The 57,160-nt window shown below is 71.3% G+C and carries 54 protein-coding genes (1 of these 54 cut by a window edge); 37 read left to right on the plus strand and 17 right to left on the minus strand.

Annotated features, from left to right (window positions below; translation table 11 throughout):
- The first annotated feature begins 283 nt into the window (after positions 1-283).
- From P3T29_RS15395 to P3T29_RS15455, 13 genes are all read left to right on the plus strand, one after another.
- Positions 284-1,438 (plus strand): DUF692 family multinuclear iron-containing protein, encoded by a 1,155-nt coding sequence (locus P3T29_RS15395; protein WP_280717008.1) that lies wholly within the window; start codon positions 284-286, stop codon positions 1,436-1,438.
- Positions 1,438-2,256, plus strand: coding sequence for a DUF692 family multinuclear iron-containing protein (locus tag P3T29_RS15400; RefSeq protein ID WP_280717009.1), 819 nt, complete (start codon positions 1,438-1,440; stop codon positions 2,254-2,256). Before P3T29_RS15395 ends, P3T29_RS15400 begins: the two co-directional genes overlap by 1 nt.
- Positions 2,195-2,737 carry a hypothetical protein gene (locus tag P3T29_RS15405; protein WP_280717010.1) on the plus strand — a complete coding sequence of 181 codons (543 nt, stop codon included), beginning with the start codon at positions 2,195-2,197 and terminating at the stop codon, positions 2,735-2,737. Before P3T29_RS15400 ends, P3T29_RS15405 begins: the two co-directional genes overlap by 62 nt.
- Complete coding sequence (locus P3T29_RS15410; RefSeq protein WP_280717011.1) at positions 2,734-4,077, plus strand: MATE family efflux transporter; 1,344 nt, start codon at positions 2,734-2,736, stop codon at positions 4,075-4,077. Before P3T29_RS15405 ends, P3T29_RS15410 begins: the two co-directional genes overlap by 4 nt.
- 35 nt (positions 4,078-4,112) lie before the next feature.
- Positions 4,113-5,024: an LLM class flavin-dependent oxidoreductase gene (locus tag P3T29_RS15415; protein WP_280717012.1), complete on the plus strand. Its 912-nt coding sequence runs from the start codon at positions 4,113-4,115 to the stop codon at positions 5,022-5,024.
- A gap of 267 nt (positions 5,025-5,291) precedes the next feature.
- Positions 5,292-6,128, plus strand: a complete 837-nt coding sequence (locus P3T29_RS15420; RefSeq protein ID WP_280717013.1) for a hypothetical protein — start codon at positions 5,292-5,294, stop codon at positions 6,126-6,128.
- A gap of 106 nt (positions 6,129-6,234) precedes the next feature.
- A complete protein-coding gene (locus P3T29_RS15425) occupies positions 6,235-7,083 on the plus strand; it encodes a hypothetical protein (RefSeq protein ID WP_280717014.1) in 849 nt (282 codons plus the stop codon).
- On the plus strand, positions 7,080-7,934 hold the full coding sequence (locus tag P3T29_RS15430; protein WP_280717015.1) for a hypothetical protein: 855 nt from the start codon (positions 7,080-7,082) through the stop codon (positions 7,932-7,934). The genes P3T29_RS15425 and P3T29_RS15430 overlap by 4 nt, the downstream gene beginning before the upstream one ends.
- The gene (locus tag P3T29_RS15435; RefSeq protein WP_280717016.1) at positions 7,931-8,929 is read left to right on the plus strand and encodes a hypothetical protein; all 999 of its coding nucleotides are present in this window, start codon (positions 7,931-7,933) and stop codon (positions 8,927-8,929) included. The genes P3T29_RS15430 and P3T29_RS15435 overlap by 4 nt, the downstream gene beginning before the upstream one ends.
- 150 nt (positions 8,930-9,079) lie before the next feature.
- Positions 9,080-10,099, plus strand: coding sequence for an ABC transporter ATP-binding protein (locus P3T29_RS15440; RefSeq protein WP_280717017.1), 1,020 nt, complete (start codon positions 9,080-9,082; stop codon positions 10,097-10,099).
- The gene (locus P3T29_RS15445) at positions 10,083-10,988 is read left to right on the plus strand and encodes an ABC transporter permease subunit (protein ID WP_280717018.1); all 906 of its coding nucleotides are present in this window, start codon (positions 10,083-10,085) and stop codon (positions 10,986-10,988) included. The genes P3T29_RS15440 and P3T29_RS15445 overlap by 17 nt, the downstream gene beginning before the upstream one ends.
- 9 nt (positions 10,989-10,997) lie before the next feature.
- A complete protein-coding gene (locus tag P3T29_RS15450; protein ID WP_280717019.1) occupies positions 10,998-11,915 on the plus strand; it encodes an ABC transporter ATP-binding protein in 918 nt (305 codons plus the stop codon).
- A 110-nt stretch (positions 11,916-12,025) separates the two neighbouring features.
- Entirely contained in the window at positions 12,026-12,742 is a 717-nt protein-coding gene (locus tag P3T29_RS15455; protein ID WP_280717020.1) for an ABC transporter permease subunit, read from the plus strand.
- Between the two features lie 93 nt (positions 12,743-12,835).
- Here P3T29_RS15455 and P3T29_RS15460 read toward each other — a convergent pair whose 3' ends face one another.
- Together P3T29_RS15460 and P3T29_RS15465 are read right to left on the minus strand one after the other, a co-directional pair.
- Positions 12,836-14,083: an MFS transporter gene (locus P3T29_RS15460; protein WP_280717021.1), complete on the minus strand. Its 1,248-nt coding sequence runs from the start codon at positions 14,081-14,083 to the stop codon at positions 12,836-12,838.
- 62 nt (positions 14,084-14,145) lie between these two features.
- A complete protein-coding gene (locus tag P3T29_RS15465) occupies positions 14,146-14,877 on the minus strand; it encodes a FadR/GntR family transcriptional regulator (RefSeq protein ID WP_280717022.1) in 732 nt (243 codons plus the stop codon).
- Between the two features lie 422 nt (positions 14,878-15,299).
- On the opposite strand from P3T29_RS15465, the gene P3T29_RS15470 reads away from it, so the two are divergent.
- Complete coding sequence (locus P3T29_RS15470) at positions 15,300-17,099, plus strand: LCP family protein (RefSeq protein ID WP_280717023.1); 1,800 nt, start codon at positions 15,300-15,302, stop codon at positions 17,097-17,099.
- 106 nt (positions 17,100-17,205) lie between these two features.
- On the opposite strand, the gene P3T29_RS15475 is transcribed toward P3T29_RS15470, so the two are convergent.
- The 9 genes from P3T29_RS15475 to P3T29_RS15515 form a co-directional block, all read right to left on the minus strand.
- Positions 17,206-18,081, minus strand: a complete 876-nt coding sequence (locus P3T29_RS15475; protein ID WP_280717024.1) for an HAD family hydrolase — start codon at positions 18,079-18,081, stop codon at positions 17,206-17,208.
- Positions 18,082-18,131: 50 nt separating this feature from the next.
- Positions 18,132-19,409 carry a serine--tRNA ligase gene (serS, locus tag P3T29_RS15480; protein WP_280717025.1) on the minus strand — a complete coding sequence of 426 codons (1,278 nt, stop codon included), beginning with the start codon at positions 19,407-19,409 and terminating at the stop codon, positions 18,132-18,134.
- Positions 19,410-20,058: 649 nt separating this feature from the next.
- The gene (pheA, locus tag P3T29_RS15485) at positions 20,059-20,994 is read right to left on the minus strand and encodes a prephenate dehydratase (protein ID WP_280717026.1); all 936 of its coding nucleotides are present in this window, start codon (positions 20,992-20,994) and stop codon (positions 20,059-20,061) included.
- A 150-nt stretch (positions 20,995-21,144) separates the two neighbouring features.
- Positions 21,145-22,392 carry an iron uptake transporter deferrochelatase/peroxidase subunit gene (gene efeB, locus P3T29_RS15490; protein WP_280717027.1) on the minus strand — a complete coding sequence of 416 codons (1,248 nt, stop codon included), beginning with the start codon at positions 22,390-22,392 and terminating at the stop codon, positions 21,145-21,147.
- Positions 22,389-24,353 carry a FixH family protein gene (locus tag P3T29_RS15495; RefSeq protein ID WP_280717028.1) on the minus strand — a complete coding sequence of 655 codons (1,965 nt, stop codon included), beginning with the start codon at positions 24,351-24,353 and terminating at the stop codon, positions 22,389-22,391. The genes efeB and P3T29_RS15495 overlap by 4 nt, the downstream gene beginning before the upstream one ends.
- A gap of 6 nt (positions 24,354-24,359) precedes the next feature.
- Positions 24,360-24,833, minus strand: a complete 474-nt coding sequence (locus tag P3T29_RS15500; RefSeq protein WP_280717029.1) for a copper chaperone PCu(A)C — start codon at positions 24,831-24,833, stop codon at positions 24,360-24,362.
- Positions 24,830-25,510 carry an SCO family protein gene (locus P3T29_RS15505; RefSeq protein ID WP_280717030.1) on the minus strand — a complete coding sequence of 227 codons (681 nt, stop codon included), beginning with the start codon at positions 25,508-25,510 and terminating at the stop codon, positions 24,830-24,832. The genes P3T29_RS15500 and P3T29_RS15505 overlap by 4 nt, the downstream gene beginning before the upstream one ends.
- Positions 25,511-25,593: 83 nt before the next feature.
- Complete coding sequence (locus tag P3T29_RS15510) at positions 25,594-26,340, minus strand: YcnI family protein (RefSeq protein ID WP_280717031.1); 747 nt, start codon at positions 26,338-26,340, stop codon at positions 25,594-25,596.
- A 149-nt stretch (positions 26,341-26,489) separates the two neighbouring features.
- Positions 26,490-27,341: a hypothetical protein gene (locus P3T29_RS15515; RefSeq protein WP_280717032.1), complete on the minus strand. Its 852-nt coding sequence runs from the start codon at positions 27,339-27,341 to the stop codon at positions 26,490-26,492.
- A gap of 231 nt (positions 27,342-27,572) precedes the next feature.
- On the opposite strand from P3T29_RS15515, the gene P3T29_RS15520 reads away from it, so the two are divergent.
- Positions 27,573-28,223, plus strand: a complete 651-nt coding sequence (locus P3T29_RS15520) for an ATP-binding protein (RefSeq protein ID WP_280717033.1) — start codon at positions 27,573-27,575, stop codon at positions 28,221-28,223.
- Here the strand turns inward: P3T29_RS15520 and P3T29_RS15525 are convergent, their stop codons facing one another.
- Together P3T29_RS15525 and P3T29_RS15530 are read right to left on the minus strand one after the other, a co-directional pair.
- Positions 28,224-30,131, minus strand: a complete 1,908-nt coding sequence (locus P3T29_RS15525) for a HAMP domain-containing sensor histidine kinase (RefSeq protein WP_280717034.1) — start codon at positions 30,129-30,131, stop codon at positions 28,224-28,226.
- Positions 30,121-30,837 (minus strand): response regulator transcription factor, encoded by a 717-nt coding sequence (locus P3T29_RS15530; RefSeq protein ID WP_280717035.1) that lies wholly within the window; start codon positions 30,835-30,837, stop codon positions 30,121-30,123. Before P3T29_RS15530 ends, P3T29_RS15525 begins: the two co-directional genes overlap by 11 nt.
- Positions 30,838-31,028: 191 nt before the next feature.
- Here P3T29_RS15530 and P3T29_RS15535 point away from each other — a divergent pair, with 191 nt between their 5' ends.
- The 4 genes from P3T29_RS15535 to P3T29_RS15550 are packed head-to-tail and all read left to right on the plus strand — an operon-like array spanning position 31,029 to position 34,948.
- The gene (locus P3T29_RS15535; RefSeq protein WP_280717037.1) at positions 31,029-31,646 is read left to right on the plus strand and encodes a hypothetical protein; all 618 of its coding nucleotides are present in this window, start codon (positions 31,029-31,031) and stop codon (positions 31,644-31,646) included.
- Positions 31,630-32,949 carry a hypothetical protein gene (locus P3T29_RS15540; protein ID WP_280717038.1) on the plus strand — a complete coding sequence of 440 codons (1,320 nt, stop codon included), beginning with the start codon at positions 31,630-31,632 and terminating at the stop codon, positions 32,947-32,949. The genes P3T29_RS15535 and P3T29_RS15540 overlap by 17 nt, the downstream gene beginning before the upstream one ends.
- Positions 32,946-33,632: an ABC transporter ATP-binding protein gene (locus tag P3T29_RS15545; protein WP_280717039.1), complete on the plus strand. Its 687-nt coding sequence runs from the start codon at positions 32,946-32,948 to the stop codon at positions 33,630-33,632. The genes P3T29_RS15540 and P3T29_RS15545 overlap by 4 nt, the downstream gene beginning before the upstream one ends.
- Positions 33,629-34,948: an ABC transporter permease gene (locus P3T29_RS15550; RefSeq protein WP_280717040.1), complete on the plus strand. Its 1,320-nt coding sequence runs from the start codon at positions 33,629-33,631 to the stop codon at positions 34,946-34,948. The genes P3T29_RS15545 and P3T29_RS15550 overlap by 4 nt, the downstream gene beginning before the upstream one ends.
- Positions 34,949-35,007: 59 nt before the next feature.
- Here the strand turns inward: P3T29_RS15550 and P3T29_RS15555 are convergent, their stop codons facing one another.
- Positions 35,008-36,093, minus strand: coding sequence for a glycosyltransferase family 2 protein (locus P3T29_RS15555; protein WP_280717041.1), 1,086 nt, complete (start codon positions 36,091-36,093; stop codon positions 35,008-35,010).
- A 219-nt stretch (positions 36,094-36,312) separates the two neighbouring features.
- Between P3T29_RS15555 and P3T29_RS15560 the strand changes: the two genes are divergently transcribed.
- Positions 36,313-36,810: a flavin reductase family protein gene (locus P3T29_RS15560; RefSeq protein WP_280717042.1), complete on the plus strand. Its 498-nt coding sequence runs from the start codon at positions 36,313-36,315 to the stop codon at positions 36,808-36,810.
- 160 nt (positions 36,811-36,970) lie between these two features.
- Here P3T29_RS15560 and P3T29_RS15565 read toward each other — a convergent pair whose 3' ends face one another.
- Positions 36,971-37,873 (minus strand): pyridoxamine 5'-phosphate oxidase family protein, encoded by a 903-nt coding sequence (locus P3T29_RS15565; protein WP_280717043.1) that lies wholly within the window; start codon positions 37,871-37,873, stop codon positions 36,971-36,973.
- 160 nt (positions 37,874-38,033) lie between these two features.
- Positions 38,034-39,041, minus strand: coding sequence for a type I glyceraldehyde-3-phosphate dehydrogenase (gene gap, locus P3T29_RS15570; protein ID WP_280717044.1), 1,008 nt, complete (start codon positions 39,039-39,041; stop codon positions 38,034-38,036).
- A gap of 300 nt (positions 39,042-39,341) precedes the next feature.
- Between gap and P3T29_RS15575 the strand changes: the two genes are divergently transcribed.
- The 16 genes from P3T29_RS15575 (at position 39,342) to P3T29_RS15650 (ending at position 56,441) form a co-directional block, all read left to right on the plus strand.
- Complete coding sequence (locus tag P3T29_RS15575; protein WP_280717045.1) at positions 39,342-39,830, plus strand: helix-turn-helix transcriptional regulator; 489 nt, start codon at positions 39,342-39,344, stop codon at positions 39,828-39,830.
- Positions 39,831-39,961: 131 nt separating this feature from the next.
- Positions 39,962-40,789: a class I SAM-dependent methyltransferase gene (locus P3T29_RS15580; RefSeq protein ID WP_280717046.1), complete on the plus strand. Its 828-nt coding sequence runs from the start codon at positions 39,962-39,964 to the stop codon at positions 40,787-40,789.
- Positions 40,786-42,474, plus strand: coding sequence for an AMP-binding protein (locus P3T29_RS15585; RefSeq protein WP_280717047.1), 1,689 nt, complete (start codon positions 40,786-40,788; stop codon positions 42,472-42,474). Before P3T29_RS15580 ends, P3T29_RS15585 begins: the two co-directional genes overlap by 4 nt.
- Before the next feature lie 331 nt (positions 42,475-42,805).
- Positions 42,806-44,419, plus strand: coding sequence for a class I adenylate-forming enzyme family protein (locus tag P3T29_RS15590; protein ID WP_280717048.1), 1,614 nt, complete (start codon positions 42,806-42,808; stop codon positions 44,417-44,419).
- Positions 44,416-44,805: a hypothetical protein gene (locus P3T29_RS15595; protein ID WP_280717049.1), complete on the plus strand. Its 390-nt coding sequence runs from the start codon at positions 44,416-44,418 to the stop codon at positions 44,803-44,805. The genes P3T29_RS15590 and P3T29_RS15595 overlap by 4 nt, the downstream gene beginning before the upstream one ends.
- A 212-nt stretch (positions 44,806-45,017) precedes the next feature.
- The gene (locus tag P3T29_RS15600; protein ID WP_280717050.1) at positions 45,018-45,308 is read left to right on the plus strand and encodes a LysR family transcriptional regulator; all 291 of its coding nucleotides are present in this window, start codon (positions 45,018-45,020) and stop codon (positions 45,306-45,308) included.
- 389 nt (positions 45,309-45,697) lie between these two features.
- Positions 45,698-46,195, plus strand: a complete 498-nt coding sequence (locus tag P3T29_RS15605) for a flavin reductase family protein (RefSeq protein ID WP_280717051.1) — start codon at positions 45,698-45,700, stop codon at positions 46,193-46,195.
- Positions 46,196-46,315: 120 nt separating this feature from the next.
- A complete protein-coding gene (locus tag P3T29_RS15610; RefSeq protein ID WP_280717052.1) occupies positions 46,316-47,854 on the plus strand; it encodes an FAD/NAD(P)-binding protein in 1,539 nt (512 codons plus the stop codon).
- Between the two features lie 55 nt (positions 47,855-47,909).
- On the plus strand, positions 47,910-48,710 hold the full coding sequence (locus P3T29_RS15615; protein ID WP_280717053.1) for a class II aldolase/adducin family protein: 801 nt from the start codon (positions 47,910-47,912) through the stop codon (positions 48,708-48,710).
- Between the two features lie 81 nt (positions 48,711-48,791).
- Positions 48,792-50,177, plus strand: coding sequence for a 3-deoxy-7-phosphoheptulonate synthase class II (locus P3T29_RS15620; protein ID WP_280717054.1), 1,386 nt, complete (start codon positions 48,792-48,794; stop codon positions 50,175-50,177).
- 104 nt (positions 50,178-50,281) lie between these two features.
- Positions 50,282-50,662: a chorismate mutase gene (aroH, locus tag P3T29_RS15625; RefSeq protein WP_280717055.1), complete on the plus strand. Its 381-nt coding sequence runs from the start codon at positions 50,282-50,284 to the stop codon at positions 50,660-50,662.
- Complete coding sequence (locus tag P3T29_RS15630; protein WP_280717130.1) at positions 50,662-51,840, plus strand: prephenate dehydrogenase; 1,179 nt, start codon at positions 50,662-50,664, stop codon at positions 51,838-51,840. Before aroH ends, P3T29_RS15630 begins: the two co-directional genes overlap by 1 nt.
- Before the next feature lie 361 nt (positions 51,841-52,201).
- Positions 52,202-53,155, plus strand: a complete 954-nt coding sequence (locus P3T29_RS15635) for a helix-turn-helix domain-containing protein (RefSeq protein ID WP_280717056.1) — start codon at positions 52,202-52,204, stop codon at positions 53,153-53,155.
- A gap of 54 nt (positions 53,156-53,209) precedes the next feature.
- The gene (locus P3T29_RS15640; protein ID WP_280717057.1) at positions 53,210-54,733 is read left to right on the plus strand and encodes an AMP-binding protein; all 1,524 of its coding nucleotides are present in this window, start codon (positions 53,210-53,212) and stop codon (positions 54,731-54,733) included.
- 75 nt (positions 54,734-54,808) lie between these two features.
- The gene (locus P3T29_RS15645) at positions 54,809-55,060 is read left to right on the plus strand and encodes a hypothetical protein (protein WP_280717058.1); all 252 of its coding nucleotides are present in this window, start codon (positions 54,809-54,811) and stop codon (positions 55,058-55,060) included.
- Between the two features lie 58 nt (positions 55,061-55,118).
- Complete coding sequence (locus P3T29_RS15650) at positions 55,119-56,441, plus strand: amidase (RefSeq protein WP_280717059.1); 1,323 nt, start codon at positions 55,119-55,121, stop codon at positions 56,439-56,441.
- Between the two features lie 73 nt (positions 56,442-56,514).
- On the opposite strand, the gene P3T29_RS15655 is transcribed toward P3T29_RS15650, so the two are convergent.
- Positions 56,515-56,739, minus strand: a complete 225-nt coding sequence (locus P3T29_RS15655; protein WP_280717060.1) for a DUF5302 domain-containing protein — start codon at positions 56,737-56,739, stop codon at positions 56,515-56,517.
- A gap of 169 nt (positions 56,740-56,908) precedes the next feature.
- On the opposite strand from P3T29_RS15655, the gene P3T29_RS15660 reads away from it, so the two are divergent.
- A protein-coding gene (locus P3T29_RS15660; RefSeq protein WP_280717061.1) for a protein phosphatase 2C domain-containing protein crosses the window boundary here: on the plus strand, positions 56,909-57,160 show its beginning. Its footprint extends 570 nt past the window's final position; the window shows 252 of its 822 coding nt (coding positions 1-252); it begins with the start codon at positions 56,909-56,911; its stop codon lies off the right edge, out of view.

Here is a 57,160-nt window from a genome sequence, read left to right on the forward strand (position 1 = left end):
ACAGAATGATCGACATCCAGGACATCGAGGTCATGGCTGAGGCCCTGACCTGCGGCAGCTACAACAAGGGCTGAATTCGGGCAGGTTGATGCCTGCCGGCGAGTGTGGCCAGTGCATCGCATTCAGGTGGGGAGGTGAACAGAATGATCGACATCCAGGACATCGAGGTCATGGCTGAGGCCCTGACCTGCGGCAGCTACAACAAGGGCTGAGTCATTGTGTGGGCGCGCTCCGGAAGCGGAGCGCGCCCCCGCCGTACCCGGAAGCAGGTGGAGAGAAAGAGATGCAAGCGACAGTTCTGCCGGTCCGCGACGACCTGCTCCGCGTGGGCGGGTCGTTCACTCCGGGATTTCTCGACCCGGACCCGTCCCGGAGGCTCGCCATCGTCGGCGAAAATCCTTTCCTGGAATTCGGGTTCAATGAGTGGCGGAAATGGGAGAGCCTTGACGAGGTGCCGGCGGTCCCGGAATTCTCCCTGCACCTGGGGCGTACCGCGATCTGCGAAGGCCCGCGTGAACAGGCCCGCTACATCGACTACGTGATGGACCAGTCGGCCACCCGCCGCAACAAGCCGACCTCCATCGGAGTCCACGTCACCGGCGACCGGGCCCTGGGCGGCGGTTCCTTCGGACTCCACTCGTACTTCACCGGCACGAAGGAGGAAGAGGAGCGCGCCGTCCGCTTCCTCACCGACCTCCACCGGACCTCGGGCCTGCCCGTCTGGGTGGAGAACGCCAACTGCTACTCCGCCTCCGCCCGGGGCATCCTGGACGCCTGGCAGGCGGTGACGCGCATCTGCGAGAACACCGGCTCCGGCCTCATCGTCGACCTGGCCCACCTCTACATCGACGCCGTCAACTGCGGTGTCCCCGTGGAGGTGCTGCTCGGCGCGATCCCGTGGTCCCAGGTGGTCGAACTGCACCTGTCGGGCATCCGCACGGGACGGGACGGAACCCTCCACGACGGCCACTCCGTGGCGGTCCACGAAGGCGTGTGGTCGCTGCTGGACACCGTGCTGGACCAACGGTTGATCACGGAGACCCAGCCCGTCACCGTGATCGTCGAACACGCGGACCTCACCTGGACGGACCGGCCGGACCAGTACTACGCCGACTTCGCCCGGGCGGCATCGGCCCTGGAACGGCACCGGCTGGCGGGCATCGCGGGAGCCGGGGAGAAGGAGCCGCACGACTACGGCGTCCCCTACTGCCGCGCCTACCTCCGCCAGCTGTGCAAGGGCTGGATCCCGGGCCTCGCGGAGGCCTCCGAACAACGCGGCCTGTCCTACGTCGACCTGTTCGACCAGTGGGTGGACGACGTCCGCGCCCGCGGCAAGCGCATCGTCCTCAACCTCGACGAGATACCGTCGGCCGAACGTCCTGGCGCGGTCAGCGCCCCCCAGGACTTGCTGGCCTACGCCAAGGAGAAGCTGCGCTGATGCTGATCGGTGTCAATGTGACCTCGCCGGACACCTTGGAGATGGCCTGCGGGCTGCGCGACTCGGGTCACGTCGACTTCGTCGAAGTCCTGATCGACGGCTTCGCCCACCTCGACCCGAAGGAGTTCCGCCGCACGGTCGGTGACCTCCCGGTTGGCTGCCACATCATGCTCTCCCGGTTCCTCGACCCGGACCGAGCGCGCCTCGACCACTACCTGAACCTGGTGAACCAGTGGCAGGCGGACTGCGGCCTGCTCTACGTCAGCGACCACATCGCCCACTTCTCCCACAACGGCCAGCCGCTGTCCCTGGCCCTGGAGGTGGACTACCACGCCTGGCAGCCGGTGATCGACTCCGTGCGCGCATGGCAGGAGGAGCTCGGCACCGTCCTCGCCGTGGAGAACTTCCCCTCGCAGGCGCCCTCCGACATCCCCCAGGCCCGCGCCTACGCCGAGCTCGCCGAAGCCACCGGATGCGAAGTCCTCATGGACGTGTCCAACGCGATGGTCGCCCAGCTCAACACCGGGCAGCCCGCCGCCGCGTGGGCCGACGTGCCGGGCGTAGGCCGCAGGTTCCACCTGGCCGGCTACAGCCCCTCTCCGACGTCCGCCTCGCTCATCATCGACAGCCACGACTCCCCCGTCAGCGACGACACCCTCGACCTGGTGACGTTGTTCGCCGGCCGCGCCGCACCGGACGCCACGCTCGTCGTCGAACGCGACGCCAACCACGACCTGGACGAATGGAGAACGGACCTTGACCGCACACGCGCCGCAGTCGTCGCGGCTCAACGCCTGCATCAGCCCCACTGCACGTAACTCCCTCGCCCCGGGATCCCGTGACCGGCTGATCGCCCAGGAATCGCTCCGCATCCGCTGGCACCAGCTCTTCGACCGCATCCCGCAGCTGGCCGAACGCCTGCCGGACACCACCGACCTCTACGAGGCCTTCCTCGAGTGGGCGGTGGCCGCGGGCAGACGGCTGGACTGGCGCATGCACCTGCACTTCCTCGAATTCCTGGACCGCGAGGGAATCGCCCTCCGGCCGCAGGACCACATCGAACTGCTCGCGGCCTCGGCCGCACGCTGGTTCGCCTCACCGGAGCACCGGCACCGAGGCCTGGCCCTCACCACCGGGACCACCGCCCCCAAGGTCGTCGTGGCGCTCAAGGGGCACGTACCCCTGGAGCGCGGCCGCGTGAAGCTCGCCGAGGTGCCGGGGCTGGACCCGGCACCGGGCATCCGGTGGTCGCTCTCCCGTTCCGGCGATTTCGCCGTCCTCACCTGGAGCCCGCTGTGACCGGCGCGACCACCCCCACCCCGTCGCTGGGCCGGCGCGTCCTCGCCCTGATGGGCCCCATGATGGTGGCGTCCGTCATGGGCCAGGCCATCGCCCAGACCGATCTGTGGGTGATCAGCACCCTGGGCGAGCAGGCTGTGGCCGCCGCGGCCCTGCCGCAGCGCCTGCTCCTCCTCGACTCGATCACCGCCATGGCCATGGGGCCCGTCGTCGGGCTGTCCGTGGCCGGGGCTCTGTCCGCCCACGCACGCCGGCGGGCGGTGCAGAGCGGGCTGGTCGGTGCCACGGCCGCCGGGCTGCTCATCGCGGCGATCGGCCTGGCCGTGCTGCCGTACCTCGTGGACACCCTGGTCGCCGCACCGGGTATCCGCGACGACACGCGGTCGGCCCTCTTCTGGCTGTTGATAGCCGCCCCCGTACGCCTCGCACAGTTCGTCGGCGCCATGGCACTCTTCGCGCTCCGGCGCTCGCGCCCCCTTCTCACGCTGTACGCCGTAGCCGTCGTCGCCAACGCCGCGCTCGATTGGTTCTTCGTGCACGGGGCCGGACTGGGATTCGCCGGCGCCTACGCCGCGACCTCCGTCATCGCCGCCCTCGAATGCGCCGTCACCGTAGGGCTGCTGCGTGATCACCTGTCCCTCTCCCTCCGGCTCCGTGACAGCGCACGCTGGCTGCGCCAGGTGGCGCGCACCATGCTCACGGAGTGGGGGCACATGCTCTCGGTGATCGGCTTCGACCTGCTCCTGGTCCTCGCGCTGACCCTCAGGGCCTCGTGGGACGACCGGCTCGCCGCGTTCTCCGCCGGGGCCGTCCTCACGGCGACGCTGAACATCCCGATCACGGCCATGGTCAACGCGACCGGCATGGTCTGCACGGGCGCGGCCCCCTCCGCCCGGGACTGGCGGAACCTGCGCGGAGGCGTCCTGGCCGTGTCCGCAACCGTCGGCGTCCTCGTCGCGACCGCGGCCTGGACGGTGCTGCCCGGGTTCTACGGTCTGCACGGCGCGGCCGCGACCTGGTTCACCTGGCTGATGGTCGCTCAGGCCACCGCCCTCCCTCTCCGCCTCCTGGCCGCCACCGCCGAAGGCCGGCACAAGGCCGCCGACCGCTTCGGGGTGGTGCTGCGCCTGCGTCTGCTCCAGGAGCTCGGCATCGCCCTGCCCGTCTTCCTCGCGGGCCTGCTGACGGACAACGCGGTCCTCGCCTGGTCGGGCATCGTGCTGGGCTGCGCGGTCAACTACCGGCTGCTCCAAGCCCCAGCGCCCCGGCGCCCACCGGGGCTGCCCTTCGGCGTCCGGCACGCCGACCGAGCCGACGGGAAGGCCCTGAGCCATCCCTGAGACCACGGCGGCTGCGTGTGCTCGCCGCGCTGCCGGTGCATCCGACTAGGGTCAACGGCATGCGTCTGAGCACCGTGATCCTCCCCGTCCACCGATGGAGCGAGGGACAGAAGATCTGGCGGCGGGCCGAGGAGCTCGGGTTCCATGCCGCGTACACGTATGACCACCTCTCCTGGCGGTCGTTCCGGGACGAGCCGTGGTTCGGGGCGGTTCCGACGCTGACGGCGGCTGCGGCGGCGACTGAGCGGATCCGCCTGGGCACGCTCGTCACGTCACCGAACTTCCGCCATCCCGTCACGCTGGCGAAGGAGCTGGTCTCGCTCGACGAGATCTCGGGCGGGCGGGTGACGGTCGGGATCGGGGCCGGGGGGACCGGGTTCGATGCCACCGTGATGGGCCAGGAGGCGTGGTCGCCGAAGGAGCGGGCGGACCGTTTCGCGGAGTTCCTGCCACTGCTCGACAAGCTGCTGACCCAGGACGCCACGACCGAGCAGGGCACCTACTACTCGGCCGTCGAGGCGCGGAACATCCCCGGCTGCGTGCAGGCGCCGAGGGTGCCGTTCTACGTCGCGGCCACCGGACCGCGCGGGCTGCGGCTGGCGGCCGAGCACGGGCAGGGCTGGGTGACGTACGGGGACCCGCGCGGTCCGGGCGACGTGCCGGTCGAGCTGGCTCCTGCCGTGATCGAGGCGCAGCTGGGCAAGCTGCGGGCCGCGTGCGAAGCGCAGGGGCGGGACGTGGACAGCCTGGAGAAGGTGCTGCTGCAGGGGTCGACGGCGGAGCGCCCACTCGCCTCGCTGGACGCCTTCGTCGACTGGGCGGGCAGGTACCGCGACCTGGGCATCACCGAACTCGTCATCCACTGGCCGGTCCCCGACTCGATCTTCGAGAATGATCTCGCCGTCTTCGAGCGGATCGCCACCGAGGCCCTGGCCCAGTTGGGTTGAGGCCCGGCCGGGGCACATTCCGCAGCCGGTGCGGGAGCGCCACGGCCGTCGGTGCCGAACGGGGGCTCGTTGCGGTTCGGTCACGACATGTCCGGTTGGTCGGGCAATGGGCGGACTGTCGGGGGTAAGCGAGTTGTTGGTGGAGTTGAAGGACTCTCATAATTCCAGCTGAGATGCGTGTTGGTTGGCTTCAGGGGCGAGTTGGGGGTGCCCGGAGCTGGAGCCGCGCGCGGTCCGAATCCGTTCAGCTGGGGGAGCCCCTTGACCGTGCCCGAAAGCATGCCCGAAGGCGTGCCCGAAGACCTTCCACCACAGTTCGGGGAGCCCGAGGCGTCTGCCGGCGCGCGGAAGCTGCCGCGCGCCGTCGGCATTGCGCTCGCGACCGCCGGGCTGCTCGCCGTGACCGCGACCAGTGCTGCCGTGACCGTCGCCGTCGGCAAGCCGGACCGGAGCCCGCGAGCGGTCGTGCTGGCCTCCGCGCCGCACAGCGTCCCGACGCCGACGACCGCTCCCGCACCCACGGCGGGTGCCACCCCGGTGCCCCTGCCGAGTACGCCGCCGGCGCCCGCTCCCGCACCGAGCAGCACCGTGCACGGCAGCGTCGACGGGGACACACACGGCGGCGACATCCGCTACTTCCTCCTCCCGATACCGGCCGGCGGCGAGTCGTACGGCTCCACCGACGGCGTCACGCTGACGTCGAAGGAGGTGGCGTCCGAGTTCGGGAACGCGGACGACATGGGGCACGTCCTCGACTCGTACGGCTACCAGGACGACGCGGCCGTCCGCCACTACCGCTCCGCCGACGGCCAGCAGGAGGTCACCTCCCGGCTGCTGCGCTTCAAGTCGGCGCGGATGGCGAAGGAGTTCGCCAAGGGCATGTCCTTCAAGTCGGGGGACTCCTTCGACATCGACGGTGACAGCGCCGCCCAGGGCATCGTGGTCAAGCCCGACCAGGACGGCTGGCTCGGCGAACTGATCGGCGTCTCGTCCGTCGGCGACGTCGAGTACCAGGTCACGGTGCTCGTGAAGGGCAACGCGGACAAGGCCCTGCTGATGGACGCGATGAAGCGGCAGCGCGATCAGCTGGCCAACGGTGGCTGAGCACCAGCCGGCCGCCGAGCCGGTCCCGTCCCCCGCAGCGCCGGAACCCACGCCCGCGCCTGAGTCCGTGCCCGCGCCTGAGTCCGTACCTGCCTTGGAGCACCCCGTGACCACCGAGCCCGCAGAGACTGCGGAGCCGTCAGAGCTGCCAGAGCTCGCAGCGCCCGCAGAAACTGCGGGGCTGTCAGAGCTGCCCGAGCCGTCCGAGCCGTCCGAGCCGTCCGAGTCAGCCGAGCCGTCAGAACCGGCCGAGCCGGCTGCGGCTCGGCGTCCCCGCACCGCCCGGCTGCTGGTCGCGGCGCTGCTGCTGGGGCCGTTGGTCGGCGGCGGTGTCGGTTACGCGATCCAGGCCGGCCGGCCCCGGACGCCGCTCCCGGCGCTCCGGGTGGGCGCGCCGCAGTACGTCGCCACCGTCGTCGACGGGAAGGGCGCGGTCGACGCGGGGCCGAAGCCGCTCAACATCGACGGTGACCTGCGCAAGCTGCTGATCAGCAAGCCCGCCGATGCGGACGACATGACCGACGGGCTCGGCGCCGACTCCGGCTGGGCCAGCGTCGGTGATGTCGCGCTGACCTACACCGATGCCGACGTCCGGTTCAGGGAGATGCTGTTCACCGGATTCCGCCGCGACGCGATCGCCAGCTGGAAGAAGAACGACACCGTCTACCGGGTCGAACTCGTCCAGTACGACGCGACCCACGTGGCCGAGGCGGTGAACGCCGTGTCGAGCAACGTGCCGGCGGACTCCCACCCGCTGGACGGGACGGTCGACGGCACGTACGACGCGCCCAGCACGCCCAGCACGTACTCCGAAACCCACGAGCAGTACTACTACGGGAAGGCGAGCGCCCGGCGCGGCGACGTGATCATGCGGGTCTCCATCTACTCCCCCAACCAGGTCAACGCCGATGAGCTCAAGGACATCGCCGAGCGTCAGTGGGAGCGGCTGGTATGAGTGAGATGACCGAAGCGAGTCCGATCCCCGAGCAGCAGGCCCCGGCCGAGCCCGCCGTGACACCTGCTGGGACACCTGCTGGGACGCCTACCGTGACACCTGCTGGGACACCCGGCAGGAGGCCCGGCCCGGCTCTGCGTATCGCGGCGGCCGTGGTCGCGGCCGCCCTGCTCGGCGTCGGTATCGGCGTGGGCGTCATCAAGGTCGAGTACGACGATGCCGCCCCCACCGCCGCGCCCGCTCCCGCCGCGCTGCCCAGCGCCTCGGCGAGCCCGTCCTTCGGCGCGAAGTCCAACGGCACCCACTTCGGGTCCATGCGCGACCTGTTGGTGCCGCTCCCCGAGGGGTACACCCTCGGGCCGGACGACGGCGCCTACGGCAACGACACCGAGCTGACGGCCGACCAGCGGACGGCCTGGATCGAGGACTCCGTCCGGGGCTACCCCCAGAAGCTGCAGGACGCCATCCGCAGCCAGTGGCAGCAGTTCCAGCTCAAGGGCGCCGGGATCCGCAGCTACGTCTCCCCGGACACCAGTTTCACGGTGACGATGTGGCTGCTCCAGTACCACCAGGACGCGGTCAAGGCCGACAACACCTGGGTGAGCGTGCTGGGTTCGGACTCCGGCCTGTTCCGGATCGGCCCGGACATCGCCGGGCACAGCGAGGCGCACTGCTACCTGCCGTTCGCCGATCCCGGCGCGAAGATCGACCGTCTGATCTGCTCGGCGGCCGAGGGCGATCTCCGGGTGGAGATGCGGGTGGAGGGCATCGCCCCGCTGCCCAAGGACAAGGCCGTGACCATCTTCAACCAGCAGCTCGACCGGCTGGCCCGCCCAGGAGCGTCCACATGACCGACCCGACCGACCCGATGGCGCCCGCCCACCCGACCGGCCCGGCCGAACCGACCGCCCCGACGGTCGTGACGGTCGCGGCCGACCCGACGGTCCCCGCCGACCTGACCGACCTCCTGGAGATGGCGGAGACGGCCGATTCGCCCGCCGTGGCGAAAGCTCGCAAGCCCAGGGGCCCGGCCGTGCTGCGGTGGAGTGCCGCCGTGCTAGTCCTGCTGCTGTCGGGTGCGGCGACGGGGTGGGCCGTGACCGTCCCCGAGCGTACGAAGCTCCCCGGTCTGGAGACGCCGAACGACGGCCGGTACGCGTTCCCCCAACTGACGCTGCCCCCACTGCCGTCGGGCAAGCCCAAGCCGAGCGATCCGGCCTCCGGCCAGCGTCACTACGCGGACCTGCGGCAGCTCCTGCTGCCCGCGCCGAAGGGCGCGACGGTACTCCAGGCCGCGTCCCCGTCACCGTCGGCCTCCGCAGCCCCGTCGGCGTCGGCCTCCGTGTCGGCCTCCGCCTCCGTCTCCGCCACGGCGAGTGCTGCCACCCGGGTGGGCCCGGCCTTGGCCGACTGGGTGCCCTGCACGGACTACGCCGTCGCGGACAAGAACACCGAGACGCTCAAGATCCTGCTGACGGAGAACGCCTGCCGCGCCGCCACCAAGCGCGTCTGGACGGCTGCGGACGGCACCCGTACCGAGATCTGGCTGCTGCACTTCGGCTCCGAGGACGAGGCTGCGGCTTTCAACTCCAAGGCGAGGGACGGCGATCTCCGAGCCGTCCCCGGCCTGACCTCGGCCAACGCGACGATCGACACGTCGATCGACGCCAAGTCGATCGTCGCGTTCACCTCCGGGACGGCGGGCGGCAAGGCCGAGCCGGTCGGCCGGGTCGCGTACCTGGACGAGGGTGACATCGAGGCGGAGATCGTGATGACCAACCCGAAGGGCGTCCCGCTGCAGGCGTTCCGTCAGGTGATGGTCCTCCAGGACGAGCTGCTCTCTTAGGCCCTGTCCGACCCGCTGCGCTGCACCCGGATGAGAGAGACGGGCCGATCCCCTAGGGGATCGGCCCGTCTCTCTCATCCCAAAGGTGCAGAGGCGCTTCGTCATCCCAGCTCATACCCCTGAGCGGCGTTGAGCGCTAGGTTGGTCGATGTGTCAACTGTCATCAAGACGGACGGCCTCACCAAGAGGTTCCCCCGGGTAACTGCCCTTGACCAGCTCACCGTTGAGGTGCGGCCGGGGGTGGTCGGCCTGGTGGGTTCGAACGGCGCGGGCAAGTCCACACTGATCAAGATCCTGCTCGGCCTGGCTCCGGCCACCGCCGGCACCGGCGAGGTTCTCGGCCTGGACATCGCCACCGAGGGCCCGGCCATCCGTGAGCTGGTCGGCTACATGCCGGAGCACGACTGCCTCCCACCGGACGTCTCCGCGACCGAGTTCGTGGTGCACATGGCGCGGATGGCCGGCCTGCCGGCCGCCGCCGCCCGGGAGCGGACGGCCGACACGCTGCGCCATGTCGGCCTCTACGAGGAGCGCTACCGCCCGATGGGCGGGTACTCCACCGGCATGAAGCAGCGCGTCAAGCTGGCCCAGGCGCTGGTCCACGACCCGAAGCTGGTGCTGCTGGACGAGCCGACCAACGGCCTCGACCCGGTGGGCCGCGACGACATGCTCGCGCTGATCCGTCGCGTCTACACCGACTTCGGCATCTCGGTGCTGGTCACCACCCACCTGCTCGGTGAGCTGGAACGCACCTGCGACCACCTGGTCGTCATCGACGGCGGCCGCCTGCTGCGCTCCTCCTCCACCGCCTCCTTCACCGAGGCCACCCAGCTGCTCGCCGTCGAGGTCACCGACCACCCGGACGACCTCACCCTCGACGCCGACGCGGCCGTCCGCGAGCGGCTCACCGCCGCCGGGCTGTCCGTGCGACCCGACTCCTCCCGGGTGCTGCTGGTGGACATCCGGGACGACGAGACGTACGACATCGTCCGCGACACCGTGGCCGACCTGGGCCTCGGGCTGGTGCGCCTGGAGCAGCGTCGGCACCGCGTCGCCGAGATCTTCACCGACGAGGTCCCGGCCACCGACGAGGTCCCGGCCGCCGAGGCCGCTCCGACCATCGACAACAACGCTCTGACGGGGGGCACCGCAGATGTCACTGCCTCCTGAGAGCAGGACGCCCGACACGGGCGTGATCCACAACATCGGGTACCGCGCCTACGCCGGCCCACGGCTGGGCCGCTCGTACGCCACCCGGTCGCTCTTCGTGCAGAGCCTGCGGGCTGCCTACGGCCTCGGCCGGTCCGGCAAGTCCAAGGTGCTGCCGATGCTGATGCTCGCGCTGCCCGTACTGGTGGCCGTGATCGTGGTCGTCGTCGCGATCATGAGGAAGTCCGATCAGCTCAGCACCGACTACCCGCAGTTCCCGAGCATCCTGGCGCTGCTGGTGGAGATCTTCCTGGCCGCTCAGGCGCCCGTGCTGCTCTCCCGCGACCTGCGGAACAACACCGTCCCGCTGTACTTCTCCCGCCCGATCACCCGGGGCGACTACGTCCGGGCGAAGTTCGCGGCGATGGTCAGCGCCATGATGATCGTCATGGGTGCGCCGCTGGTGGTGCTCTACCTGGGCTCGATGCTGGCCGGGCAGAACCTGGGCCACAACACCGGGCACTTCCTGATCGGGCTGGTCACCGCGCTGCTCTACGCGCTGGTGTACTCCTCGATCGGGCTGCTGATCGCGGCGAGCACGCCGCGCCGGGGCTTCGGGGTCGCCTCGATCATGGGCGTGCTGGTGGTCAGCAACATCATCGCGGGCATCGTCTACGCCCTCAGCGGCGGTCCGCACGGGGGCGACATCACCCAGTCGTCCGACTGGGCGGCGGTGATCTCCCCGTCGATGCTGGTGGAGAGCTTCGTCAACCAGGTCTTCACGCTGGCCACCGACACGGGCGCGGTCCGCGCGCCGGGCGCGTTCGGCGCCGTGGTCTTCGCGGTCGAGATCGCCGTCATCATCGCGGGCTCCTACTGGCTCGTCGACCGCCGATACCGGAAGATCTGAGAGGTCGTCATGGCTGTAATCACCATCGACAAGGTCTCCCGCTGGTTCGGCAACGTGGTCGCCGTGAACGACGTGTCGATGTCCATCGGTCCCGGCGTCACCGGCCTGCTCGGGCCGAACGGCGCGGGCAAGTCCACGCTGATCCACCTGATGAGCGGCTTCCTCGCCCCGTCGTCCGGCGCGGTCACCCTGGACGGCGTGCCGATCTGGCGCAACCAGGCGGTCTACCGCGCCATCGGTCTCGTCCCCGAGCGGGAGTCGATGTACGACCACCTGACGGGGTGGGAGTTCGTCCTCGCCAACGCCGAGCTGCACGGCCTCGCCGAGCCGGGCGCGGCGGCGGAGCGGGCGCTCGCGCTGGTCGAGATGGAGTACGCCCAGGAGCGCCAGACCGGCACGTACTCGAAGGGCATGAAGCAGCGGGTCAAGATGGCCTCGGCGCTGGTCCACGACCCGTCCGTGCTGCTGCTGGACGAGCCGTTCAACGGCATGGACCCGCGCCAGCGGCTGCACCTGATGGAGCTGCTGCGGCGCTTCGGGGCCGACGGCCGTACGGTGCTCTTCTCCTCGCACATCCTGGAGGAGGTCGAACAGCTCGCCCGGCACATCGAGGTCGTCGTGGCGGGCCGGCACGCCGCCTCCGGCGACTTCCGCAAGATCCGCCGCCTGATGACGGACCGCCCGCACCGCTACCTGGTCCGCTCCAGCGACGACCGCCGGCTCGCCGCCGCCCTGATCGCGGACGGGTCGACGGCCGGCATCGAACTCGACTTCCACGAGCGGGCGCTGCGCATCGAGGCGATCAACTTCCAGGGCTTCACCACCCTGCTGCCGAAGGTCGCCAAGCAGGCCGGCATCCGGCTCTACACCGTCTCCCCGGCCGACGAGTCGTTGGAGAGCGTCTTCTCCTACCTGGTCGCCTCCTGACGCCCAGCCGTCTCCAGATGCCCAGTCGTCTCCCGACGCCTGGTCGCCTCCTGACACCCTGGTCGTCTCCCCACTCCCAGTCCCTCAGAGTCCCTCAGAAGGGCCGAACCGTGAACGTGACCGTTGCCAGGCTGACCGTACGCGGCCTGCTGGGGCGCCGCCGGGGCATCCTGCTGCTGGTCGTTCCTGCGGTGTTGCTGGCGATCTCCGTCTTCGCGCGGAACTCCAGCGCCGACAAGCACGACCTCGCCGTCAACATCCTCGGCACGCTCTCGCTCGGCACCCTGGTGCCGATCCTCGGCCTGGTGGTCGGCACGGGCGTGATCTCCACCGAGATCGACGACGGCTCGATCGTCTACCTGCTGGCGAAGCCGCTGCCCCGCTGGAAGATCATCACCACCAAGCTGGCCGTCGCGGTCGTCACCACCTGGCTGTTCGCCGCCGTCCCGACGCTGCTGGCCGGCCTGATCATCTACGGGACGCAGGACACCCTCGCCATCGCCTTCACCCTGGCCGCCCTGGTCGCCGGGACGGCTTACAGCGCGGTGTTCCTGCTGCTCGGCGTGGTCACCCGGCACGCCGTGGTGGCCGGGCTGGCGTACGCGCTGGTCTGGGAGAGCCTGGTCGGCAACTTCGTCAAGGGCGCCAAGACGCTGAGCATCCAGCAGTGGGGCCTGTCCCTCGCCAAGTCCGTCGCCGCCCACGGCACGATCGACGCGACGGTCGCCGTGGGGGTGGCCGTCCCGCTGCTGATCGCGGTGACCGTCGCCGCGACCGTCTTCGCCTCCGTCAAGCTGGCCGGCTTCACCATGACGGCCGAGGACTGAGCGGCGACCGTAGGCGGGGCAGATCGACGGGTGCACGTGACGGGGCCCGGGAGCGACAGTCGGCTCCCGGGCCCCGTCACGTGGACCACCCGGTCAGAGCGTGCGGTTGCGCCCCGCGCCCCAACCCGCCACGGCGGCCACGCCGGCGAAGGCGAGCATCAGGATCAGCGGGAGGTTCCAGCTGCCCGTCGCCTGGTGCAGCGCGCCCGCGCCGACCGGGCCGGCCGCCGCCACCAGGTAGCCGACGGCCTGGGTCATCCCGCCGAGCTGGGCCGCACCCGCCGCGCTGCCGGTCCGGAGCACGATGAAGGCCAGCGCCAGGCCGAGCGAGCCGCCCTGGGCGACACCGAGTACGGCGGCGGAGACCCAGGCACCGGAGACGGGGGCGACCAGCAGGCCGGTGATCCCCACGATGTTGAGCGCGACCATGGTGACCGCCAGACCGCGCTGGCGGGTCATCCGCCCGGCGGCCAGCGGGACCAGGAACGCGCCGGCGACCTGTACCAGGTTGCTGAACGCGAAGACCAGACCGGCCTCGCCACGGTCCATGCCGTGGTCGGCCAGGATCGTCGGCATCCAGGCGACCAGGGTGTAGACGAGCAGCGAGGAGATGCCCATGAAGAGGCTGATCTGCCAGGCCAGCGGCGAACGCCAGATGCCCTCGATCGGCCGGCCGACGGGGGCGGCGGCCACCACCGCCTTCTCCTGACGGGCCCTCTTCTGCTGACGGGCGAGCAACACCTGCGGCAGCCAGGCGACGGCCGCGATCAGCGCCAGCAGCGACCAGGCGCCCAGCGAGGCCTGCCAGCCGCCGCCGAGCGTCTTCTCCAGCGGCACCGAGATGCCCGCCGCCAGTGTCGCGCCGACCAGCATGGTGGTCGAGTAGACGCCCGTCATGGTCGCGGCCTTGTCCGGGAACTCGCGCTTGACGAGGCCCGGCATCGAGACGTTGAGTACGGCGATCGCGACGCCGATGACCATGCAGCCCGCGTACAGCGCGGCCATCGAGGGCAGCACCCGCAGCAGCACGCCCGCGCCGAGCACCAGCACGGCGCCGAGCACCACCCGCTCCGTGCCGAAGCGCCGGGTCAGCCTCGGGGTGAGCGGCGCGCCCAGGCCCTGGAACAGCACCGGGACGGTGGTGATCAGGCCGCTGGCGGTGGACGACAGCCCGAAGGTCCGCTGCACCTCGCCGACCATCGGGGAGATGGCCGCCAGGCAGGCCCGCATGTTCAGCGCGACCAGCACGATGCCGAACAGCAGCAGAGCGGGGTGCGCGAGCTTGGTGCGCGTACGGACGGCTGGGGCGACGACCGGCTGATGGGCACGGGTGATCGTCATGATGTGGTTTCGCTCCGAGCAGGTGGTACCGGAAAAGTTCGTAAGAGAGGGGGCGGGCCGCGTTACTTCCGCGCCGCGATGGTGGCGAGCAGCTGCTCCACGGCCGCCGTCGGCTCCGCGAGCAGCTCGCGACACGCGGCCTCGGCCCGCTCGGGGTCGCCGCTCTCGATCGCGTCGACCAGGGCCTCGTGGGTGGCGACGACCACCTCGGGCATCTCGTGGTCGCCGAAGGCCGTCCGCATCGACTCGCGGACGGACGCGCCGAAGTACTGGTAGATCTCGGTCAGCGCCGGGTTGTGGGCGGCCTCGACCACGGCGGTGTGGAACTCGAGGTCGTGCTCGACGGTGGCCTCGCGGCCGGACCGGTCGGGCTGCGTCGCGATGATCTCGGCCTCGCGGGCCAGCGCGGCCCGCATCCGGGCGATGTCCTCGGGGGTGTGCCGGACGGCGGCCAGCCGGGCCGCCTCGGCCTCCAGCGCGGCCCGGACCTCCAGCACGTCCCGCACCCCGGAGCGCTGCACACCGCGCAGCACCGAGGCCGGATCGCTGGTACTCCGGACGAACGTGCCCTCACCCTGCCGCGACACCAGCATCCCGGCGTGCACCAGCACCCGGATCGCCTCGCGCACGGTGTTCCGTCCGACCTGCAGCCGCTCGGCCAACTCGTGCTCGGTCGGGATCTTCCCGCCCACGGGCCAGACGCCCGCCCCGAGCTGCTCACGCAGCTGCTCGATCGTGGCATCGACCAGCGACCGCCGCCCGGGCGCCTGCAGTCCACTGTTCGCACTGGTCACGGCAGGCTCCTCTCCGACGGTCGACCCAGTCATCCTACAACCACTTGCCCGGTCATCCTACAACTGCCGAGGGCATCCGCTCGCGCAGGTGCCCGGGCTCTGTGTGCCGGCCCGCACGCTGCTGCCACCGGCCGCCGTGGGACGTCGTCGGCGCGGCCGACGGGTGGAGGAAGTGGCTGAATTGTGGAGAAACGGCCGACGTCAGGCCCTGGTCCTCGGAGAGAGGTGCAACAGGCAGCCCGGGCGGTGGCTCCGCATTGGTGCCTTTATATGCTCCGCAGAAGCTCTTCGCGTCTGCACGAGGAAGTGGCCGGTCCCCCGGCGGGGTTCACGGCACGTGCACGGTGTCTGGGGCGTTGGCTTCTGCGCGCGGCGCGGGTGCCGATGGCTGTTCTTCCTGTCGGCCGGTGAAGGGTGTACGTATGTCAGGCGAGAGGCCGGGACCGTCCGACCATGACGCCGGATGGTGGAGTGACGGCGCCCCTCAGCAGGAGGACGCCTTCCACGTTCCGGAGCCCGGTCGGCCGGCAGAGCGGGCGGCACAGCAGGCGGGGCAGCGGGCGGGTCAACCGGCCGGGCCCAGGCCGGGTGGCCGGGCCGATGCCCGGCGGGCGCAGCAGGGCCGGGGTCCCGGTGCCGACGGCCTGGCCGTCGACGGCGGCCGGGCGGCCGCCAAGGCGGCGGCCGCGCGGGGCAACGGGCGTGGGAAGAAGAAGGGGAACCGCAAGAAGGTCGTCATCTGGACGACGGTCGGCGCGCTCGGTGTGATCGCCGCCACCAGCGGGGCGATCTACTTCAAGCTCAACGGCAACATCACCACCTTCGCCAGCGACGGTCTGAGCAAGGACCGCCCGGCGGCGGCCACGGCCGACGCCAACGGCAACACCCCGGTGAACGTGCTGCTGATCGGCTCCGACTCGCGCGGCGGCGACAACAAGAACCTCGGCGGTGGCGGCGACGCCGGTGCGCGCTCCGACACCACGATCCTGCTGCACGTCTACGCCGACCACAAGCACGCCGTCGGCATCTCCATCCCGCGCGACGCGCTGGTCAGCATCCCGCCGTGCAAGCTGCCCAACGGCAGCTGGACCAAGGCGCAGACCAACGTCATGTTCAACTCCGCCTTCGCGGTGGGCGACACCGAGCAGGGCAACCCGGCCTGTACCCAGAACGCGCTGGAGCAGCTGACCAACCTGCGGATCGACCACACCATCGTGGTCAACTTCGAGGGTTTCGCCACCATGACCAGCGCCATCGGCGGCATCCCGGTCTGCATGCCGAACGCCATCTACGAGGGTGACCTCGATCCCAACCTCGGCCACAAGGGCAACCAGATCTTCGCCAAGGGCGAGCAGACGGTCTCCGGTCAGCAGGCGCTGGACTACGTCCGGCTGCGCCACGGCGTCGGCGACGGTTCGGACATCGGCCGGATGAAGCGTCAGCAGGCCTTCCTGTCCTCGCTGATCAAGAGCGTCAAGAGCAAGGGCATGGACCCGACCACCCTGCTCCCGCTGGCCGATGCCGCGACCAAGTCGCTGGTGGTCGACAAGGGCCTGGGCTCGGCGGCCAGCCTGATGTCCTTCGCGCTGTCGATGAAGAGCATCGACCTGCACAACATCAAGTTCATCACCACGCCGTGGAAGTACGAGGGCCCCCGGGTCGCGCTGGTGCACCCGGACACCGAGCAGCTGTTCGCCGCGCTGCGGGCGGACCGGACGCTGGACGGCCAGGACGCCAGCGGCGGCAACACGGCGCCCGCCTCGCCGCCCACCACCCAGGCCGCGCCGACACCGGCCGACGCACCGGCCGACCCGGGCACGGTCAAGGGCGCGGGCATCCGGGTCGCCGTCTACAACGGGACCACCACGACGGGGTTGACCGGCAAGGCGGCCGGCACGCTCAAGGCGTCGAAGTTCACCGTCACCAGCATGGGCAACGCCGCTTCGCAGACCCACGCCACCACGGTCGTCCAGTACGGCCCCGGTGAGAAGGCCGCAGCCCAGACCGTCGCGGCGCTCTTCCCCGGCGCCACCGTCGAGGCGGCCACCCGGGCCGGCGTCAGCCTGGTGCTGGGCCAGGACTACGCGGACGGGGGCGGCTCCGGCGGCTCCGGTGGTGCGGGGCCGGCCTCCGCAGCCGCGCCCGGCCCGCTCCCGAGCAGCGTCAGCGCCGCCGCCCGCTCGGCCGACGACGACCCGTGCGCGAACGTCTCGTACGGGTGACGGGTTGACAGGCTGACGGGCGGACAGTCACCCGCCACTGACACCGCCGCCCGCCAGGAGGAACAGTCCTGGCGGGCGGCGGTGTCAGTCAGCCGGTTCAGCCGGTTCAGCCGGTTCCAGCAGGTTCGGCGGGCTCTCGGACGGTCTGGAAGAGCCGTTCCAGGACGACCGCGACGCCGTCCTCGTCGTTGCTGACGGTCACCTCGTCGGCGACGGCGAACAGCTGTTCGTGGGCGTTGGCCATCGCCACGCCGTGGGCGGCCCAGCCGAACATCGGTATGTCGTTCGGCATGTCGCCGAAGGCGATGGTCTGCGCCGCCTTGACGCCCAGCCGGTGGGCGGCGACGGCGAGGCCGGTGGCCTTGGTCAGACCGAGCGGCAGCAGCTCGACCACGCCCGGGCCGGCCATGATGACGCCGACCAGGTCGCCCGCCACCTCGCGGCCGATCCGGGCGAGTTCGTCGTCGGTCAGCCCGGGGTGCTGGATGTAGAGCTTGCTGATCGGCTTGGCGAGCAGCTCGGACTTGTCGACCCGGACGAGCGGCAGCTCGGAGCCGATCTGCAGCGCGTACCCGGGACCGGCCACCACCCCGCCGTCCAGTCCGTCCTCGTTGGCCGCGACCGCGAGCGGACCGGTCTCGGCCTCGATCTTCGCCAGGGCCAGCGCGGCCAGCTGCCGGTCCAGGGTGACGGAGGTGAGCAGCTGGTGTGCGCCCGCGTCGTAGACCTGGGCGCCCTGGCCGCAGACGGCGAGCCCGGTGTAGCCGATCTCGTCGAAGACCGGGCGGGCCCAGGTCGCGGAGCGGCCGGTGACGATGATGTGCAGCGCCCCGGCCGCGACGGCGGCGGCGAGGGCGGCGCGGGTACGGTCCGAGACGGTCTCCGCCGAGTTCAGCAGAGTGCCGTCCAGGTCGGTGGCGACCAGCCGGAAGGGCGGGCCGCCACCGGTGGAGACGTCGGGTCGGTGGCTGTTGGTGCTCATCTGCCGTACGTCTCCAAGGAGTTGCTGTTCAGTGCCGCTGCCGGTCGGTGCTACTTGACGGGCTCCAGAACGGTGCGTCCACCCAGGAACGGACGCAGCGCCTCCGGCACCAGGACCGAGCCGTCGGCCTGCTGGTGGTTCTCCAGGATGGCCACCATCACGCGCGGGACGGCGACCAGGGTGCCGTTCAGCGTCGCCAGCGGGCGGACCTTGCCGCCCTCCTCGCGCATCCGGATGGAGAGCCGGCGGGACTGGTACTCGGTGGTGTTCGAGGTGGAGGTCACCTCGCGGTACTTGCCCTGGGTGGGGATCCAGGCCTCGATGTCGAACTTCCGTGCCGCCGAGGCACCAAGGTCGCCGGAGGCGACGTCGATCACCCGGAAGGGCAGTTCGAGGGCGTTCAGGAAGTCCTTCTCCCACTGGAGCAGGCGGCGGTGCTCCGCCTCGGCCTCCTCCGGAGTGGTGTAGACGAACATCTCCACCTTCTCGAACTGGTGGACCCGGATGATGCCCCGGGTGTCCTTGCCGTACGTCCCGGCCTCGCGGCGGAAGCAGGAGGAGTACCCGGCGTAGCGCAGCGGTAGCTTCTCCACGTCGATGATCTCGTCCATGTGGTACGCGGCGAGCGGGACCTCGCTGGTGCCGACCAGGTAGCGGTCGTCGTCCGCCAGGAAGTAGACGTTCTCCGCCGCCTGGCCGAGGAAGCCGGTGCCGTCCATGGCAGCCGGGCGGACCAGGGCGGGGGTGATCATCGGGATGAAGCCGGCGGCGCCGGCCTGGGCCATCGCCATGTTGACGAGTGCGAGCTCCAGCAGCGCGCCGACGCCGGTCAGGTAGTAGGAGCGCGAGCCGGCCACCTTGGCGCCGCGCTCGGTGTCGATCGCGCCGAGGATCTGGCCCAGCTCGACGTGGTCCTTGGGCTCGAAGCCCTCGGCGGCGAAGTCGCGCGGGGTGCCGATCTCCTCCAGCGTGAGGAAGTCCTCCTCGCCGCCGACCGGAGCTGCCGGGTCGATCAGGTTGGCGAGCGAGCGGACGAGGCGCTCGGCCTCCTCCTTGGCCTCGGTCTGGGCCGCGTCGGCGGCCTTGACCTCGGCGGCCAGCTCGGAGGCGCGCTTGAGCAGCGCGGCCTTCTCGTCGCCCTGGGCGCTGCGGATCTGGTTGCCGAGCGACTTCTGCTCGTTGCGGAGCTCGTCGAAGCGACTGCCCGACGACCGGCGCCGTTCGTCGGCGGAGAGAAGGGCGTCGACCAGGTCGACGTCCTCACCACGGGCGCGCTGCGAGGCGCGCACTCGGTCTGGGTCCTCACGAAGCAGGCGAAGGTCAATCACGGGGCCCAGCCTACCGGGGAGAGGGGCCGCTACAGGAACGGGTTTCTCCGGTGATGTGCGGTCGCGAGGCCCGTCCCGTATGTCGCTTTCTGTCCCGATATCTGGCATCCTGCCCCAGCTCTGCCGCCGGGCCGTGGGTCCCGCCTGTGGATAACCCGCCTCATCTTGTGGATAACCGGCCCCGGGAGGGGCCTTATCCACAGGAGTTCGGCGGGGGCTGTGGATCGATGGAATGTGAGGGACTGAACGCCCGTCTGTAGAGGAATTGAGGTTTGAAACCCCGATTCACCTTCTCAGGCGAGGGAATTAGCGCACTCGGACGGGTGATTTGCTGGATCACGGGTGACTCTGGCCCGATTGGTCGAGTCTGGTCTGCTAGCTGATGATCTGACCGGTTCTCCAGTGGATATGCCGGTTTGTCGACTCGCCCCCGACCTGTGGATAACTGTGGATAACTTTCCACTCCGCCCGCCTGTGGACGGAGCTCCGGGCCTGTGGACAAGCCCTGGGCAGCGCCACGGGCGGTCGCTCCACCGCGCGGGTGAACTCACCCGCGTGTCGAAAAACGGCAGATTCTGCCGAATTCGATCAGAGTCGGTCGGATAGCTTCAGCCCGAGCACCACCCCGGAGCAGGTCACCCGACAGCGGTCAGAGTTCGCCGCGCCCGTCCAGGCAGCGGGAGAGCCAGTCGGCCGCCGCGCTGAAATCCTCGTCCGAGGTCCCCGCGCGACGGAACGACTGACGTCCTTCGTCGGCCCGGGGGTACGAACCCAGGAAACGCACCTTCGGGCAGATCCGCTTCAGCCCCATCAGCGCCTCGCTCACCCGCCGCTCGCTGAGGTGCCCCTCGCAGTCGATCAGGAAGCAGTAGTTGCCGAGCCCGCCGCCGGTCGGCCGGGACTCGATCCGCATCAGGTTGATCCCGCGCACCGCGAACTCCTGCAGCAGCTCCAGCAGCGCGCCCGGGTGGTCGTCCGGCAGCCAGACCACCATCGAGGTCTTGTCCGAGCCGGTCGGCGAGGAGACCCGGCCGGGCCGCCCGACCAGGACGAAGCGGGTGGTCGCGTTCGCGGCGTCGTGGATCTCGTTGACCAGCACGTCGAGCCCGTACAGCGGCGCGGCGAAGTCACCCGCGAAGGCACCGTCGAACCGGCCCTCCTGCACCAGCCGGGCGCCGTCGGCGTTGGAGGCGGAGGCCTCCCAGCGGGCGTCCGGCAGGTGGGCGGCGCTCCAGCGGCGGACCTGGGGCTGGGCGACCGGGTGGCTGGTGACGGTCTTGATGTCCGCCAGCTCGGTGCCGGGACGCACCAGCAGCGCGAAGGCGATCGGCAGCAGCACCTCGCGGTAGATCATCAGCGGCGTGCCACCGGCCAGCTCGTCACTGGTCGCGGTGACGGCGCCCTCGACGGAGTTCTCCACCGGCACGAACGCCCCGGCGGCCTCGCCGGCCCGTACGGCGTCCAGAACGGCCGGTACCGAGGCCATCGGCACCAGCTCCCGGGTCGCGGCCTCGGGCAGGGTGCGCAGCGCGGCCTCCGTGAAGGTGCCCGCAGGCCCGAGATAGGTGTAGCGGGTGGCCGACATGCCGCCTCCGTGCGAAAGGTGCGAAAGGGTGGTGCCGAAACGAGCCGAGTGCCCGGGGGTACCCGACTTGCCACCTTAGCCAGTCCGGGCGCCCGGCATCGCGGCGTTCCGCCTGCCGGGCAGCCCGGTCCCGTACCGGGGAGAGCCCGGTCAGCTCTCCAGCAGCGGCTGCCCCACGTACCCGCCCTCCGGCGCACCCGGCGGTACGGCGTACAGCCCGCTCGCCTCGTGCCGTAGGAAGCGGGACAGGCTGTCGCCGCGCGCCAGCCTGCGCTGGACGGGGACGAACCCGCGCACCGGGTCGGCCTGGAAGGCGACGAAGAGCAGCCCGGCGTCCAGCGAGCCGTCCGGCAGCAGCCCGTCCTGGTACGAGAAGCCCCGGCGCAGCATGGCGGCCCCGCCGTTGGAGGCGGGGGCGGCGATCCTGATGTGCGCGTCGGCGGGGATCGCGAGGATGCCGTCGGGGTTCTGCTTCGTCAGGTCGACGGGGGTGGACTCGGTGCCGCCGGAGAGCGGCGCGCCGTCGGACTTGCGGCGGCCGATCACCCGTTCCTGGCGATCTGTGGGCAGGTTCTCCCAGTTGTCCAGCAGCATCCGGATCCGCCGGAACACCGCGTACGAGCCGCCGGCCAGCCAGCCGGGGCCGTCGGCGAAGACCTTCGCGGTGAAGTCCGGCTCGCCGGCCCTGGGGTTGTTGGTGCCGTCCACCTGGCCCATCAGGTTGCGGCCCGTCATGGCGCGGTCGGTGGCGCCGGGCGTGCGGCTGAAGCCGCTCATCTGCCAGCGGAGGGTGGCCGCCCCGGCGGCCTGCTGCTGGAGCACCCGCAGCGCGTGGAAGGCGACGAGGGCGTCGTCCGCCCCGATCTGCACCCAGAGGTCGCCGTCGCCGCGCGCCGGGTCGAGCGCGTCCTCGGGGAAGGACGGCAGCGGGGTGAGCGCGGGCGGGCGCTGGGCGGTCAGCCCGGTCCGGTCGAACAGCGAGTGGCCGAAGCCGAAGGTGACGGTCAGCGCGCAGGGGCCCGCGTCCGTCGCGATCTGGTTCTCGTGCTCCCCGGCGGGTTCGCCGCGCGACAGCCGGGCGGCGGTGTCCGACCAGCGCTGCATCAGCTGCCGCAGCCCGTCCCGCCCGGCGCTGCCGGTGGCCGTCAGGTCGAAGGCGGCCAGCTGCACCCGGGCCTGCTGGGTCTGCAGGATCCCGGCCTGGTGGGTCCCGTGGAACGGGATCACCGCCCGGCCGAGCGGCGGCGGGCCGGGGGTGGTCGCCACCGCCCGGCCGCCCAGCACCTGCCCGCCCAGCACCTGCCCGCCCAGCACCCCGCCGACGGCACCGGCCGCCAGCCCGGCCCCGGCCCCGCCGAGCACCGCCCGCCGGGAGAACCCCATGCCCGGTCCGGTCATCCGATCTTCACCGACTTGGTCACGGTGGTCTGGTCGATGTCGGACGACCGTACGGTCACCGACACCACCCAGTCGCCCGCCAGCGGCAGCTGCGCCGTGCCGGACCAGCGTCCGGTGGCGGTCGGCAGCAGCGAGGCGGGCAGCGGCCCGAGGTCCCGGTCGGGCAAGGTGAAGGCGAGCTGTAGCTCGGGGACGGTGACGGGCTTCCCGGACGGGTCGTCCAGGCTCAGCGTCAGGGTGTTCTGGCCGGCGACGGCCGGCTTCAGGGTCACCGTGGCGGTGCCCTTGGCGGCCGGGTCCGTCCCGCCGGTGTCGTACGGGAGCTTGAGCTCGACGGTCTTCGCGGTGCCGGTGGGCGTGCCGGGGGCGGCCGTACCCGCCGGGGCGGGGGTGGCGGCGGAGGCGACCCGGCCGGGCGCGGAGTTGGTGAGCAGGGTGGTGACCACCAGCACCGCCACCGCGAGGGCGGCCTCGATCAGCACCGAGCGGCGGAGTCCGGCGTGGGCGGGGGTGCCGTCCTGGGCCTGCCGCAACTTCGCGTTGACGGTGGCCGCCCGCTGGCGGGCGAGCTGGGCCTGCCGGGCCGGGTCGGCCGACTCGGTCGCGGCACCGGCCTTGGTGGTCACAGCGGCGGTCACCGGCTCCAGGGCCGGGGTGTCCGCCGTGGCCGCCCGCAGCTTGGCCACCCAACCCCGGGAGAGCCACCCCACACCGACCAGCACGGCCACGCACCCGGTCTTGATCAGCAACAGCCGCCCGTACTCGGTGTCGACCAGCGCACTCCACGAGCCGAGGCCGCGCCAGGACTGGTAGACGCCGGTGACCACCAGCACCGCGACCGAGCCGAAGGCCAGCTTGGAGAAGCGCTCGACGGCGGCGACCTCCAGACCGTTCCGCAGCCCCACCAGCAGGGTGGCGAGCCCGCCGAGCCAGAGGGCCATCGCCAGCAGGTGCAGCACCCCGGCGGGCAGGGCGAGCCAGACCTGGATGCCGACTGCGGCGTGGTCCGCGCCGACCCAGGTGGCGGAGAGCGCGACGGCGAGCACCAGCCCGGCGACGCCGAGGCCGAGCCGGGCGTCCCGCAGCGGGCGTTCGGCGGCGCGGCGCTCCAGCAGGCGCAGCTCGTCGTCCTCGTCCTCGGTGTCCTTGGTGTCCCCGGGGGCCTCCGCCGGGTCGGGCTGCTGTCCGAGCTGCCCGACCAGCAGGGAGAGGAAGACGCCGCCCGCCGCGAGCAGCAGCAGCCGCGCCGAGAGCGCCGTGCCGATCCGCTCCTCCAGGGTCGCGCGGACCAGGGTGAGGTCCAGCGCCTGGCCGAGCCCGGTGCCCCGCTCGTACGGTCCGCGCAGCAGCAGGACGGCGACGGTGGCGACCAGCAGCGCCACCCAGCCGGTCATCAGCAGCCGCTGCACCTTGGCGACCGTCGCGCCCTTCGGCCAGCAGATCAGCACGAACGCGGCGACCCCGGCCAGCAGCGCGAACGCGGCGTACGCGACGACCCGGCCGGTGCCGTAGACGGCGGCGACCAGGCTGTCCGCCTTTCCGCCCTGGACGGCGTCGGCGGAGACCGTGGTGGTCGACGCGGCGCCGATCGAGAAGGTGAACGCGCCGCCGACGGGGTGCGAGTCCTCCGAGACCGCGCGCCAGGCGACGGTGTAAGTGCCGTTGGCCAGGCCGCTGTTCAGGCCGACCTGGGCGGTGTCGGACTTGCCGTCCGCATGGCCCGGATTGCCGGTGTCCACCGCCTTGCCGTCGGGGCTGAGCACCCGTACCGAGTCCGAGGAGAGCGTGACGCCCTCACTGAACGTCAGCGTCACGGCGGAGGGCGCGGTGGGGACCACCGAGTTCTCCGCCGGGTCGGTGGAGACCAGCGCGGCGTGGGCGGAGGCCGTACCGGCACCGCCGATCAGCAGGACCACCGCTGCGCCGAGCGCTGCGAGTAGGGCACCAAGCCTCTTCAGCATCTTGAGCTAGCTCCCTGGTCGGTAGGTGAGGGGTTTGACCGGTGCCTGGACGGAGATGGTCCGGCCCCTGGCGAAGGTCAGGTCGAGCTCCAGCACGTCGCCGACGGCGGGTGCCTTCGTCCAGCCCATGATCATCAGGTGGTTGCCGCCGCGTTCCAGCAGGAGTTTGCCGTGTGCCGCCACGGGGAGGGCGCCGACCTCCTCCATCGTGGTGTCGGTCGAGCGGTGCATGGTGACCGACTTGGCTCCCGGTGAGCTGACCTTGACCAGCTGGTCGGCGCCGGAGCCGATGTTCTGGACGGTCAGGTACCCCGCCGCCATCCCGCCCGGAGTGGCGGGCAGCGGGATGTAGGCGCCGGTGACGGCGACGTTGCTGTCGCCCGAGGTGCCCGGGCTGCAGGCGACCAGGACGGTCCCCGCGACGAGCACGGTGGCGAGCCCCGAGCCGATCAGCGCGCTGCGCCGGAACCGGCGGCTCATGCCGGGACCCCCTTGGCGAGCAGCGCCAGATCGTGCGCGTAGGTGTCGACGGAGCTGTTGCTCAGGTAGAGCAGGTGCGCCTTGTCGTCGGACGGGAGGAAGGCCAGCACCTGGGCGCCGTGGGTGGAGGTGACCGTGCCGTCCTTGTTCACGACCGGGTCCTCGACCATGATGCCGAGCGGCTTGGCGGCCGCCTTGACCTTCTCCAGGTCACCGGTGAGCCCCACGACGCTCTTCCCGAACGAGTCCAGCCAGGTGCGCAGCACCTTCGGGGTGTCCCGGGCGGGGTCGGTGGAGACGAAGACCACGTCGATCTTCTTCTGGTCCTCGGGGGAGAGCTTGGACATCGCCACCCCGATGTCGCCCATGGTCGTCGGGCAGACGTCCGGGCAGCTGGTGTAGCCGAAGAAGAGCAGCGTGGGGTGGCCCGCCGTCTGCTTGCGCAGGTCGAAGGGCTGCCCGGACGTGTCGTTCATGACCAGGTCGGGCTTGTCGAAGTGGTTGGTCAGCAGGGTGCCCTGGTAGGGGGAGTTGCTGCTCTCCTTGGTGACGGTGACGCTGCCGTCGGAGTTGCCGCCGGAGCCGCCGGAGCTCGATCCGCAGGCGGTGAGGGAGAGCGCGGCGGCCAGTACGAGGGCGGCGGCGCCGAGCAGGCGGGGGGTGGTGCTGCGTGCCATGGGTGAGTCCGATCGTGGGCTGCTGCGGCCGGCCGGGGCCGCGTGCCCTGCTGTGGGGGTACGCGGCCCCGGCCGACGGGGTGTCAGGAGGTGGCGGAGCTGCTCTTGCGACGCAGACCGGCCACGCCCAGCGCGGCCCCGGCCACGCCGACGACGATGCCGACCACGCCGAGGGTACGGGCGGTGGAGTCGGAGGACTTGGCGGCCGCCGTGTCGGATGTCTTGCCGTCCTGCGAGGCGGTGACCGCCGAGGCGCCGCCCATCTGGTGGCCGCCGACGCCGGCGGCGGCCTTGGCGAGGGTCAGCACGGGCGCGGGGTGGGCCGGCTCGGGCTGGCCGTCCTTGGCCTCGTCGATCCAGCGGACGACCTGGCCGTTGTCGTACGTCTGCAGGGCCTTGAAGGTCATCGAGTCTGCGTCGGTGGGCAGCGGGCCGAGCGAGACCTTGAACTCCTGGAACTGACCGGGACCGACCTTGCCGGTGGCGTCGGCGGTCCAGGTGATCTTGGAGACCGCCTCGGTGATCTCGCCGCTCTCGGTCTTGACCGGCTTGTCGAGCTTGGTCTTCTCCAGGGTCGCCGTCCAGCCCGGCAGCGGCATGGTGCGTACCGACGAGAGCGGGTGGTCGAGCGGCAGCGAAACCTCGATCTTGGTGGTGCTCGCGGTGTCGCTCTCGTCCGGCACCCGGAAGGCGACGGCGGTGTAGCCGCCCTGGGTGGCGGCGCCGGGCTGAACGGTCACGTGCGCGAAGGCGGGGGCGGTCAGCGCGATGACGGCCGATCCGGCGACGGCGGCGACAGCGGCGAGGCGGCGGGCAGGAGTGGTACGCATATGAAGTTCTCCGACGGAGACGGGCACGCGGCAGGCCGCGGGAGCGGCGCGCGTGCGCAGGGGCTGCGGGTGAGGCCGTCCCGGGTGCGTCGAATGACGACCCGTCCGGCTGCGCGGGCGCGCGACCCGAGCTCCCGTGGGAGCCGTGGTCAGCGCGCGAACGCGGCCACCGGCGGGCCCCGCCGGATCAGGCTGTGCCGCAGTGCGGCGGCGACGGGCAGCCGCCAGTCCTCGGCGCGCTCCGGGCCGGGCCCGGTCGGGCGGCGGTCGGTGGCGGTGCCGAGCAGCAGGGCCGCAAGCAGCGCGAACGCCGTCCGCAGCGGGGCGGCGTACTCCTGGGCGACGGTCGCGGTCAGCCGGACCAGCCGCCAGAGCGTGGCCTCGCCACGGCGCAGCCACCAGCCGGCCAGCAGGGCGGCGGCGAGGTGGCCGAGCAGCATCGCGGTGGACATCCCGAGCAGGCCCGGGTGCGGGACGGCGGCGGTGGCCGTGTACGCCTGCGGGTCGAGACCGGCGGCGCGCACCACCTGCTCCGGGGTGGTGTCCAGCGGTACGAGGGTGAGCCCGCCGTGCGGCGAGTCGTGGCAGAGCAGCCGGCCGGCGACCTGGGGGAGCGTCATGGCGCCGCCCATTCCCACGCCCCCGCCCATGCCCGGCATGGCTGTTGCGAAGCCGAAGCCGGGGAGGTTGTGGAACAGCAGGTGCAGCCCGAACTGACCGGCGCCGAGCGCGCCGGAGATCGCGAGCAGCGAGCGCTCCCGCCCGCCGAGCAGCGCGGCGAGCGCGCAGACCACGGCGAAACCGGCCACGAGCGCGGGCACCGCCACCTCACCGCCACCGCCCAGGGCGTGCCCGGCGGCGGCGACCAGGGTGCACACCAGGGCGAACGGCACCGCACGCGCGATCCGCAGATCCCAGGCGGCGGCAGCGACCGGCGCTCCGTGCGTCCGGGAGCGCGGCGCGGCGGCGCCGGTGCGCGGGGCGGTGTGGTCGACGTTCATGGCCGGCTCATCCTCTCACCGCCTACATCCAGGCCTCAGGGAGGGTCGAGGAAATTCATCTCATTGCTCCGTTCGGCCCCGGCGTGCACGCCGACCCGTGCGCCGATCGGCACACCCTTCAGCCCCAGTCCATCCGCCGAACGGGCGATCCCGGGCCCACGACACGATTCACCGCCTGATCGGTCGGAGATACCTAGTTGTATGTGGAGCCGCAGCCAGGAGGGACCTCCCGTGGACATCTGGTGGACTCTGCACCTCAAGCGCGACCCGGCCAGCGTCCCGTTGGCCCGGCGCATCCTGCTCGGCGCGATGGACAGTGCCGGCGTGGACCCGCAGGTCTCGTACGACCTCGGCATCGCCCTCACCGAAGCGTGCGCCAACGCCGTCGAGCACGCCGTCGGCGGCCGGCCCGACGAGGGCTTCCAGGTCACCGCGTCGATTTCGGGCGACCGGCTGCGCATCGAGGTGATCGACTCCGGCCCCGGGCTGCCGTCGGCCGTGCCCGCCGCCCCGCAGCCGCCACTGCCCCGGCTGCGCCGCCAGCCCGTCCCGTCCGTCCGCCCCGGCGGCCGGAACCGTACCCGGCGAGGCCGCGCCACCCTGCCCGCCCCGGCGCTGACGGCCGCCCGCCCGCGCAGTGACCGCCCGGCCCCGTACGACACCCACGTCCTGTCGGCCGTCCGCCCCACGCCCACCGCGACCTGCCTGCCGGACCTGGACACCCTCCCCGACCTCAACGCGGAGAGCGGCCGGGGCCTCTTCCTGATCCACGCCCTCACCGACCACGTCCAGCTCCGCAACCACCCGCTGCGCGGCGCCATCGTGAGCTTCGACAAGGTCCTCAAGTGGCAGGACGACGCGGCTCTGCGACTGGCGTCCTGATCAGTAACCGGTTCTCGGCAGCCGCAGGGTGAAGACCGCGCCCTCCCCGGGCCGGCTGGTCGCGGTCACCGTTCCGCCGTGGGCCTGCGCGAGCTGGCGCACGATGGCCAGGCCCAGGCCGCTGCCGCCGGTCTGGCGGCTGCGGGACTTCTCGGCCCGCCAGAACCGGTCGAAGACATGGGGCAGTTCATCCGGACCGATGCCCGTGCCGGTGTCCGTCACCTCGATGACCAGTTCGTCGCCCACCGGGCGGGCCCCGACCGTGACACTCCCGCCGCTCGGCGTGTGCCGTACGGCGTTGTCCAGCAGGTTCCCGACGGCTTGGCGCAGCCGCACCGGGTCGGCCGTCAACTCGGCTTCCCCGTCCGTTTCCCCGTCCGCTTCCCCATCCATGGGCAGCACGCTCAGGAGCACGCCGGCGGCCTCGGCACGGGCCCGGTGGGCTGCGGCGGCCTGGTCGAGGAGTTCGGCGATCCGGATCGGCTCGCGGTGCAGGCGGAAGCTGTCGGCGTCGGCCGCCGCCAGGTCCCGCAGGTCGTCGATGATGTGCTGCAGCAGCAGCGCCTCCTCCAGCAGCGACGCGATCAACGCCCGGTCCGGGGTCGCCACGCCGTCCTGGGTCGCCTCCAGCCAGCCCCGGATGTTGCTGAGCGGCGTGCGCAGTTCGTGCGCGACGTCGCTGACCATCGCCTTGCGCTGCTCCTCGATCCGCTCGCGGCGTTCGGAGAGGTCGTTGAACGCGGCGGCCAGGTAGCCGATCTCGTCGTTGCCGGTCACCGGGACGCGGGCGTGCGGTTCGGTGGGGTGCTGGGCGGCGTCGGTCAGCGCGCGCAGCGGCCGGACCAGCCGGGTGGCGAGGAGGACCGAGACCGCCACGGTGAGGGCCAGGACCAGGCCGGTGACGCCGGCGATGCGCAGGGTCCCGGCTCGGGTCAGGTGGAAGGCGGGGGTGGCGGTGCCGTTCCGGTCGCTGATGAACAGCAGTGCGGCGGGGGCGACATAGGGCGCGAGTTGCTGGCGGCGGCTGGAGTCGACACAGGCCGCCACGGCCCGATCGGCGCTGTCGGCACTCGGGTTCGGCGGTGCGCCGGGTGCGGCCGTCGGGGAGGTGGTGGGGGCGCCGGGCGGGGTGACGGGACCGACGGAGGACTGCCCCGGGCTCGTCACCCGGGGGCTCTGCACCACCCCGCCGGGGCCGATGCCGAGCTTGACCGGCCCCAGCCCCTGGGGCGACAGACAGGCGTCGACCAGCTCGCCGAGCCTGCTCAGAGCCTGCTGCTCGGTCGGGGTGGGAGCGGACAGTCGGGGGAGGGCGCAGGTGCTCGAGGTGCTGTCGTCGGGGGCGAGCCCGGCGACGCTCACGTTCGGTCGGCCGCTGGGGTCGGTGCCGGTCTCGGCGGCGAATCCGCGCGTGCGCAGGCAGTCGGCGGTCGCACCGGCCTCCGAGCGCAGGTGGGCGCGTTCTCCGGGGGAGAGGGCGAACGGCCCGACGGCGCGCGGGTCGATGCGGGTGGTGCCGCCGGTCGGTGCCAGTCTCTGGTCCACGTCGAGCGGGTCGATCACCGCCGACACGTCGGACGGGACGGGCGAACCGTGCGGGGCGGCGGAGCCGGCTATGGGTTGGCGGCTCCGATCGGTCAGGGTGATATGACGGCCCGTCTGTTTCGTCAGGTCCGCCAGCACGGCGCCGGCGCCGTCCCAGTTCTGGTGGGTCGCGGCGTAGCCGAGCAGGGTCTCGTAGATACCGGCGTCGCCGGAGAGGGTCTGGACCTGTTCCTGCCGGATCTCCTGTGACGTGGTGTTCACCGCCAGCCAGGCGGTGGCCGCGACCGAGCAGACGGCGACCAGGATCGAGGCGGCCAGCAGCCTGACCAGCAGGCTCTTGCGCAGCGGTACCCTACGGCGCACGGTGGCGGCCGCCCGTGCCGTCGGTGAGCTTGTAGCCGACCCCGAAGACGGTCAGCAGGCGCACCGGGTGCCGGGGGTCGGGTTCGACCTTCTTGCGCAGGTTCATGATGTGCACGTCGATGGTCCGTTCGGAGATGTACTGGCCGAACCCGCCGATGCCGCCCAGGAGTTGCGCCCGGCTGAAGACCTGCTCGGGGTGCTCGGCCAGGGTGCGGAGCAGCTCGAACTCCCCTGGTGTGCACGGCACTTGGCTCCCGGCGATGCGAACCTCGTGGCGGTCGGGGTCCACCGTGAGCTCGCCGACCCGCAGCACCGGGTCGGCCGGGCTCTGGGTCTGCGCCCGCTGCGAGCGTCGGAGCAGGACGCGCACCCGGGCCATCAGCTCACGGGGGCTGAACGGTTTGGTCATGTAGTCGTCGGCGCCCAGGTCGAGTCCGAGCAGCAGGTCGTCCTCGGCGGACCGGGCGGTCAGCATCAGGATCGGGAGTTCGGACTCGCGGCGCAGGATGCGGCACACGTCGAGGCCGTCCACCCGGGGCATCATCACATCGACGACGAGCAGGTCCGGTTCACGCCGCCGGACCTCGTCGATCGCCGCGCGTCCGTCGTGGACGACGGCGGCGGTGTGGCCCTCCCGCTCCAGATAGCGGCGGATGAGCTCGGCCTGCTTCGGGTCGTCCTCGGCCACCAGGACATATGCGCTCACGTTTTCGATCATAGGTGAGCCAGTGTTCCGGCCCGGTGGCGTGACCTGCCATCAGGTCATCGGAATCGAAAGACATCCTGACAGGTCCTTCATATCTGTTGGCGATCATCGCAGCCATGCCGAAGTCAACTGATGATCGTTCCCAGCGCCGCCCAGAGCGCCGTACAGAGCGCCGGACGCTGCGGACCGCCGTGCTTTCCGCTGCTCTGCTGGTCCCGCTGGCCGCGCTGACGGCGTGCGGTGCCGGCTCGGGCGCGCAGAGCAGCGGACAGGTCTCCGCCGTGGCCGCGCTGCCGAGCACCGCAGCTCCGAGCTCGCCCGCCGCAGGTGCGTCCCCCGCGACCGGCGCGGCCTCCGGTGCCCCGGACCCCGGGTCCACCGCCGACCGCCCCCAGGAGCGGCTGGACGACACGAACGCGCGCGACGCACAGCTCTGGGGCAGCTACTTCGCCTGCCTGGGTGCCAACGGAGTCCCCCTGACGGGCGGGATCTCCTACCCCGGACAGCCCTCGTACAAGCAGCCGGCCGCAGACGCCGTCATCCCCCAGGCCGCCAAGACGGCCTGCCTGCCCAAGATGCCAGTGGTACCGCCGCAGACGGACCCGAAGCAGAACCCGAACTTCAGCGCCGATTTCAGCGCCTGGGTCAACTGCATCAACAACAAGGGGTTGAAGGTCAAGGCCTATGGCACTGCGGGCAGCGGGAACAGCGGGTGGAGCTACGACGGGACGCCGACGATGCCCAAGGCACAGCAGGACCAGGTGATATCGGCCTGCAAGGTGGAGGCGTTCAATGGCAGCGGGCACTGACACCGGGAGCGCCGACATCGACGACGGCGCTGCCACCGAGCCACCCCCGCGTCGCACCCGGAAGCGGCGCGTGGCCGTGATCGTCGCCCTTGCCGTGACAGTCGGCATCGGAGCGGGCGCGGTGGGCCTGAGCAGCCGGGGAAAGCCGTCCGCAGTCGCGAGTAGCGCCGCGCAGGTGCGGACGATCGCCGTGGTCAGGACGGACCTGTCGAACACCCGGAGCATGAGCGGCACCCTGGGTTTCGGCACGCCGCAGACACTGACGGGTGCCAAGCAGGGCATCATCACCGCGCTGCCCGCCGCTGGAACCACCGTGACCAGGGGTCAGCAGCTGTACCGGGTGAACGACTTGCCGGTGCCGCTCTTCTACGGCGGAACGCCGCTGTTCCGATCCCTCGACAGGCCCGGCCTGGTGGGTCGGGACGTCGAGGTGGTCGCCAGCAACCTACAGGCCCTCGGCTACGACGTCGGGTCGCAGCCGAGAGCCGGAACCGTGATCACCCAGCCGGCGGCCGAGCAGGCGTTGGGCAGCACGAGCCCGTCCGGCGGGGCGAGCACAGCGCCGACCACGGGCGGCACAAGCGCGCCCAGCGGCGGGCCGACCGCTCCGAGCGCCGGCGGCGGCACGCCGGGGGCGCCGACCCGGATCACGGTGGAATCGGGCGACGGGGTTGTCACCAAGTCCCTGATCGCCGCGATCAAGCGTTGGCAGAAGGCCGTCGGCCTGCAGCCGACGGGAAGCCTCGGCATCGGCGACGTGGTGGTGCTGCCGGGCGAGATCCGGATCGGCACCCTGCAGACGCAGCTCGGCAGGCCGGGGACCGAGGCGCTGATGTCGGTCACGCCGACCGGCAAGGTGGTGACCGTGCCGGTGGATGCGGCGAATGTCGGCTCGATCAAGCAGGGCGACAAGGTGACCATCACCCTGCCCGACAACTCGGCGACACCGGGCACGGTCAGCGGCATCGGTACTGCCGTCCAAGGAAGCGCCGGAAGCGGTTCGGGTTCGGGTGGCGGGCCGAACAGCCCGCCCACGGTCACTGTGACCGTGGCCATCGACGACCCCTCGGCGGTGAAGAGCTTCGACTCGGCCACCGTCCAGGTGGCCTTCGTGTCGGGGACGGCGGCCGGGGTGCTGGCCGTTCCCGTCGCCGCGCTCCTCGCGCTCAGTGGCGGCGGCTACGCCGTGCAACTCCGGAGCGGCGGGCTGGTGGCGGTCCAGACCGGCATGTTCGCGATGGGCCTGGTGGCGATCACCGGCAACGGCATCGCGGAGGGTACCCAGGTGGTGACCACCTCATGACTCCGGTGCTTGTGGTGCGCGGGGCCGCGATGGCCTATCCGGGCGGAGTCCGGGCCCTGGACGACGTCTCGCTGACCATCGACGAGGGTGAACTGCTGGCCATCCTCGGACCGTCCGGCTCGGGAAAGTCCACCCTGCTCAACATCATGGGCACCTTGGACCGGCCGACCAGCGGCACGGTCGAGATAGGCGGCCACGACATCGCCCAGCTCTCCGACCGCCGGCTGTCCGCGCTGCGCGGACGCTGGCTGGGCTTCGTGTTCCAGCAGTTCCACCTCACGGACGGGCTCAGCGCTGCGGAGAACGTGGCCACCGGGCTGCTCTACGCCGGAGTGCCACGCCGCCGACGGGGTCCACTGGCGTTGGAAGCGCTGGGCCGGGTCGGTCTGGCGCACCGGGTCGGGCACCTGCCGCACCAGCTCTCCGGCGGCGAGCGGCAGCGGGTGGCGATCGCCCGGGCGTTGGTCAACGAGCCCGCCCTGGTGCTCGCGGACGAGCCGACCGGCGCCCTGGACACCGCCAACGGCAGAGCGGTCCTGGCTCTGCTGACCAAGCTGAACGACGAGGGAACCACCATCGCGATCATCACCCACGACCGAGGTATCGCAGAACTGATGCCACGTCAGATATCCATCCTGGACGGGCGCCTGGTGTCCGACAGCCGTACCGGGATCAGCGCATGAGCAGCGGCGGCTCCCACAACAGCGGCACCCACAACAGCGGCACCCACAGCGGCGGCTCCCACAAGGGCGACACCCACAGCAGGTCCGTCGGCGGGTCCGTCAGCAGGTCCGTGGCGAACCGGACCAAGCCGGTGCGGTTGGCCCCGGCCGACATTCTCGGACTCGGACTGCTGGGCATCCGCACCCGGAAGGCGCGGGCGGCGCTGTCGGCCCTGGGTATCTCCATCGGCATCGCCACGATGATCATCGTCATGGGCATTCCGGCGTCCAGTCAGAAGGCCCTGCTGGACCGGCTGTCGGCGCTGGGCACCAACATGCTGCAGGCCACGGCCGACCCCGGCCAGAACCCTCCGGTGGTCTTCCCGCCCGAATCGCCGGACATGGTCGCCCGGATCGGCCCGGTGACCATCGCCAGTGCGGTCGCCAACACCAACACCGTCGTCGCACGCTCCGACAAGGTCGACCCCGACAACGACACCGGCCTCGCCGTACTGGCAGGCAAGCTGAACCTGCTGCAGGCGATCAACGGCAAGGTGCGGTCGGGCCGCTTCCTCGACGCGGCCACCGAGCGGTTCCCCACCACGGTGCTGGGCTCGGCGGCCGCGTCCCGACTCGGCATCACCACGCTGCCGCCCGATCGGCCCGCCCCGCAGGTCTACATCGACAACCACTGGTTCACCGTCATCGGGATCCTCGCCCCGGTGCCGCTGGCTCCGGACATCGACCACTCGGTGCTGGTCGGCTGGGACGCCGCGAAGGCGCAGCTGGGCTTCAACGGCAACCCCACCGTGATCTACGTCCAAGCCCAGGAAGCACAGATCGAAGCGGTACGCGCGGTGATGCCCGCCACCATCGATCCGCAGCAGCCGGACCTGGTGCAGGTCAGCCGGCCCTCCGATGCGCTGGCCGCGAAAAGGGACACCCAGACCGCCTTCTCCGCGTTGTTCCTCGGCCTTGCGGGTGTGGCCCTGCTGGTCGGGGGTATCGGCGTGGCCAACACCATGGTCATCTCGGTGCTGGAGCGGCGCAAGGAGATCGGACTGCGCCGGGCACTGGGCGCCAACCGAGGGCAGATCCGTGGCCAGTTCCTCACCGAGTCGGTGGCGCTGTCCGGGCTCGGGGGAATCGCCGGCACCGTCATCGGTGCCCTCGTGACCTTCGGCTACGCCACCTACCAGGGCTGGCCGCTGGTCATCCCGCTCCAAGCGCTGCTCGGCGGCATCGGCGGGGCGGTCGTGGTCGGCGTGGTGGCGGGCGTCTACCCGTCGATCCGCGCCTCACGGCTCACCCCCACCGAGGCCCTGGCCTCGACCTGACTCGGGGGCGTGCTCCGGGGGCGTGCTCCAGTGGCGTGCTCCGGCTCCGGCGCCCGGTCCTACCGTCCGCGGGAGACGACGCCGCGCGCGAGACCAGCGAGGTTGGTCAGCTTGGCGGCTTCGAAGGCGCTGTACGTCCCGCCCGCGATCAGCTGGAACTTGACGCCTTCGCGGCCGTCGGGGCGCTCGTAGCCGTCGGGGAGAAAGCGGCGGTAGTGCTCGACGGCCTGTTGGAAGAACTGCGGGCGCTCGGTACGGGAGAGGCATCCGGAGAGGTTGAGGACGAAGAGGCAGTGACGGATCATCCGGGTGAAGAGGAAGGGGGCCGCCGCGTCCAGCCCGCCGTGCCCCTTGAGCAGGCCGAAGCTCTCCTCGTACCGGTTGAAGACGTCGAAGTGGGTGCCGCCGGGCGACCCTGCGGGGTGCTGGGTGAGCCGTCGGCTGATCTGGACGCACTCCCACTTCAGCACGGCGATCCGGTCGGCGCCGAGCAGGGCGCGGTGCACGACCGCGATTTCCTCGTGGAGACCGTCCGGGAAGGCGAGCGCCTGCCGGATCCACAGGTCGCGGCGGAGCAAGCGGTCCCAGGCGTAGGCGGGCACACCGAACAGCTCGGGATGGTCGATAGGGGTGAAGGGGTTCCGGCCCAGCAGGGACAGCACCCCCTCTGCGGTACCGGGCCAGGAGCGGCCGCGATGCAGGCGGGTGTGGCCGAAGAGGAGGATGTCCGGTTCGTCGGCGGTCTGTAGTCGGTCGGCCATGGCCTGGAGCGTTGCGCCCTTGACGATGTGGTCGCTGTCCAGGAAGAGCAGGTAGTCGCCGGTGGCGTGTTCGGCTCCCGCGTTGCGGACCTGGCCGATACCGACGGAGCCGTCCAGCTGCACGACGGACACCCGTCCATCGCGCTGGGCGTAGGCGTCGACCAGGTCGGCGGGACATTCTGCGGAGCGATCCAGGACCACGATGACCTCCACATCCCGGAAGGACTGGGTCAGGATCGATTTCAGGCAGTTCTCGAGGGACCCTTGAAGGTCGTGGGCGGCCACAATGACACTGATCAGCGGGGAGGGAAGCACGGTGCCCGAAGGTAGGGTGGTGGCCCGCGTCCCGGCAAGGGCCACCGGGCGCTCCGGCCACATCACCATGCAAAAAGCCGTACCCCCTCACGCCGTCTTCGCGAGTTGGACGCACGGCTGGGGAACGACGGCTGTCGCCACGCACCCGCTTCGCCGCCGGTGTGCGCGGACCCGTCAGAGGTCGTGCGCGGCGGCGCAACTGTGTGCGAAGGGATTTGCCTAGCGTTGGTAGTGGCGAATCAGGGGTGCCACCGGAGTACGCCCGCCCTCGACCACAGGAGGCCGTACATGAGCCAGGATCTGCGCACAGTCATGCGGCACTTCGCCACCGGGGTCTGCGTGGTCAGCACGTTCTCGGACCGCTCCGGGACCCGTCAGCACGACGCCGTCACGGTCAACTCGCTCACCTCGGTCTCGCTCGATCCGGCCCTCATATCGCTCTGCTTCCGGCTCGACTCGCGCTTCCTCAAGGATCTGCGGGAGTCCCGGGTCTGGGGTGTCTCGATCCTCTGCGGCGAGTCCGAGGCGGAGGCCAGGGCCTTCGCCCGGGACGCGGAGTCCCGGCGGGTCGCCCTGGACGAGACGCCGCACAGCCTGGGCGAACAGACCGGCGTGGTGCTGCTCGAGGCGGCCGGCTGGATGGAGTGCACCTTCCGCGACGAACTCGTCATCGGCGACCACGTGATGGTCATCGGCGAGGTGGTCCGACTCGGCTCGCGCGACTCCCGTGGGCCGCTCATCTTCCTGCAGGGCGGGTTCCACACGCTGGAGCTCGAAACTGCCTGACGATTCGTCAGGAAGCGGCTCCAGTACGCGCGACAGGCCGCCGAGCCGACCGGACACCGGGCAGCTCGGCGGCCTGTCGTCTGCGTGCGAGTCGTCCAGGCGCTGGGAGCCGGCGTCCGGAGAGCGAGCCCGGCGTCGCCGAACTCGCTCTCCGCACAGGTCAGTTGGTCGGGTTGAACGGTGAGGGCGCGTGGAAGCGCCAGCGCAGCGGGGTGAAGTTGTCCACCTGGATGATTCGCTCGACGTCGAACTCGACCATGCGCAGCGCTCCCGGGACGACCTTCGCGCGGTCCTGGTCCCAGTCGATCCGGGCCTTGCCGGTGACGTGCAGGGCGTGGCCCCGCTCCCAGTCGAGGAAGGTCAGCCCGCAGGCCGGGTCCAACTGCAGGTTGCCGAGGGTCATGTAGAAGGAGTTGCCGAAGTAGTCCGGCCAGGCGAGCCTGTTCGGCGATACGACCTGGACGAAGCCGGGTTCGCCGCCCCGGTGCGAGGCGTCCGCGCCCTGTTCGGGCGCCCGGCTCGCGATGAAGAAGGTGTCGGCCTCGGTGATCCAGCGCTGCTGGGCCTCGTCGAGCTCGGTGGAGTGGTGGGCGACGGGCGCGGTGAGCTCGGTGTCGTCCGGGCGCAGTGCGCGCTGCTGCAGGTACTTGGGGCAGTTGCCGAGCACCTGCTCGGTGACGACCACCAGGCGGTCGCCGTCCCGCTTGGCCACGCCGTTGATCCGGACGCGCCGGCTGCTCTGCGGCTCGATGACCAGGATCCCGATGTCGCGGACGCGGTCGAAGACCCCGTCGAGCGGGTCGCCCGGTACGGGCACCGCGTTGATGGACATGGTGGTCTCGTTCAACGTCTGCACGAAGCCGCGCGGCCCGGTGACCACTGTCGACCAGGCGGCTCCGTCGTCGTCCACCGCGCCGATCACCAGCATCCGCTGCCGCTGCATGAACTGGTCGAAGCCGGGCGGGATTTCGGCGCTGAACATGGGGGAGCCCCAGCCGGCCCGGCCTTCTCCGGCCCGTTGCTGGACGGCCCGCTCGCCCGGGTGGTTCGCTGTCCTGACCATTGGTCAGCCCCTTTCCTGTGAAGTGGTCCCGGCCGGGTGCCGGCCCGGTGCGTCGGGTGCGTGTATGTCGGGTGCGTGTGTGTCGGGTGCGTCGAAAAGGGGCCGGACTCGGGATTCCCCGAACCCGGCCCCGCTGGTCGCGCTGGTTCGGACCCGCAGGTCAGGCGCTCGCGCCGATCAGCAGCACGGTGTCGACCACGCGGTTGGAGAAGCCCCATTCATTGTCGTACCAGCCGACGATCTTCACCTGGCGACCGCCGACGACCTTCGTCAGGCCCGAGTCGAAGATGCAGGAGGACGGGTCGGTGACGATGTCGCTGGAGACGATCGGCTCGTCGGTGTAGCGCAGGATGCCGGACAGCGGGCCTTCGGCGGCCGCCGCGAACAGTGCGTTGACCTCCTCGACCGTGGTGTCCCGGCCGACCACGACGGTCAGGTCGGTGGCCGAGCCGACGGTGACGGGCACCCGCAGTGCGTAGCCGTCCAGCTTGCCGTTGAGCGAGGGGAGCACCTGGCCGATGGCCTTGGCCGCACCCGTGCTGGTCGGCACGATGTTGTCGGCGGCGGCGCGGGCCCGCCGGAGGTCCTTGTGCGGGCCGTCCTGGAGGTTCTGGTCCTGGGTGTAGGCGTGCACCGTGGTCATCAGGCCGCCCTCGATGCCCAGTGCGTCGTCCAGCACCTTGGCCAGCGGAGCAAGGCAGTTGGTGGTGCAGGAGGCGTTGGAGACGATGTTGTGCAGCGCGGCGTCGTAGGCCTCGTGGTTGACGCCGTAGGCGATGGTCAGGTCCTGGTTGGTGGCCGGGGCCGAGATGATCACCTTGCGGGCGCCGGCCACCAGGTGGGCCTTGGCCCTCTCCGCGTCGGTGAAGACGCCGGTGGACTCGATGACGACGTCCACGCCCAGTTCGCCCCACGGCAGGTTGGCCGGGTCGCGCTCGGCGGTGACGCGGATGGAGCGCCCGTCCACCACGATCTCGTTCTCGCCCGCGCTCACCGGCACGCCGATCTTGCCCAGAGTGCTGTCGTACTTCAGCAGGTGCGCCAGGGTGGCCGGGTCGGTCAGGTCGTTGATGCCCACTACTTCGAGGTCTGCGTTCTGCTCAAGTGCGGCGCGGAAGAAGCTGCGGCCGATCCGGCCGAACCCGTTGATGCCTACCTTGATTGCCACGACTTGGCCCCTTCTGGCTGGTCGCGCCGAAGCACGCGCAGCGGCCTTGGTCCGCGCGTCCGGCACAGATCGTTACGCCGCCGAAGGTAACTCGCGGATCCGGGGCCCGATTGTCATTCCGCGCACGGGTTCCGGGTGGCTCGGTCCGGTGTGTCGGCGCGGTTCGGGTCGGTGTGCTGTCAGAGGTACTGCCGATTCCCCATAGCAAACCGCCAAGCTGGTATGTTTTGATATAAGGGAGCTGCCAGACACAGGCCGATCGGTGTCCTCGGGTGGCCATGACGCCTCCGCGAGGGAGACATGGAGCTTCTGCGCACCGAGTCAGGACCGGGCCGCCGGGCCGCCGACCTGGTCGAACGGGCCTGTGTCGACTGCCTGCACCGCGAGCGGAGCCGTCCCGCCGCCGGGGCGCAGTCGTCAACCGCGTACTCACAAGTCGCCGGGCAGGAACTGCTGTTACGGATCCAGAGCTTCGCCCGCAGCCGCCTCGCCGACCCGGAGCTGGGGCCCGGGATGCTGGCCCGCCACCACCACATCTCACTGCGCTACCTGCAGAAGCTCTTCAAAGATCACGGGCAGAGCCCGGCCGGCTGGATCCGCAACGAGCGGCTCAGCCGCTGCCGAGCCGAACTCCGTGATCCACGGCTCGCCCATCTCTCCGTAGCCGTGATCGGGGACCGCTCGGGCCTGTACGGCGCCTCCCACTTCAGCCGCCTCTTCCGGAAGCGCTACGGCGTCGCCCCGGGGGAGTACCGCCGCCACCAGCCCGGCCTCCGGACCGCCGCGTGAGACCCGCCGGACGCCGGACCCGCCGGACGCCGGACCACCCGGACGTCAGCGCATGAGCAGGGCCACTGACCAATGCCAATGACTGATGTCGACAACTCATGCCAACGACTCAACCAATGAAGGGTTCTGTCTTGTCCAGCTTCGAGTTCCCAGGCGAGTACTACGAGGTGATCCGAAAGGATCTCCGTGATGTCACCGCAGAGACCGACTTCCTGGCCTCGTATCTGCCACCCGGCGGCCGGGTCCTCGACATCGGGAGCGGCACCGGTACCAACCTCCGCGCACTGGCCGCTCTCGGTCACCCCGGAGTGGGCATCGACCAGAGCGCCAGCTTCACCGAGTTCGCCCGTGAGGCTGCCAAAGCCGCCGCCGCAGCCGGAGCTGCCGGAGCTGCCGGAGCCGAGGCTGCGGAGGTCGAGTACGTCCACACCCGCACCGCCGACTTCACCATCGACCAGCGGTTCGACCTGGCCTACAGCCTGTTCAGCACGCTCAACCAGCTGACCAGGGACGAGCTGAAGCAGCTGTTCGCCGACCTGCACGGCTGGTTGGCGCCGGGGGGTCACGTGGTGATCGACATAGGTCACCTGCTCAACTTCGTCGACGGCTACCAGCCGAACATCATCGCCCACCACCAGGGCGACGGCCTGCTGGTGACCCGGCTCGCCCGGCAGTCCGTCAACCCGCACGCGGCGATCTGGCGGAACGAGGAGACCGTGATCGTCCGGGGTGCCGACGGGCAGGTCTCGATGTACGCCAACTTCTTCGACCAGGCCGTGCTGACCTCGCCCGAGGTGCGGGATCTGCTGGCCGCCGCCGGGTTCGAGGTGGTCGCCGAGTACGGCGGCTTCCGGAAGGAGCCGGGCCCGCGAGTCGGCCGTGGCCCGCTGCTGTTCGTCGCCCGCGCCACCACTGCCACCACCACCCGCACCGCCGGCACCGAGGCGGTGGCGGCATGAGCGTCATCACCGCCGACACCGCGCTGCTCTCGTTCCTCGACGGCGGCCCGCTCCCCGAGCTGCCCGTGGACACCCTGGGCGAGGCCCTGGTCCGGGCCGCCGGCCTGCCGGACGCCGGGCTGATCCACTTCGTCCAGCCGGACGGCAGCGCCGTCGACTCCTCCTACCCGGAGCTGCTGGCGGACGCCCTGCGCATCCTGACCGGCCTGCGGGTCGGTGGCGCCCGGGCTGGTGACAAGCTGATGCTGCAGATCCGTTCGGAGCCCGACCTGCTGGGCGCCTTCTGGGCCGCCGTACTGGGCGGGATGATCCCGATCACGCTGGCGCCCGGGCCGGTCGGCGACATGTCGGCTGCGGCCGAACTGATCGAGCGGGTCTGGGGCGGGTACGACAAGCCCTGGGTGGTGGTCGGGGACGACGGGCCGGAGCCGTCCGAGGAGCTGGCCGCGTCCGGGGCCTGGTTGGGCCGGGTCGGCGGGCTGCGGGAGAACGCGCCGGCCGAGGAGCTGCACCAGGCCCGGGCGGAGGACCTCGCGGTCCTGCTGCTGACCTCCGGCAGCACCGGGGTCCCCAAGGCCGTGGCGCTGACCCACCGCAACATCATCGCCCGCTCCACCGCCACCGCCGTGGTGCGCGGGCTCGGCCGCGACAGCCGTACGTTCAACTGGATGCCGCTGGACCACATCGGCGGGCTGGTGATGTTCCACGCCCGTGACGTGCTGCTCGGCTGCACCCAGGTGCACGCCCGCCTCCCCTGGATCCTGGCGGACCCGACCCGCTGGTTCGACCAGATCTCCAAGCACCGCGCGGACACCACCTGGGCGCCGAACTTCGCGTTCCGCCTGGTCAACGACCGGGCTGCGGAGATCGAGGGGCGGGACTGGGACCTCAGCCGGCTGCGGTACATCATGAACGGCGGCGAGTCCGTCAAGGCTTCGGTCATCCGCCAGTTCCTGGAGCTGCTGGCTCCGTTCGGGCTGCCGCGCACCTGCATGCACCCCGGCTGGGGGATGTCCGAGACCTCGGCGGGCGTGGTCGACTCCGTCTTCGACCCGGACAGCACGGGCGACGAGCGCTTCGTCCAGGTGGGCCGCCCGCACCCGGGCGTCGCCGTCCGGGTGGTCGACGAGCACGACCAGCTGCTGCCGGTCGGTACGGTCGGCCGGCTCCAGGTCGGCGGGGCGCCGGTGACCTCGGGCTACTACGCCAACGCGAAGGTCAACGCGGAGTGCTTCACGGACGACGGCTGGTTCCGTTCGGGTGACCTCGCGGTCATCGAGGACGGCGCGCTGACGGTCACCGGCCGGGTGGACGACCTCATCGTGATCAATGGTGCCGAGTACCACGGCCACGAGATCGAGGCCCTGGTCGAGGAACTCGACTTCGTCGAGCCCTCGTACACCGTGGTCTCACCAGTGACGGTCCGTCAGGACGCCGATGGGCGGCCGGTCGAGGAGCTCGCGGTCTTCTTCCACCCGCGCGGCGGTCTCGAGCCGGCGGCCGTCGAGCGGCAGATCCGGGAGCTGGTCTCGGCGCGGTTCGGGCTGGAGATCGGGCGGCTGGTGACGCTGGCCAAGGAGGACGTGCCGAAGACCGGCATCGGCAAGCTCCGGCGGGCGCAGCTGCGGCAGGGCTTCGAGGCCGAGACCGCGCGGCAGGAGTTCGACGCCGAGGCGGCACGGTAGGAAGCAGTGCAGTAGGAGGCGGCGCGGCAGGAGTCGGTGCAGCGCGATGGCAGGCAGCACTCAGCTCTGCAGAGGGCCCCTCGGGGGGAGCGACTCCCGCCGAGGGGCCCTGCGGGTGGGTGCGGGAATCCCATTGTCACCAACATGCCAACTCCCTTTTGTTGCAATGCAGTTGGCATATTCCCAGCTGGGGGCGCTCCGCCTGGAACAGGCGATCGATCTTTCCGATAAACTATTGCATACCGTCTAGTTGGTATGTTTTTATCGTACTGGCTCCTCCCAGGAGGGGCCACTGCAGCTTCCGCATCCTGGGGGACCACGGAGAAGCCACATGATCAAGCTCGATGACATCCGCCGCCACGCGGCCAACCGACCGGAGCAGATCGCCGTGGTGGACGGCGCCTCCCGGTTGACCTGGGGCCAGTTCGCGGATCATGTAGACCGGATGGCTGCCGGGCTCTCGGCCCAGCTGCCGCCCACCCGCCCCGCCCGCGCGGTCCATCTCGCGGACAACCGGTGGGAGCTTGCGGTGGCGATGGCCGCCTGCGCCACACTCGGCATCTCCTGCACGGGACTTGACACCGAGGCCGGGGCCGAGGAGCTGACCGGTCTCCTCACCCAGCTCCAGCCGACGGTGGTCTTCGTCTCCACGGAGCACCGCCCGGTCCTCGACCGGTGCGTCTGGCCGACCGGGCCGGAGGCGCTGCACGTCCTGCTCGACGGCGCCAAGGCCGGGGCCGTCGCCCGGGTGGCCGGGGTCGGCTCGCGTTCGGTCTCCTTCGGTACGCTGCTGGCCACCGAGCCGCTCCCGAGCCTGCCGGCCGCGCTGCCGTACGAGTCCCTCACGGTCATCCCGGGCGAGGGCGGCAACCCTCGGGTCGCGGTCCGCCGCAGCGCGGTGGAGGGGCGTCATCTGGTCGATCTGGTCGACGAGTTCGGCTTCGACGGCTCGGACGTCCACCTGACGGCCGCGCCGCTCGCCCAGCCGACCGCCCGTGGGCTGGCCCGGACCTTCCTCAGCCTCGGCGGCACGCTGGTCCTGGGCCGGTACCGCGACCCCGCCGCGCTGGCCGCCCTGATCGCCGAGGAGCGCGTCACCACTGCGGTGATCGACCCGGTGGCACTCGTCCGGCTGCTGTCCCACCCGGGCTCCGAGACGCTGGCCAAGAGCGCGCAGCTGCGCTGCGTGATCGCGCTCGGGCGGCACCTCAACCGCTGGGTCGTCAACACGGCCTGGGAGCAGCTCGGCCCGGTGCTCCACCTCGCATACTCCACGCCGGAGACCGGCCTGAACGCCATCATGGGCCCCGACGAACTGCACGTCGCGCCGATCCGCTCGGGCCGGATGATGCTCGGCAGCAGCCTCGTCGTCCTCGACCCGGACGGCCTGCCGCTGCCCGCCGGTGAGAACGGCAGGGTCGCCATCGCCGGCTACCAGGTGATGGACGGGTATCTCGACGGCGAGGCCGCCTTCACCACGCTCGACGTCGGCCAGGGTCCGCAGCGGTTCTTCGTCACCGGCGAGCGTGGCCAACTAGACGCCCAGGGCAGGCTGGTGGTCACCAGCCGCAGCGCAGAGGTCCCGACCGTCTCCCGGAACGGGGCGGTGGACACCGAGATCTTCCGGCTGGAGGCCGACCTGCTGAACCTGCCGTGCCTTCGCGACACGGCGGTGATGCGGGTGGACGTCCCCGGGCTCGGGGACTCGCTGGTCGTCCCGTTCATCGCGGTGGCGGTGGGCCGTGAGGTGACCGGCTACAAGACGTTGACGGCGGCCTGCAACCGGCGGATCCCCTCGCTGCCGGCGCACGTGATCGCCGTCGACCACATCCCGTACAGCCCGACGGGCACGATCAAGACCGATGAGCTGCTCGACTCGGTGCTGCCCATCATCAAGCTGAATCTTCAACTGGAGCACACGATGCAACAGGAGATGTCCGCATGATCGAGTACTCCCCGGTCCAGTTCGCCGAGTTCGGTGATCTGGACGTGCCGGACGTGGCGTTCGACGAGGGTTTCTTCGCTCTGGAGCTGGAGCTTCTGGAGCTGCCCTGCATCCGCGAGGTGGCCCTGGTCCACACCGAACTCCCGGATCTCGGGGAGACCCTGTTGGTCGCCTTCGTCCCGCTCTCGCCGGAACAGGAGGGCTCCGGCCGCCGGGCCGCCAACGCCGCCTGCGCCCGCCGGCTGCCCGGGGTCTTCGCGCACGCGGTCGCGACCAGCGACATCCCGCGCTCCGCCGACGGTGAGGTCCGGGCCTCGGTCCTGGTCGACCGGCTGTTGCCGCAGATCGCCCGGGACCTGACATCCCCGGTCGAGATGTCCGACTGACCGGCGATCCCGCCCGCCGCACCGCACCCATCTCCACCCTCTTGACCAACCCCCTTGGCCTGCAGTCGTGTTCGCCCCACAGGGCACGACTGCAGGCCGCTTTTGGTTTACTCCACGGACTCCTTCGAGGGGTGCCAAACAGGTATTTAAAAAACCAACCATGCGGTACTTTTGATGGCACGGCCGTCCCGGCCGAAGGAAGGAGCCATGCCGTGCAGCTGCGAGAACTGCGTGCGTTCTGCGAGGTAGTGGCAGAGATGAGCTTCACCAGGGCGGCGCGGAACCTTCACTACGCCCAGTCCAGTGTCACGGCGCAGATCAGGAGCCTCGAGGACGACCTGGGGGTGCCGTTGTTCGACCGAGGTGGCCGGCGGATCGTCCTCACGAAGGCCGGGCTGTCCCTGCTGCCGTACGCCGAGCAGATGCTCCGGATCGCCGACGCGGCCTACGCCGAGGTGGCCGCCACGGCGGCCCGGCAACCCGCTCGCCGCTCCGCCGCCTGAGAGTCGCGGCTCCGGGCGGGGGTTCGCCCGGGCCGCCGAGGGCGCGGCACCCGATCAACTCGATCGGGTGCCGCGCCCTCGGCGTTACCACCCTGCGGACCCCCGATTCGCTTTCCCGCATTTGTCATTACGTTCCCGCCGCAGCATTCTAAGTCAGGTCGCCGAAGCCGTTCCCGGACATTTCGCAGAACTGTGCACCGAGAATGTCAGGAATGCCAGTCCGGCCCCCGGTTCTGTCATGTCCACCAAGGCCGGCCAGGGTCGTGTATCGGCAATTCCCCGTGCGCAGCCCAGCAAATCGAAGACCAGGCCGGTCCGTAACCTCGCTTGTATCGAACTAACGTCCCTAGCGACTGTCGAATACCCGACCGCTGCCAGAGAGGCTGGGCATGAAGAACGACCTGCGTGATGTCATGCGCAATTTCGCCACCGGGGTCTGCGTCATCAGCACCTACTCGGACCGGTCCACCGCCCGCCGACACGACGCCATCACTGCCAACTCGCTCACGTCGGTCTCCCTGGAGCCGCCGCTCGTCTCGATCAGCCTGCGCAGCGACTCGGGTTTTCTGGCCGACCTGATGGAGTCCGAGGTCTGGGGCATCTCCATCCTGGACTCGGACTCGGAGGATGTCGCCCGGAGCTTCTCCCGCCCCCGCGAGGACCGGGAGGAGGCGCTGCGCGAGCTGCCCGTGGAGGTGGGGGAGCAGACCGGCGTGCTGCTGCTCGACGCGCCGGGCCGGATGGAGTGCCGGTTCCGCGACTACGTGGTGGCCGGCGATCACATCATGGTCATCGGCGAGGTCGTCGGGCTCGGCGTACGTGACGGTCGTTCCCCGCTCATCTTCCTGCAGGGTGGGTTCCACCGGTTCGAAGAGGCACAGGTGTGACCAGGCCGGACCGAACCGCAGCGGTGCCGTTCCGGGCATTCCTGGTATTCCTGGTATCCCTGGCATTCCTGGCACCGAATTCCGCACACTGCCTTCCATACATTGACAGGTGACTGATTCATGTCCCGTGGATTCTCGATCGGAGTCGTCGGAGGCGGTGCGTCTGCAGTCTGCCTGATCGACGCGTTGGCCCGCGCGCAGGGCGAACCTGGCAGCATCACCGTGTTCGAGCCGTCCGCCAATCTCTGGCGTGGCCGCGCATACCAGACGGACACCGAAACCCTGAAGGTCAACGCGACGCCCGACGACATGTCGGTGCGCGCGGGGGACCATGCCCACTTCGAGCGCTGGCTCGAGACCAGAGACCGCATCGTCGGCGTCCGGGACGGAGTCGACCGCTGGTCCGGTGCCAGGTTCGCGCCCCGCACCGTCTACGGCGAGTACCTGGAGCAGAGCGCCTACTCGGCCCTCGGCGATCTGCGCCGGCAGGGCTGGCAGGTCCACCTGGTCGGCGAGGGAGTCAACTCGGCCACCAGGCTGACCGACCGGGTGCTGCTGCGGACGGGGGCCGGCCGGGCCCGCGCCTTCGACTACGTCGTGCTCTGCGTGGGCGGCGACAGCCCCAAGGACGTCTACGGGCTCACCGGCGCGCCCGGTTTCGTCGGCGACCCCTACCCCATCACCGACAAGCTCCGCACGATCGAGAAGCAGGACCACGTCGCCATCATCGGCAGCGGGCTGACGGCCGTCGACATCATCCTGTCGCTGGCGGCACAGGGACACCTGGGCAAGATCAGCCTGCTCTCCCGGCGCGGTGTGCTGCCCGGAGTCCGGCAGAAGCCGGTGCCCTTCGAACTGCGCCACTTCACCGCTGAGCGGATCAAGTCGATCGCCGAACAGCGCCGCGAACTCACCATCGACGACATCAGCGCGGTGCTGCGGGCCGAGTTCCGGGACTCCGGGGCCGATCTCGACGCGGTGGTCTCCGAGATCATCCGGGTCGACCTGGAGGACCCGCTCGACCGGCTCCGCCGGCAGATCGACGAGGTCGACTCGCCGCACATGGGCCTGCGCATCCTGCAGCGCGCCGTCCCGGAGACCGGTCCGGACGTCTGGCCAGTGCTCCGCGAGGAGGAGAAGGTCCAGGTCCTCCGTACGCACTACCGCACCATCATGAGCCTCTGCTGCCCGATGCCGCCGGGCAGCGCGGGTGTCCTGCTCGAACTGGTCGAGGACAGCCAACTGGCGATCCACCCCGGCCTCCAGGACATCTCGCCCGGGGAGAAGGGCGGTTTCGAGGTGCTCACCGCGATGGGTGAGACCTTCGTCGCCGACAAGGTGATCAGCGCGGTGAACGCCTCGGAGGGGAAGATCCCCACCAGCGCGCTGCCCCTGGTGACCACCCTGATGCGCAGCGGCGCGGCCAGCCGGCACCCGCACGGCGGGCTGCACCTGGCCAGGGCGACCAGCCGGCTGACGGTCAACGGCCGTCCGGACCCGCGTCTCTACGGCCTGGGCAACATCGCCGCCGGGTCGCTCTTCTTCACCTTCGGGGTGCCTTCCCTGGTCGACCGCAGCGTGGACATCGTCACGTCGATCCTGGAGCACGCCGAGACCGTCATCTCGGCCCGCGCCGAAGCCGTACCGGTCGGCGTCTGAGTCGGACGCTCCTCGCGCCACCGCCACCCGTCGCACGTTCAGGAAGGAATCCCACATGACCACCGCCGAAGCCGAGTTCCTGGCGGACACCGCCACCGGTCTGCCGATCCCGGGCGAGCCGGTGTTCGCCACGGCTGCGGAGACCCGTCGGCACCGCAAGCAGCGCCTGGCCGCCGCGCTCCGCCTGTTCGGCAAGTACGGCTTCGGGGAGGGCATTTCCGGTCACATCTCGGTGCGCGACCCCGAGTTCCCGGACCGCTTCTGGGTCAACCCGTTCGGCGTCTCGTTCAAGCACGTCAAGGTGGCCGACCTGATCTGCGTGGACTCCACCGGCCGGGTCGTCGACGGCAAGCACCGGATCAACCCGAGCGCCTTCGTCATCCACTCCGCGATCCACGACCTCAACCCCGGCGCCACCGCCGCCGCTCACGGCCACACCGCGCACTCCCGGGCGCTCGGTTCGCTCGGCCGGCTGCTCGAGCCGATCGACCAGGAGTCCGCCGCGTTCTACGGGCGCCAGGTGCTCTACGGGGAGTACGAAGGCCCCTCGGTCTCGGTGGAGCTGGGCCGGGACATCGCCGCGAAGCTCGGCGACAACCGCGCGATCCTGTTGCAGCACCACGGCCTGATCACGGTGGGCGGCTCCCTGGACGAGGCGGTGCACTGGTTCTTCACCTACGAGAGCTGCGCGCAGGTCCAGCTGCTCGCGTACGCGGCGGGCACGCCGAGGACCTTCACGCACGAGCAGGCCCTCGCGGCCGGCGCCGGTTTCGGTGACGAGCAACTGGGCTGGTTCAGCTTCCAGTTGCTCTGGGACGAGATCGTCGCCGAGCAGCCCGACCTGCTCGAGGAGTAGTCCGCCCCGCCGCTGCTCCGCCCCGGCACAGGTACACCTCCCAGGCTCCCAACAGCCGAACGGATCGAGGCACAGCCCATCATGAATGTTGATCAGACTCCTGCGGCGGCGGACTCCTGGCGACGCCTGCCCGCCGCGCAACAGCCCGCATGGCCCGACCCGGACGCGCTCCGGGCCGTGACCGACGAGATCGAGAGCTACCCGCCGCTGGTCTTCGCCGGCGAGTGCGACGAACTCCGGGACCAGCTGGCTGCGGTGGCCCGGGGCGAGGCGTTCGTCCTGCAGGGCGGCGACTGCGCCGAGACCTTCGACGGCGTCACGGCGGACCAGGTGCGCGACAAGATCAAGACCCTGCTGCAGATGTCGGCCGTGCTGACCTACGCCACCGGGGTCCCGGTGGTGAAGGTCGGCCGGATCGCCGGGCAGTACTCCAAGCCGCGCTCGCAGCCCACCGAGATCCGGGACGGCGTCGAACTCCCCACCTATCGCGGGGATTCGGTCAACGGTCTGGCGTTCACGCCGGAGGCCCGGCGGCCCGATCCGGAGCGGCTCAAGCGGATGTACCACTCCTCCTCCGCGACGCTCAACCTGATCCGGGCCTTCGCCACCGGCGGCTACGCCGACCTGCGCCAAGTCCACGAGTGGAACCGGGACTTCGTGGCCGGTTCGCCGATCGGCGAGCGGTACGAGCGGCTCGCCCGGGACATCGACGACGCGCTGTCCTTCCTGGAGGCGTGCGGAGCGGACCCGAAGCAGTTCCACTCCTCCGCCATCTTCGCCAGCCACGAGGCGCTGCTGTTGGACTACGAGGCCGCCCTCACCCGTACCGACCTGCGCACGGGCAGCCCGTACGCGGTCTCCGGCCACCTGCTCTGGATCGGCGAGCGGACCCGCCAACTGGACGGCGCACACGTCGAGTACGCCTCGAAGGTGCGCAACCCGATCGCCGTCAAGCTGGGCCCGACCACCACCCCGGACGACGTCCTGGCGCTGATCGACCGGCTGGACCCGGACCGTGAGCCCGGCCGGCTCTCCTTCATCACCCGGATGGGCAAGGACCGCATCCTCGACGTGCTGCCGGAGCTGGTGGAGAAGGTCACCGCCGCCGGAGCCCAGGTGGCGTGGATCTGCGACCCGATGCACGGGAACACCTTCTCGGCGCCCAGCGGCCACAAAACCCGGCACTTCGACGACGTACTGGCCGAGGTCCGGGGCTTCTTCGACGTGCACCACGCCCTCGGGACGCACCCGGGCGGCATCCACATCGAGCTGACGGGCGACAACGTCACCGAGTGCGTCGGCGGTGGGGACGAGGTGCTGGTCGGCGACCTGCACCGGCGCTACGAGACCGCCTGCGACCCCCGGTTGAACCGCTTCCAGTCGCTCGACCTGGCCTTCCAGGTCGCCGAGCTGTACCGGGAACGGCCGTTGACGAGCGGCTTCGCGCGCCAGCCCGTGGCCGCCTGAGCCTCGAATCGCCCGACCTTCGCACCACCCGATGTCCGCACGACCCGATGCACGACCGATGCACGCCCCGATGCTCTGTGGCAGACGCTCTCTGGAGGAATGACATGACAGTGCGAGCCGTGCGCGGCGCGACCCAGCTGGAACACGACGAACGTGGGCCGATGCTGGAGTGCGTGAAGGTGTTGTTCAAGGAGATGCTCGACGCCAACGGGATCGTCGAGGAGGACCTGATCAGCATCTTCTTCACCGCCACCACCGACCTGCGCTGCGAGTTCCCGGCCGTCGCGGCACGGGAGTTGGGGCTCGCCGACGTTCCGCTGATGTGTGCCCAGGAGCTGGAGATCGCCGGGTCGCTGCCGCGGGTGGTCCGCATCCTGGTGCACGCCGAGTCCGAGCGGACCAAGTGCGACATCCGGCACATCTACCACGGTGGCGCCGCCGCCCTGCGCAGGGACCTGACCTCGGTGTCCGGCGGAACACCGTGATCCGTACGGCAGCCGTCGTGGGCACCGGCCTGATCGGTACGTCGGTGGCGCTCGCGCTCGCCCGGCGCGGGATCGTCGTCCACCTGCTGGACACCGACGAGTCCGCCGTCCGGACGGCCTCGTCGATGGGGGCGGGCGTGGTCGGCCGGTGCAAGGAGCCGGTCGACATGGCGGTGCTCGCCGTGCCGCCGGCCCGGATCGGCGTGGTGCTCGCGGCGGAGCAGGCCAACGGGCTGGCCCGCAGCTACACCGACGTGGCCAGCGTCAAGGCCGAGCCGGAGTGGGACGTGCTGCAGCGGGCCGTCGACCCCACCAGCTACATCGGCGGCCACCCGATGGCCGGACGGGAGCGCTCGGGGCCGCTGGCGGCCTGCGCGACGCTCTTCGAGGGCCGCTCCTGGGTCCTCACCCCCTCCCCGACCACCTCGCGGGAGACGCTCAACCGGGCCCTGGAGCTGGTCGCGCTCTGCGGTTCGGTACCGGTGCTGATGGACAGCGGCGCACACGACCGCGCGGTGGCGCTGGTCTCGCACACCCCGCACGTGGTCTCCGCGCTGATGGCGGCCCGGCTGCAGCACGCCCCCGACGAGGCCTCGCAGTTGGCCGGCCAGGGGCTGCGCGACGTGACCCGGATCGCCGGCGGCGACCCGCGCCTGTGGGGCGACATCCTTGAGGCGAACGCCGGCGCGGTCGCGGACGTCCTCGGCGAACTGGCCGAGGACCTGACCGTGATGGTGGCGGCCCTGCGCGGCCTGGCCACCGAGGACGCGGACGAGCGCGCCCAGGGCATGACCCTGGTGGCCGACCTGCTCGATCGCGGCAACAAGGGCCGCGACCGCATCCCGGGCAAGCACGGCACCGGCAAGCCGGTCTGCATCCCGGTCCGGGTGCTGATCGGTGACCAACCGGGCGAACTGGCCCGCCTGTTGGCGGCGGCGGCCGAACTCGAGGTCAACGTCGAGGACATGACCATCGACCACTCGCCGGGCAGCGTCAGCGGCCTGGCCGAACTCATGGTGGCCCCGGCGGCAGCGGTACGCACCGTCCAGTGGCTCCAGGAGCACGGCTGGACGGTCCAGCGCATCCCGGGCGTCGGAAACCCGCCCCGCCCCGGCCGCCCACCCCAGGACGACGGCCTCACCTCCCACGCGAAGCCCGCAGCGGCCGGCCGCCACTGAGCCTGTCGCCACTGAGTCCGACGCCGCTGGGCCTGGTGCCGCTGAGCCTGTCGCCTCCGAAGTCCTGTTCACCGAGTGCCCCGAAGGAATGATCCTTCGGGGCACTCGGCGTTCCCGTAGCCGGATCGCGCACGGCCACTGGTCGGAGCGCGCGCCCACCCCTCCATGGCACCCGCGTTCAACTCGGGTTATCGAAGCTTCCGATCGGAATAGAATACCGACCCGTCCGTATGTTTTTATCTACTGTACGGCTTGATTCCAGACCCGAGCAGGCTTCTGACGTGGGAGGGCTTCGAGGATGCTGCACGCCGATTCACCGAGGGTCCATCTGGCAATGCTGCCCGGAGCGGAACCGGCCAAGGTGGCCGATGGCAGAGTGCAGATCGTCCGGAGCCACGACGAGAAGTTCCAAGGCACCACCGTGCAACGGCAGTTCGGCGATGTCCGGGTCTCGCTGGTGGAGGGCGGCGGCCCGTACGAGTTGATCCGCCCCGCCAGGCTGATCGGGCCGGAGTCCGAGGGGTATCTGCGGGTCTGCCGGCTGCTGACCGGCCAGCTCCGGGTCTTCCAGGACGGCCGCTGCGGGGTGGCCAGGGGGCCGCAGCTCATCTGCTTCGACAGCACCCGGACCTACCGGATCGTCATGCCGGAGCGGTTCCGGATGGTCGACGTGCTCGTCTCGCACCGCCTGATGGGGATCACCCCCAAGGACGCCGAACTGCTCACCGCCCGGCCCTGGTGCGGCGCGCTGGGGCTGGCGGCGCTGATGTCCGAGCTGCTCGCCGGGTTGGAGCAGCACGCCGGCGAGGTGGAGACGGCGATCGACCTGCTCGGCGGCAGCGTCGCCAGCCTGGCCGCCGCCCTGATCGCCGAGCGGATGCGCGGGCTGGCCGCCGACTCCGAGGTGGCCCGGCAGGCGCTGATGCTGCACGTCCAGGCGTACATCCGGGAGCGGCTGGCCGACCCCGAGCTGTGCCCGGCCGCCGTCGCCCAGCGCTACAACGTCTCGCTGCGCTACCTGCAGAAGATCTTCGCCGAGCACGGCACCAGCCCCGCCCGCTGGATCAGGGACGAGCGGCTGGCCCGCTGCCGCGCCGAACTCGGTGATCCGGGTCTCGACCACCTGCCCGTCGCCGTCATCGGCGAACGGTCCGGGCTGTACGGCGCCTCGCACTTCAGCCGCCTCTTCCGCGACCGCTACGGCACCACCCCCCGCGACTACCGCAAGGCCATGGCCGTGCCCGCTCCCGTACCCGTGTCCGTCCCGCGCCCGTCGGCCGTCCGCACCCTCACCCGCGAATCCGTGCCCGCCTGAGCCCGGAACCTGTCGGCCCGGCGAGCACCACCCCAACACCGGAGGCGAGCTGCCATGACGCACACGGACATCCCCGGCACGGACATCCCCGCTGCGGCCGGCTCGGTCCTCGACGGGGGCCCGGTCCCGCCGTCGCGGATAGCGACGCTCGGCGACGCGCTCCTCCGGTCGGCCGGGCTGGGGCACCCGGACGGCCTCTGCTTCGTCCGGCCGGACGGCAGCGAGTTGCGGCAGGGCTATCTGCAGCTGCTGATGCGGGCGTCCCGGATGCTGACGGGTCTGCGGGCGGCGGGCGTGCGGGTCGGCGAGCCGGTCGTCCTTCAGGTCGCGTCCGCCCCGGAGCTGCTCGCCGCGTACTGGGGCTGCGTGCTGGGCGGCTTCGTCCCGCTGCCGGTGGCCGCCGGGGTCACCCCGGCCGAGCGCCGGGCGGCTCCGGAGCGGCTGTACCGGGTCTGGGCCGCGTACCAGGCGCCTCGGGTGGTCACCGGGGCCGGGCAGCTGCTCGCACCGGAGGCCGTCGCCGACCCGCGCTGGCCTGCGGCCTGGGCGGGTGACACGGCGGAGCTGCTCGCCAACCGGCTGGACCACGACTGGCACCAGGCGGCCCCGGACGACCTGGCGGTACTGCTGCCGACGCCGGAGGGTACCGGGACGCCCGGCTGCGTGATGCTCAGCCACCGCAACGTGCTGAGCCGCAGTGCGGCCGCCGCGTCGGCCGACGGCCTGGGCCGGGACAGCAGGACGCTCAACTGGATGCCGCTGGACCAGCTCGGCGCGCTGATCATGTTCCACACCCGGGACGTCTTCCTCGGCTGCCACCAGGTCCACGCGTCCCCCGAGTGGGTCCGGGAGGACCCGCTGCGCTGGCTCGACGCGATCGACCGGCACCGCGCCGACACCACCTGGGCACCCGGTTCCGCCTTCGCCCTCGTCAACGACCTGGCCGCCCGGTCCGCTGGGCGGCGCTGGGACCTGAGCTGCCTGCGCAGCGTCCTGAACGACGGTGCGTCGGCCGGTAGTTCGGTGATCGGGCGGTTCCTGGAGCTGCTCACGCCGGTCGGCCTCCCCGAGGACGCGGTGCACTCGGGCTGGGGCAGGCCGGAGACCTCGTCCGTGGTGGTGGACGGCCGGTTCGCGGCTGGTAGCGGCACCGGTCGCGTACCGGCCGGGCGGCCGCAGCCGGGCACCGCCGTCAGGTGCGTCGACGAGTACGACCGGCCGGTCCCGCCGGGCACCGTCGGCCGGCTCCAGGTGTCAGGGCCGGCTGTCGGCACCGGCTACTACCGTGACCCGGAGCTGACCCGGCAGTCCTTCACCCCGGACGGCTGGCTGCGCACCGGTGACCTCGCCCTGATCCGGGACGGCGCCCTCACCGTGACCGGCCGCGTCGACGCCGCGGCAGTCCGGCCCGCGCACCTGCTGCGGGTGCCGGTTGCGGTACCGCAACCGGCACCGGTACCGGTACCGCAGGAGAAGATCCCGGCCTGGGCCAAGGCAGTCCCCTACGGCACCGGCTGGCGGAGCCACCCGAGGCAGGCACCGATCCACCGTCCGGTCGCCCGACCCGGTTTGAGCTGATCCCACCTCGGGGCCTCCGCCCTGAAGGCGTAGCAGATATTGCCCGGACTCCGGGCCGTCAGCACGCTTGTGATCATGAAGCACCAGATGCGAGCCGAGTACGGCCCCGGCGGCCCGGAGGCCGGGGTGAAGACCTGGCACATCGTGTCCGGTGCCGAGACCGGCCCGGCGATGTGCGGCCGCGAGCTGGACCCCGGGGCCGAGACCAGGGAACCGGCCCGCTGGGGCGAGCAGCCCGCGCTCTCCTGTCACACCTGCGGGGCGCTTTTCCTCCGCGAGGCCCCCTACCTCCCGGACGAGCACAGGTACCGGGAGCAGCCGGAGTAGGACCGACCGGGGTGTGATCAATTCGGGCGCGGCGCCCGGTCGGTCTTAGCGTGGACTCATGGAATCCCTGATCCAGCCGGTACCGCTCGTCCCGGAGGCCGCTGCGCTGCGCTCCGGGCAGCCGGGGTTGTCGGAGTACGTCGAGCGGCTGTGCACCCGGATCGACCGGGTCGACCCGGTGGTCCGGGCGTTCGTCCCGGAGCCGGGGCGGTACGAGCGGCTCGCCGCCGAGGCCCGGGCGCTCGCGGATGGCGCGCCGCAGGACCGTGGGGTGCTGTACGGCGTGCCGGTCGGGGTCAAGGACGTGATCCAGGTGGACGGGCTGCCGACCCACGGCGGGTCCGCGCTGCCGCCCGGTGTGCTGGGCGGGCCGCAGGCCACGCTGGTGAGCCGGCTGCGGGCGGCGGGGGCGCTGATCACGGGCAAGACGGTGACGGCCGAGTTCGCGGTGCTGGCCCCCGGCCCGACCAGGAACCCGCACGATCTCGCCCACACGCCCGGCGGTTCGAGCAGCGGTTCGGCGGCGGCCGTCGCCGCCGGGCTGGTGCCGCTGGCGGTCGGCACCCAGACGGTGGGGTCGATGATCCGCCCGGCGGCGTACTGCGGGGTGGTGGGCTTCCGGCCGACGTACGGGCGGATCCCGCTGGACGGTGTGATCGCCCACGCGCCGACCCTGGACGCCGTCGGGGTCTTCGCCGCCGAGGTGGCGGGCGTCGAACTGGCCGCCTCGGTGCTCTGCGACGACTGGGTGCGCTGCGACGACCGGGCCCGGCGGGCGGAGGCCGAGGGCCCGCTGGTGTTCGGGGTGCCCGACGGCCCCTACCTCGACCGGGCCGAGCCGGTGGCGCGGGCGGCGTTCGAGCGGCAGTTGGCGGCGCTCGCGGAGAGCGGGCTGACGATCCGCCGGGTCCCGGCGATGGCGGACTTCGAGGATCGCGTACGGCAGCTGCGGACGGTGATGCGTTACGAACTCGCCCAGGTGCACGCCGACTGGTTCGCCCGGTTCGGCAAGCTCTACCGCCCGGAGACCGTGGCGGCGATCCGGCTGGGCCACGACGTGGACCCGGACGACTACCGCGCGGCGCTGAGGGCCCGTGAGCACTTCCGGTCCGAGCTGGCGGTCACCATGCGCGACGCGGGCCTCGACCTCTGGATCACTCCCGCCGCCCCCGGCCCGGCGCCGGCCGGGCTGGACAGCACGGGGGACGCGGTGATGTCGCTCCCGTGGAGCTTCGCCGGGCTCCCGGCGGTCGGTGTCCCGGCCGGTGCGGTGGGCGGGCTGCCGGTCGGGGTGCAGCTGGTCGGGCCGGCCGGCGGCGACGAACGTCTGCTGCGGTCCGCCCGGCGGGTCGAGAGCGCGCTCGGTCGCGGACCGGCGTAAGAGCCTGGGCCCGTAAAGCCCGCGGGCCGGGCACACCGATCAGGTGCGCCCGGCCCGCTGAACCGCTTCCGGATCAGCCACCGCTCTTGCGGCGGAAGTTGCGCTTCGCGGCAGCCGCGCCGTGCGCGCCGTGGATCTTCGACCCGTCCGCGTTCGCGCCGCCGGAGCCGTCCGTCTTCGACCCGTGCTTGCGCTCCAGGGCGGCGAGGAACTTGGCCTTGACATCGTCCTGGGCGGCGGCGGGCGCCTGAGCCCCAGCGTTCTCGGGGCTGTCGGGTGCTACTGCGTCGCTGCTCATGCAGACCTCCTGGGCGGGAAATGGTGCCGTGTGGCCTCCACGGACACCTTCCCACGTCCGGAGCCCGCTCAGCGCCTCCGGCAGACGGGGCCCCTGGATGTGGTGCGACCGGCGCACGTATCCGTGCAGGACCCTGTGCCCAGCGCAGCGCTACCCGCACACTGGCGGAATGCAGGTACAGCTCGCGGGTGAGCCACAGAGACCGGACCGGACGAGTGAGGACTTCCTGGCGGCCTCGCCGGAGGCGTTGGTGCTGCTGGACGGGTCGAGTTCGCCGGACTCGATGGAGACCGGGTGCAGCCACGGCACCGCCTGGTACGTACGCCGGCTGGGGGCGCACCTGCTCGCCCGGCTGACCGACCGCTCCGACCGTTCGATCGCCGAGTGCCTGGCGGACGCCATCGTCGAGACGGCGGCGCTG

Source organism: Kitasatospora sp. MAP5-34 (genome assembly GCF_029894335.1).
Lineage (GTDB): Bacteria > Actinomycetota > Actinomycetes > Streptomycetales > Streptomycetaceae > Kitasatospora.

Bases quoted from the DNA above. Each gene is read 5' to 3' on its own strand.
- P3T29_RS15395 (WP_280717008.1), top strand. From the start codon at position 284: ATGCAAGCGACAGTTCTGCCGGTCCGCGACGACCTGCTCCGCGTGGGC.
- P3T29_RS15400 (WP_280717009.1), top strand. From the start codon at position 1,438: ATGCTGATCGGTGTCAATGTGACCTCGCCGGACACCTTGGAGATGGCC.
- P3T29_RS15430 (WP_280717015.1), top strand. From the start codon at position 7,080: ATGAGTGAGATGACCGAAGCGAGTCCGATCCCCGAGCAGCAGGCCCCG.
- P3T29_RS15435 (WP_280717016.1), top strand. From the start codon at position 7,931: ATGACCGACCCGACCGACCCGATGGCGCCCGCCCACCCGACCGGCCCG.
- P3T29_RS15445 (WP_280717018.1), top strand. From the start codon at position 10,083: ATGTCACTGCCTCCTGAGAGCAGGACGCCCGACACGGGCGTGATCCAC.
- P3T29_RS15450 (WP_280717019.1), top strand. From the start codon at position 10,998: ATGGCTGTAATCACCATCGACAAGGTCTCCCGCTGGTTCGGCAACGTG.
- P3T29_RS15460 (WP_280717021.1), bottom strand. From the start codon at position 14,083: ATGACGATCACCCGTGCCCATCAGCCGGTCGTCGCCCCAGCCGTCCGT.
- P3T29_RS15470 (WP_280717023.1), top strand. From the start codon at position 15,300: ATGTCAGGCGAGAGGCCGGGACCGTCCGACCATGACGCCGGATGGTGG.
- P3T29_RS15475 (WP_280717024.1), bottom strand. From the start codon at position 18,081: ATGAGCACCAACAGCCACCGACCCGACGTCTCCACCGGTGGCGGCCCG.
- pheA (WP_280717026.1), bottom strand. From the start codon at position 20,994: ATGTCGGCCACCCGCTACACCTATCTCGGGCCTGCGGGCACCTTCACG.
- efeB (WP_280717027.1), bottom strand. From the start codon at position 22,392: ATGACCGGACCGGGCATGGGGTTCTCCCGGCGGGCGGTGCTCGGCGGG.
- P3T29_RS15495 (WP_280717028.1), bottom strand. From the start codon at position 24,353: ATGCTGAAGAGGCTTGGTGCCCTACTCGCAGCGCTCGGCGCAGCGGTG.
- P3T29_RS15500 (WP_280717029.1), bottom strand. From the start codon at position 24,833: ATGAGCCGCCGGTTCCGGCGCAGCGCGCTGATCGGCTCGGGGCTCGCC.
- P3T29_RS15505 (WP_280717030.1), bottom strand. From the start codon at position 25,510: ATGGCACGCAGCACCACCCCCCGCCTGCTCGGCGCCGCCGCCCTCGTA.
- P3T29_RS15510 (WP_280717031.1), bottom strand. From the start codon at position 26,340: ATGCGTACCACTCCTGCCCGCCGCCTCGCCGCTGTCGCCGCCGTCGCC.
- P3T29_RS15515 (WP_280717032.1), bottom strand. From the start codon at position 27,341: ATGAACGTCGACCACACCGCCCCGCGCACCGGCGCCGCCGCGCCGCGC.
- P3T29_RS15540 (WP_280717038.1), top strand. From the start codon at position 31,630: ATGGCAGCGGGCACTGACACCGGGAGCGCCGACATCGACGACGGCGCT.
- P3T29_RS15545 (WP_280717039.1), top strand. From the start codon at position 32,946: ATGACTCCGGTGCTTGTGGTGCGCGGGGCCGCGATGGCCTATCCGGGC.
- P3T29_RS15550 (WP_280717040.1), top strand. From the start codon at position 33,629: ATGAGCAGCGGCGGCTCCCACAACAGCGGCACCCACAACAGCGGCACC.
- P3T29_RS15555 (WP_280717041.1), bottom strand. From the start codon at position 36,093: ATGGTGATGTGGCCGGAGCGCCCGGTGGCCCTTGCCGGGACGCGGGCC.
- P3T29_RS15560 (WP_280717042.1), top strand. From the start codon at position 36,313: ATGAGCCAGGATCTGCGCACAGTCATGCGGCACTTCGCCACCGGGGTC.
- P3T29_RS15565 (WP_280717043.1), bottom strand. From the start codon at position 37,873: ATGGTCAGGACAGCGAACCACCCGGGCGAGCGGGCCGTCCAGCAACGG.
- P3T29_RS15575 (WP_280717045.1), top strand. From the start codon at position 39,342: ATGGAGCTTCTGCGCACCGAGTCAGGACCGGGCCGCCGGGCCGCCGAC.
- P3T29_RS15585 (WP_280717047.1), top strand. From the start codon at position 40,786: ATGAGCGTCATCACCGCCGACACCGCGCTGCTCTCGTTCCTCGACGGC.
- P3T29_RS15590 (WP_280717048.1), top strand. From the start codon at position 42,806: ATGATCAAGCTCGATGACATCCGCCGCCACGCGGCCAACCGACCGGAG.
- P3T29_RS15595 (WP_280717049.1), top strand. From the start codon at position 44,416: ATGATCGAGTACTCCCCGGTCCAGTTCGCCGAGTTCGGTGATCTGGAC.
- P3T29_RS15605 (WP_280717051.1), top strand. From the start codon at position 45,698: ATGAAGAACGACCTGCGTGATGTCATGCGCAATTTCGCCACCGGGGTC.
- P3T29_RS15610 (WP_280717052.1), top strand. From the start codon at position 46,316: ATGTCCCGTGGATTCTCGATCGGAGTCGTCGGAGGCGGTGCGTCTGCA.
- P3T29_RS15615 (WP_280717053.1), top strand. From the start codon at position 47,910: ATGACCACCGCCGAAGCCGAGTTCCTGGCGGACACCGCCACCGGTCTG.
- P3T29_RS15620 (WP_280717054.1), top strand. From the start codon at position 48,792: ATGAATGTTGATCAGACTCCTGCGGCGGCGGACTCCTGGCGACGCCTG.
- aroH (WP_280717055.1), top strand. From the start codon at position 50,282: ATGACAGTGCGAGCCGTGCGCGGCGCGACCCAGCTGGAACACGACGAA.
- P3T29_RS15640 (WP_280717057.1), top strand. From the start codon at position 53,210: ATGACGCACACGGACATCCCCGGCACGGACATCCCCGCTGCGGCCGGC.
- P3T29_RS15645 (WP_280717058.1), top strand. From the start codon at position 54,809: ATGAAGCACCAGATGCGAGCCGAGTACGGCCCCGGCGGCCCGGAGGCC.
- P3T29_RS15650 (WP_280717059.1), top strand. From the start codon at position 55,119: ATGGAATCCCTGATCCAGCCGGTACCGCTCGTCCCGGAGGCCGCTGCG.
- P3T29_RS15655 (WP_280717060.1), bottom strand. From the start codon at position 56,739: ATGAGCAGCGACGCAGTAGCACCCGACAGCCCCGAGAACGCTGGGGCT.